This window comes from Streptomyces sp. KM273126, from assembly GCF_004337435.2.
GTDB lineage: Bacteria > Actinomycetota > Actinomycetes > Streptomycetales > Streptomycetaceae > Streptomyces > Streptomyces acidicola.
This window is the reverse complement of the sequence record NZ_SJXB02000001.1, coordinates 2,471,477-2,529,147: the sequence shown is the minus strand read 5'-3', so window position 1 is coordinate 2,529,147 and position 57,671 is coordinate 2,471,477. Positions and strand designations below refer to the sequence as shown.

Below are 57,671 nucleotides of genomic sequence, written 5' to 3'. Positions count from 1 at the left end.
ACGATCGCGATGTTGCCCTCGTCCAGCGCCGTCCGGATGCGGCCCGGCGTGACGTCGATGATCCGGGCTTTGTTGTGGACCGAGTCGGTGATGACGCCTGCCTGGCTGCCGGTGAAGGACTGGGCCTCGTGGCCCAACTTTTTGATCGCCATCGCCAGCAGGGCCATGGAGATCCGCTCTCCGGCGGTCAGCAGCATGTCGAACTCACGCCCGGCCGGCATCGGGGATACCTGCTCGGCGAGATCGATCAGCTCGTCCGTCGTGTCGCCCATCGCGGAAACGACCACGACCACCTGGTGGCCGTTCTTCTTCGCTTCCACGATCCGCTTGGCGACGCGCTTGATGCCCTCGGCATCGGCTACGGAGGAGCCTCCGTACTTCTGCACGACAAGGCCCACGTGCGCTCCTCGCTCAGTCCGTCTCGGTCCGCACATACACAAGTACTGCGGTCGGCTCAGTCTATCGAGCGGCCGAATATCCCTTCCTGGGTATCGCATGGTGAGATGTCCCGCTCACGCTGTGATCATCCCGGAATTCTCCCGGCGTCCGCCTCGCGTCCGCCGGTTTTCACTCGGAGAGATCCGGCCGCTCCGGACCGGTACCTGCCCAGGACCATGCGCACCACTCGAAAAAGTGCCCTGAGTCACACTCGGCGAGCTCCGCGAGCCCCGCGAGCCCGGTGAGCCCGGTGAGCCCGGTGAGCCCGGTGAGCCCGGCCGCAGCGGTTCGGCGGAGAGCCGAGCGCGGGCGGAGGTATTGATCACGCCCACCCGGCCGGGCAGGATCCCGAGCCGTGACGGACGGGTGGATGGGCCAACTGCTGCTGGCCGGGATCGTGTTGCTCGGTTCCTCGGTGCAGTGGCTCACCGGTATGGGCTTCGCCCTCGTCGCCGTGCCCGCCCTGGTCCTCGTGCTGGGCCCGGCCGAAGGAGTCGTGCTCGCGAACTGCGCCGCCGGGATCATCAGTGCCGTCGGGCTTGCCGACGGCTGGCGCCGGGTACGGCTCGCCGCCATGGTGCCGTTGTGCGCCGCGGCCGTGTGCACGGTGCCGGCCGGGACGTGGGTGGCGCGGCGGTTGTCCGAGCCCACGCTGATGACGGCCACTGGGGTCCTCGTCACCGTGGCCGTCGTGTTCGTGATGCGCGGCGCACGGGTGACCGCACTGCGCGGCGGCGGAGGGGCCGTCGTCGCCGGAGGCGTGGGCGGGTTCATGAACTCCGCGGCCGGAGTCGGCGGTCCGCCCGTGTCCCTCTACGGCCTCAACGCCGGATGGACCATGCGGGAGTTCGTGCCGAACGCCCAGTTCTACGGGGTCCTCGTCAACGCCGTGTCCGTCGCGTCGAACGGGCTGCCCCGGCTCGCCGCACCCGTCTGGGCCCTGACCGCCGGTGCCATGGCCGTGGGTGCGGTGGCCGGGAGGATGCTCGCGGGGCGCGTACCGGAGGAACGGGCCCGGCTCCTCGTCCTGCTGCTCGCGCTGGCCGGAGGGGTGAGCACGCTGGGGAAAGGTGTCGCGGGGCTGGGGTGACCCGGCCACCGGCTGACCCAGTTGGTCGTCCCCGCCCGGGCTCGGCCGACCGAGCCCGGCGTCGGGTGGAGTTACTTGACCTTGCGCAGCCCCAGCGGGCCCGCGATCTCCTCCGCCATCACCGCGCCGGCCTCGAACTCAAGGGTCTCGTCGCCCATGCCGTGGTCGGTGTCCAGGCCGTCCAGTTCCGCCAGGGGCTGGTTCAGCCTGACGTGGGCCACCAGGGACTGGAGGGCGCGGAGTGTCGCCGACGCCGTCGAGCCCCAGTTGGAGAAGTACGAGAACTGCCACCACCACAGGGCCTCCGTCGTACGGCCCGAGCGGTAGTGGGCCATGCCGTGGCGGAGGTCGGTGATGACGTCGGCGATGTCGTCGGAGATACGGGCCGGTACCGGCGCCTTCCGGGGCTCGTACGGGTCGAAGACCTCGGAGTAGACGTCGACCGGGTCCAGCAGACGGGCCAGGTTCTCGCGGAGCTCGTCCACGTCCGGCTCCGGGCCCAGGTCCGGCTCGTAGCGCTCCTCCGGCACGAAGTCCTCGTGCGCGCCGAGACGACCGCCGGCCAGCATGAGCTGGGAGACCTCCAGGAGGAGGAAGGGCACCGCCGATTCCGGCTCGTCGCCCTTCGCCACCTCCATGACGGCGACGAGGAAGCTCTCTACCTGGTCCGCGATCTGGACCGCGAAGTTGTCCGGGTCCTGGTCGGTCGCGTGCAGCGTGGCGTCAGACATCTAGGAGTCGTCTCCCCTCGAAGGCACGGCCGAGAGTCACCTCGTCCGCGTATTCCAGGTCGCCGCCCACCGGGAGGCCGCTGGCCAGGCGGGTGACCTTGAGGCCCATGGGTTTGATCATGCGGGCGAGGTACGTGGCGGTGGCCTCGCCCTCCAGATTCGGGTCCGTGGCCAGGATGAGCTCCGTGACCGTACCGTCGGCCAGCCGGGCCAGCAGTTCCCTGATCCGCAGGTCGTCGGGGCCGACTCCCTCGATGGGACTGATCGCTCCACCGAGCACGTGGTAGCGGCCGCGGAACTCACGGGTGCGCTCGATCGCGACCACGTCCTTCGGCTCCTCCACGACGCAGATCACCGCGGGGTCGCGGCGCGCGTCGCGGCAGATGCCGCACAGCTCCTCCTGCGCCACGTTCCCGCAGGTCGCGCAGAAGCGGACCTTGGCCTTGACCTCCATGAGCGCCTGCGCGAGACGGCGGACGTCGGTCGGCTCGGCCTGGAGGATGTGGAAGGCGATCCGCTGCGCGCTCTTGGGACCGACGCCGGGGAGCCTCCCCAGTTCGTCGATGAGGTCCTGGACCACGCCTTCGTACAACGGACTGCCTGCCCTTCGTGGAGTCTTTCAGTTCGTACGGTAGTTGGCTTCCGCCCGTCTGAGGAAGGCAGGCCGGGGGTCGCGCGGAAGTCACCCGAGGGCGCCGGCGCCGGGCGCCGTCCTCAGAACGGCAGGCCCGGGATGCCGCTGCCACCCAGGCCCTGGGCGAGGGGGCCCAGCTTCTGCTGCTGGAGCTTCTGGGCGTTGTCGCCCGCCGCCTGGACCGCGGCGACGATCAGGTCGGCGAGGGTCTCGGTGTCCTCCGGGTCGACGGCCTTCGGGTCGATGACCAGGCCGCGCAGTTCGCCGGAGCCGGTGACGGTGGCCTTCACCAGGCCGCCGCCCGCCTGGCCCTCCACCTCGGTACTGCCGAGCTCCGCCTGCGCGTTCGCGAGGTCCTGCTGCATCTTCTGGGCCTGCTGCAGCAACTGCTGCATGTTGGGCTGGCCACCACCGGGGATCACGATCAGCTCCCTTTGCGGGTCTTTGTTTGCTGGCTGTTTCTCACCTGGCACGAGCCTACGTGGTCGGTGTGGCCGTCGCCCAAGCACTCTTTCGGGTGAGGTTGCCGGAGATCCCATACCTGATCAAGGCCCTCGTCCGGGCGGAAAAACGGCGAAAGCGCCGCCGTCGCCACCCGTTGGGCGCTAGGAAAGGGGCGGCCGGGTGCGGAGAGAAAGGTGTGGCGTTTCCGCACCATGCGGTACTCCTCGTGCCACGGAGCGTTACGTCCCGTCGGCTGTTGTGTCGGCGTCGTTCAGCAGCAGTGTCGTCAGCAGCAGCCGTCAGCAGCAGTAGGGAGTGCCGGGGTGAGCCAGCCGGAGATGCAGCCCGAGGGAACGTCCCAGGAAGGGCGGGGCGACGGGCGGGACGACGGCGCGGGGCTGTGGGCGGGGGCCGTGATCTGGCCGGACAGCCGTTCCCGACGGGTGACTGGGGGAGCCGGCGGAGCGGCTGGAGGAGCTCTACCGGTGGGTGGAGCGAAGTGCGCTGGAGACCGTGACGTGGTACCTGGCCGACCGGGTCTGGAAGCGGCGGGGGGCGCGGGTGCTGCGTGCGGGCGCCGCGTGCGGGGCCGTCGCCGGGGCGGCGCTGCCGCTGCTCGACCTGACGGGGGTGATGGGCGGGGTGGCGCCCTGGGGCTATCTGTCGCTGCTGCTGGCCGCCGCCTGCGTGGCCGGGGACCGGTTCTTCGGGGTCACGTCCGGCTGGATACGGGACGTCGCCACGGCTCAGGCCGTGCAGCGCCGGCTTCAGATGCTGCAGTTCGACTGGGCCTCCGAGAGTGTGCGGGAGGTGCTGGGGCCGACGGAGGGGACGGCCGCGGAGGCGGCGGAGCGGTGTCTGGGTGTGCTGCGGAGGTTCTCCGAGGACGTCACGGAGCTTGTGCGGGCCGAGACCGCGGGGTGGATGGTGGAGTTCCGGACGGGGGCCGCGCCGTTGGGTATCCAGACGGCGGGGGTGGGTGCGGGGCGTTCGGAGACGTCTCCGAACGGGCGACTTCCCATGGCGCCGGGGGCTGCCCGCCCGAACATGCCGCGCCAGCGGCCGCCGGAGGCGCGGTAGCGGTTTTTTCGCCCCCGCCGCCCCTACCCGTCCCATCCTTCCCTGGGGGCTGCCGCCCCCAGACCCCCGCTTGTCGGCCTGAACGGCCTCGTCCTCAAACGCCGGACAGGCTGGGGGTGCCTGGCCTCGGCCGGAAACCCCAGCCGGAGGCTTTCAGCCCCGGCCAACAAAAGCCCGGCCCCACCCTGCGCATTCCAGCCCGCCCGCACATTCCAGCGCCGCCCGCACATTGCAGCGCCGCCCGCACATTCCAGCCCCACCCCGCACCTTCCAGCGCCGCCCGCACATTCCAGCCCCTCCGGCGTTTGAGGAGCGGGGTCCGGGGGCCGGCCCCCGAACAGGGTCCGGGGCAGAGCCCCGAAGAGGGGCCGGGGGCGGAGCCCTGAGGGACTGGTCCGGGGCGCAGCCCCGAAACCGGGGGTCCAAGGGGCGCAGCCCCGCTCGGCCCGGGTCGAAGGGGCGGAGCCCCTGGGGATGGGACGGGTAGGGGCGGCGGGGGCGAGAAAACCCGCCCGCCCCTCGAAGCCCCGGCCCGGGAGGGCCAGGCCAGGCAGGGCCGGGCCCGTCAGGTCTGGGGGGCCGGGAAAGCCACCGGGCCCCGCAAGCCCGCCCGGTTCACCGCCCGTACGCCGAAGAAGACGTTGTCCTTGGACAGATCCACCTCGTGCGACGTGACGTCGCCCGCCGGAATCACATGGGTCCACTCGGAATCCGTCGTCTCCCGCCAGACGATCTCGTAGCCCGCGAGATCGGGCTCGGCCCCCCTGGTCCACGTCAGCTCCGTGGCGTTGGTGAGGGTGGACGTGACGACCTTCACGTCACGCGGAGTACCGGGGGCCTGGGCCAGCGTCCAGAGGGCGGCCGCGTTCACCTTGGCCACGCGCGCGGTGAACGCGAAGTCGCAGAACTCCGGGAGGTCGCCGTACCGCTTGCCGTCCTCCACCCGCACGTCCTGATGCTGATGGGCGAAGTCCTCGGCGGGCTCCGTGAAGCGGGCCGCGGGGTAGGCGCGTTCGAGGAACGGGATGTGGTCGCCGCCCCGGCGGTAACGATCACGGCGGTAGATCACCCGCACCCGCATGCCCGTCGCGTCGTTGTCCGCCACATCCCGGACGAAACGGGCGAGTTGACGGGACGGCGAGTCGTTCTCCCCGCCGACCGAGCGGCGGACCGCCGCCTGTTCAGGTGTCTCGGAGGACGGCACACCCTCCGCGAACAGCCGGATCGTGTACGGGTCACGCGTCCCGTCGTCCGCCGTCGAACTGCCGACGATGTCATTGGTGAACATGCCCTGGACGTCCGTACCGGCGGCCTTGTACTGCTGCGCCATGTACGCCGCGCCGTACAGCCCCTGCTCCTCCCCCGCCACCGCCGCGAACACGATCGTCGAGGCCGGCCGGCGCCGCGCCATCACCCGGGCCAGTTCCATGGCCACGGCCACCCCGGAGGCGTCGTCGTCCGCTCCGGGCGCGTCGGACGTGGCGTCCATGACGTCCGACGCCCGCGAGTCGTAGTGCCCCGACACCACGTACACCCTCTCCGGTGTGACCGAGCCACGCAGCGTGGCGACGACGTTCGTGATGCGGGTCGCCACGGGGATGCGGCTGGCCGGTTCCTGGATGTACGACTGGAGCTCCACCGTCATCCGGCCGCCGGAGGCCGCCGCGTACGACCGCATCTCCGCCGCGATCCAGTCACGTGCCGCACCGATGCCGCGGACGGGGTCGTCCTGGGTGGAGAGGGTGTGGCGGGTGCCGAAGGAGACCAGCTTGCGGACGGTCGCCTCGATGCGGTCGGGGTCGATCTCCCCGAGCAGAGCGCGGAGTTCGCGGGAGGGCCGTTGCGCGGTCGCGGGCGGTCGGTCGGTGGTTCCGTCCGCGGCGGCCACGGCCGTGGCCGGGGTGGCCGCGCTCGCCACCCCCGCGGCGGCGGTGGCCGTCAGAACCGTTCTCCTGCTGGGGCGCATGGGGCGCATGGGTCCTCCGCGAGCAGCCGGGGCGTGCCAACGGTGTCATCGTTGTGGACGCGTCAAGCTGGGGCAAGGGTGCCTCACGGGTCTGACGGGTCGTGAGGGATCGGACTTCAGTCCGCGTTCGGTCCGCCTTCAGTCCGCCTTCGTGAACGTCAGCGACTTCCCCGAGTCCGTGCTCACACGGCGCAGACGGCCGTCGGAGAGGATCGTGACCTCGGAGGCGGCGCCCGGGGTGCAGGAGGACGCCGGTTCGCCGACGGCGACGGTGGAGGGGCCGATCCTCAGCGGGCCGCCGCCGCTCGGGGCCGCCGCCAGCTCGGCCTTGAACACGCAGTGGTACGTGCCGCTCCCGACCGGTCCGTCCGCCGTGAGCGAGAGGACCGTGTCGGCGACCTCGCCCTGCCGGATGACCAGGCGGCGTGTGCTGTGCCCGGCGGCGTTGTCGATGCTCGTGTTCCAGGTACCGAGGTACTCGGCCGGGATCGCGCCGTCCTCGGGGGCCGGGGTGGTGGGGTTCTGGGTGGTGGGATTCCCGGTGCTCGGCGGGGTCGAGGGCCCGGACGTGCTCGGACCCTCGGTCGTGGGCGCGCTCGTCGTAGAGGACGCCTTGCCGTGGCCGTCCTGGCCGGCGCCGTCCCGCATCAGCGCGTACACCGAACCGCCCGCCGCGAGCGCCACGACCAGCGCGACCGCGATGAGCGCCGCCGTGGAGCGGCCGTTTCTGTGCGCGGGCTCGGGCTGCGGGTGGGCGCCACCCGGACCGTACGGGGGAGTCGGCCCGAAGGAGCCTGCCGGAGGGCCGTAGGGCGGGGTCGACCCCATGACGGGTCCGTACGGGCTGTATCCGGGAGAGACGTTTCCTGCGGCGGGTTGCGGGCTGTATCCGGGAGGCCCGTGTCCGGCGGCGGGCTGCGGGTGCTGCTGCGCGTAGCCGTACGGCGGGGGCGGCATCGCCGGCGGGGGCGCCTGCGCGGGGCCCGCGATCTGCGTGGGCAGCCGGTCCAGTCCGCCCACGCCCGGCTGCCCCGGCGGGGGCGGGGCCGGGGCGTGTTCGGGGACGCCTCCGGGGTGGGGGCGTGCTCCGGGGACGCGCCGCGCGCGGGTGGGGCGGCGGGTGCCGCTCCCCGGCCCGCCTCCGATCCGCCCGCCTCCGATCCGCCGGTCTCCGGTCCGCCGGTCTCCGGTCCGTCTGCCCCCGGTCCCCGCGTCTCCTCTCCGCCCGTCTCCTCCGGGTTCTCCGTGTCCAGCAACCGCACCGCGTGCCGCCCGAGTTGGGCGACCAGGGCGCTCGGCAGCCACGGGTCCAGGGAGCGCCCGTCCAGGACGGTGTCCTCGGCGCCTATGCGGTCCAGGATCTGATCGAGCGTGGGCCGGGCGGCGGGGTCCTTGCGGAGGCAGTCCCGTACGAGGTCGGCGAGCCCCTCGGGCAGGGCCTCCAGGTCGGGTTCCTCCTGCGCGATGCGGAACATCAGCGCGTGCACACCGGAGTTGGCGCTCCCGAAGGGGAGTGCGCCGGTCGCGGCGTACGAGAGGACGGAGCCCAGGCAGAAGACGTCGCACGCGGGCGTGATGCGGTCCCCGCGCACCTGCTCGGGCGCCATGAACCCGGGCGATCCGACGAGCGCGCCCGTGCGCGTCAGCCCGCCGTCGGTGACCGTCTCCAGGGCGCGGGCGATCCCGAAGTCGATGACACGGGGCCCGTCGATGGTCACCAGCACGTTGGACGGCTTGAGATCGCGGTGGACGATCCCGACGGCGTGGACGTCCTTGAGCGCGTGGGCGAGCCCCGCCGCGAGGATCCGTACGGACCGCTCGGGCAGGGCCCCGTGGTCGTGCCCGACGACCCTCTGGAGGCTCGGCCCGGCGACGTACCCGGTGGCCACCCAGGGGATGGCGGCCTCGGTGTCCGCGTCGAGGACCGGGGCGGTCCAGTACCCGCCGACGCGTCGCGCGGCCTGCACCTCCTGCCGGAACCGCGCCCGGAACTCCTCCTGTTCGGCGAGTTCCTGCCGGACGAGCTTCACGGCGACGGTACGGCCCCGGTCCGACCGGGCCAGGTACACGTGCCCCATCCCGCCCGCGCCCAGCCGCGCGAGCAGCCGATACGCACCGATCCGCTGCGGATCCCCGGCGCCCAGCTTCTCCATCGTCGCGCCACCTTCCCCCCATGCGTGTGCAACAAACCGAGGATAGTGCCGCGTTCGGGGGAGGTGAGGTGGGCGGCTTCGACGGTTCCGTAACAGCGGGGAACGGCGCGGCCGCACCGACCCCGCCCGGTCGAACACACCAATCGCACAGGGCTCTGGTGTCTCAGGTCCCCCTGTCCGCGAGCCGATACCCGCCAGGAGGCACCCAGACGACGGGAGGCACCGATGATCAAGGAAAAGCCGCACCGCACCCCTGGCCACGGCACAGGCCACATCCCCGGCCACAGCACAGGCCACACCCCTGGCCACGGCACTGGCCACCAGACAACGGCCGGTCCACGCCCCGGCCTTGAGCGGCGCGCGACACGCGAGGAGCGGGAGGCGCACATCCGGGACGTCGTCGACGCCGCTCCACCGTCACCGTCACCGCCGCCGCCGCCGTCGCCGTCGCCGTCACAGGAGGACCGAGAGCGGACCGCGCCGCCCCTCCCCGAGCGCGACAAGCGCGTTCGCCATGTGCCGCAGGAGGCGTTCCGGGCCGAGGACGCCGGGCCCTGCGAGCACCGGGTGCCGGACCCGGGCGACTGCCCGCGCTGCCGGCTGGCCGATGAGGATGTCGCCCACCTCGTGGTCCTGCTCCGCTGCCTGCGCCGCTCAGCGGCTTGCTGAAAGCCCTGCCGCCGGACGCTCTCCGGGCCGGTCGCCGGGCGCCTGGTTCACAGTGCGTCCCCCTCGACCGTCCGGGTCGTGCCGTCCTTGAGGGTGAGGGTGAACGTGCCGGTGATCAGGCCCTCGGGGTGGCCCTTCGGCCACCAGGCGGTCCACCGGCCGTCCTGCACCAGGGCGTGGATCGTCTTTCCGCGGTCCTGCAGGGTGATCTCCTTGACGTCGGAGCCCGCCGACCCGAGCGCGTAGTTGAGCAGTCCCGAGCCTTCGCCCCGGGAGCCGTAGGTGTCCAGGTCGATCTGGTCGGCGGGGAGCTTCGCCACGTCGGAGACGGCCATCCCGATGCCGGAGCCGTCCGAACCCATCAGGCAGTACGTGGCGTCACCGGCCCGCGTGATGATCATGGAGCCGACGGATCCGCGGATCTCCGCGTTGCTGATCTCGGGCCGTGAACCGGCGTCGCCGAAGTCCTTCGTGAACTCCAGGCACTGCTTCTCGACCTTGGAGCCTTCACCACTGTCGGTGTTCAGGCTGTGGGGTGTGCTGGTCCAGGAGGCCAGTTCCGCGGAGGACAGCGGTCCGGAGCCGCCGATGCCGAACAGGCCGCCGGCCGTCACCGCCACCACGGCCGCGCCCGCGGCGAGCACGCCGCCGGCCGCCGTGAACGCCAGACGCCGCACGAGCGGGCGGCGGAACACGGCACCGGCCGACCGCTCGGGCCGCCCGGTGTCGCTGAGGACGGTCCGCAGCAGCCGCTCCTCACGGTCGATGTCGGCGGCGGACGGTTCGCGGCGCGGCGCGGCGTCGAGTTCGGCGAGACGGGAGCGAAGGTCGTTGTTCATGAGGGTTCCTGTTCAGTGCGTCGGGGCGAGGGCGGGCGAGGGGGAATGCGCGGACGTGAGCTGTCCGGCGAGGCGCCGCTTGGCGCGGGTGAGGCGCATGGCGTAGGCGGCGCGGGTGCAGCCGAGGACCTTCGCCGCGTCCTTGGCCGCGAGTCCCTCCCACACGTGCAGCGCGAGGACTTCCTGGTCGGCCGGCGGCAGTGACTTCCAGGCGGCGACGAGCTCCATCCGGCTGTCCACCTGGGCCGTGGCGTCGACCGTCCGGTCGTGGGAGCCGGTCTCGACGACCTGCTGGATGTGCACCACGAGCGCGGTCTGCCGGCGCATGCCGCGGCCCGCGTTGAGCATCACCTTGCGTGCCGTGCCGAACAGCCAGGGCCGCGGCTCCTCGGGGAGCTCGCGCCGTCGGCGCCACGCGGTGAGGAAGGTCTCTCCGACGATGTCGTCGACGTTCATCGGGTGTGCACGACGGCGCACGAAGCGCAGCACGTCCTCGTAGTGAGCCCGGTACACCTCCGTGAACTGGGCTTCGGTATCGATGGGCATGGCTTCCTTCCGTAGCGTCTGCCCCTACGTGTCCACCACTGCCTCATGTGCAACAGGCTCACGGAAACGGATTCGGATGCGGATGCGGATGCGATGCGGCTGCGGCTGCGGCTGCGGCTGCGGATACGGATGCGGATGCGTGGGCGTCCCGTGATCGCGCACGCGCTTCCCGGCTAGGACCGCCCGCCGGTCTGGGCGAACGCGTCGTTGAGCACCTTCTCGGCAAGCTCGGGACTGCCCTTCGGAGCGGTGATGTCCAACCACATCAGGTGGGTGTCGAGGTCGTCTCCCTTACCGGAGGTGAACATCCGGCCGAGTTGGGCGCGATGCGGTTCCGGGGTGCGGTAGTTGGTCCACCTGTCGTGTTGGGGCCAGTCCCCTACCCACGGCTCGGGCCGGGCGCGGAAGAACTCCTGAACGCGTTTGTCGGAGCACGAGCCACGGCACGTACTCAGGACCATGTCCATCGTGAACCGGTCCTTTCCGTTCCCCACGGTGCAGCGCCAAGCGGTCTCGTCGTCGCCGGCCTTGGACTCCCCGCACTCCAGGAAGCGCGGCGTGCGCAGCACGAACCACACGTGCCGCTCACGGAAGTCGGCCACGGTCAGGCCCGACGCCTCCCCGCCCGACCAGGTCTCGGGGGTGAGCCGAGCCGTGCGGCCGCGCACATACGCGGTCAGCCGAGACTGCTTGGGCGGTTCGGTCTCCGGTACGTCGGCGAGACCGGGGCCGTCGCTCCGGGCGACGAGTCCGGCGCGGTGCAGCATGCCGCGGGCGATGATCTCGGCGGCCTGCTCCACCTGCTTGGTGCTGCCGAACTGGCTGTTGACCACGACGCCGACCACGGCGTTGTCCACCCGGGCGGTCGCGTAGCCCACGGCCGACTGGTAGGCGTTGGCCAGCCGCTGCGCAATTGGGTCGGCGACGGGCTGTCCGGAGCCGGTGACGTACAAGCGGGAGTCCGCAGGCATGGCCGCCTGCCGTGCCGCCTCCACCCCCGTCCGCATGTCCCCTCCCCGCCCCAGGCCGACGAAGGCGGTGACCACCACATCCGGCCGGAAGGGATCCTGCTCGGCCACTGTGCAACTGTCGACGGGCTGCCGCAGAGCCGCCTGGAAGGACTGCGCGAACACCCCGTGCCCAGTGTTCTCCCTCGGGGCGGCAGGCACGTCCCGCAGCACCACCGGCTTGCTCACCAGCGGACGCACATCCTGCGGGCGCAGCAGGTCGCAGGCGGAGGGCAGAGTGCGGACCGGAACGGGCGGGAGTGTGGCGGTACCAGTCGTCTGGAACAGCACCACGGACGCGGAAAGCGCGAGCAGCGCCAGGAGAATCGACGTCGCCCGGACCGCCGGTCGGACCGACCGTCGTGGTCCGGCAGGCGAAGCGGCCAAGGAGGCCGAAAGGGCCGAAGGAACCGCAGCGGCCGAGGGAGCCAAAAGGTCCGACGAAGCCGAAGAGGCCGCGTCGACCGAGTCGGCCAGTTCGTTCTGCAGCTCCAAGTGGCGGAAGCGGTAGTAGCCGCCGCTGCTGCGCAGGACGCCGTGCTCCAGCGCGTGCTCCAGGAAGTGCGTCAGCCGCCACGGCAGCAGCCCGCGCCACGCGAGCCAGCAGCGGACGACGCCATAGCGCGCCCAGGCCGAGGCCGCGACGCTCCACACCGTGGCCGCGGCCATGCCCAGGGCCAGGAGGAGGAGCCAGTGCCAGGAGCTCATGAGCTCCGCGCCGCGGCCGAGGCTCCAGCTCCCCACCACGAGGGCGGTCGCGCCGAGCACGGCCTTGTGCCCCGACAGCACTCCGTCGCTGTTGGGCAGCGCGACGGGTCCGAGCAGCAGGGCCGCTCTCCGGTCGTCGCGGAGCAGGGCCCGCGGCGTACGGCTCTCCGGGTCGGCGGGGCGGCGCACGGCGCTGCGCAGCGCGAACAGCCCGAGCATCGCCGACACCAGCGTCCACGAGACAGCCGTTCCCTCCTCGACGGCGCCGACCAGGGCCGCTCCCCACAGCCCGAGCGGCAGGAGCAGCGCCAGGGCCGTGGCGATGCGCGCCCACCGCCCGCCCAGGACCTCGCGGAACACGGCACGCCGCGGGCGCTGAAGCCGCTGTGGCGCCGGCGCGTCCTTGTCGTCGTCGACCACGAGCCACTCGGCGGTGGCGGCCGCCAGCACCCCGCCGGCCGCCACCGCCCACAGCGGCAGCCGCTTCTCCCACGCCAGCTGCACCGCGGCCACCGCCGCCGCCACACACACGGCGAGGGGCAGGGAGAGCACCAGCCGGGCCCAGCGGGGCGCCAGGTGGCCCATCCGCCACCAGGCGATGTCCTGCCTTCCCTGCTGTCGCTGTCGATGGGCGAGATAAGCCAGCCAGCGCCGGGCGTCGGCGGCCGGCCATCGCGTCCGGTCACCGCGGAGCGACTCGGCGCCGTACACGGCATCGACGTACGCGCTCAGCAGGTGGCGTTCCAACGCCCGTACGCTGTGGAAGCGGTCGGCGTCGAGCAGGTCGGCCGGATCGGCGACGGTGTCGCTGTACACCGTGCGGGCGAGGGAGACCATCAGCGGATTGCCGAGCACCGTGCGCAGCCGACGGACCTCCCGCGTGCCTGCCGCTCCCGGGTCGGCCAGCCGGTCCAGCACCGGGTCCCACTTCGTCCGCCCACCGGCCCTGGTCCGGCTGGAGCGGCGCAGCAGGCCCGCCACATCGGCCAGGCTCAGCGTCCGCAGGGTGATCGCGGCAGTGCCCGGCAGCCGCAGGTCGGTCTGTTCGACGGCCTCGCGGTAGGCGCGCGTACGACTCGTCATCACGAAGTGCTGGTCACCGCTCAGCAGAGCGTGCAGGCTGCGCAGCGCGTCGACGCGCAAGGCGGGCGGGAGCTCGTCGAAGCCGTCGAGAATCGGCAGGACGAGGTCGGCACCGATCAGCTGCCGGGCCACATCGCGGGGCGGCAGGCCGGCGTCGGCCAGCGCCTCGGGCCACGCCTCCGCCAGTGCCCCCGCGGCCCACTTCCACGGGTCGGCGTGCTCACGAGGGTTCCAGGGGGACAGTGGCAGGACGACCGGGACCCGGCCGGACGCGCCGCGCCGTTTCAACAGCTCCCGCGCCAGCTCCAGGACCAGCACGGACTTCCCGGCTCCGGCCGCGCCGAGTACGACGAGGCGGCCACGTGGCAGCCGCGCGTACTGTTCCGCGACGGCGCCGAACTCTCCTTCGCGCAGCAGGCCGCCGCCCCCGTGCGGACCGTCGGCGAGGTTCTCGACATGGTCGCCGAGGCCAGGGTCCGCGGGGACCCAGCGCACCGGCAGCGCCAGCGGGTCGTGGATCCGGCCCAGCTCCGCCTCGCGCGCGTACTGCGTGGCCAGGGCATGTGCCAGCTTGTCGGCGGTGCGCCGCAGCTCGTCGTCCGTGAGGCGGCGCGCGCTGCGGCGGCGCCGGACACGGCGGCGGACCTCGAACCCGAGGACGGCGAGGGGCGCTGCGACCCCTGCGACGACCGCGGCGGTCCCGTAGCTGCTGGGGACCGGCCAGGGCCACGAGAGGCGCGGGGACGCGGCGAGGACGAAGTACACCAGTACCGCCATGGCCGCGCCGCTCACCGCGGCGACGAGATAGCCGACGACGGGCGAGTGGCGCTCGTGGATCACCACCTGGTCCACCTTGCCGGCCTGCACCGCGGTGCCTATGCGCCCGCCTGAGATCTCGTTCTTCCCGTGCACCTCGTCGACCGGTCGCTGGGCCACGCCCCGCTCTCCTCCGCCGCCCCGTCCCCCACAAGGCCGCACTGTCGCCGCCCCGCTACTCATCGTCACGCGGCGAACCAGCCCCAACAAGCCTTCCTGACCCGCGTTGCAGATCTGTGACGCGTGGACGGCACCGTTTCCTGACTTCGCGTCAAGCGTTCGAGAAAGCGTTCAAGGACTTGCCCATGACACCGCCGCCCCCGCCGGGCACACCGTTCATCCTGGGAGCAACCCCGAACGCGTAAGGTGGCGTGCTCGTAGAAAAGTACGTACCGCCACACGAACACGTAACCGCACACGAACACGTACCCGTACACGAAAGGGGAGGGCCCCGACCATGCCCGGCACCGGTGGCAGCACGCCGAGCCGCAACGGCAACAGCACCGTGACCCGCAGCACCCTGCGGCAGCAGCTCGCCGACGCGCTGCGCGACGAGGTGCTGGCCGGCCGGCTCCAGCCGGGGCAGGAGTTCACCGTGAAGGAGATCGCCGACCAGTACGGCGTCTCCGCGACGCCCGTCCGCGAGGCGCTGGTCGACCTGTCGGCCCAGGGTCTGCTGGACGCGGTGCAGCACCGCGGTTTCCAGGTCCACGAGTACTCCCTGGACGACTACCGCGAGATGATCGAGGCCCGCAGCATGGTCATCGGCGGCATCTTCCGCGCCGACAAGGAGTACGACACCGGTTCCCGCACCACCACTGTGCTGGCCGGGGTGCGCCGTCGCGGCGAGGAGGCCCGGCGCGCCGCCACCGCGGGCGACCTGACCGTCCTCATCGGCTACGACCTGCGGTTCTGGCGCGAGTTGAGCGACCTGTTCGGCAACCCCTACCTCGCGGACTTCCTGCACCGGCTGCTCGTGCAGGCCTGGGTGTGCGCGGTCCAGCACCTGCGGCGGCTGCCCGATCTGCGCGGTCTCCTGTGGGCGCGGCACACCGAACTCGTCGACGCCCTGGCCCGCGGCGACGCGAAGGCCGCACACGAGATCGTCGCCGGGCACAACGCCCACTGCCTCGCCCTCGTCGAACGCCTGGCCGCCGGATGAGCGGCAAGACCCGCGGGCCCCGCTCGCACGAGGTGGACCTCTCGGTCGTCATACCCGCCTACAACGAGGAGCAGCGGCTCGGCCGCGCCCTCGACGCGATCACCGGCCACCTCCGTGAAGCCGGCGACGGCACCACGTGGGAGGTCATCGTCGTCGACGACGGCTCCACCGACGGCACCCGTGACGTCGTCACCGCCGCCACCGAGGCCGAGCCCCGCGTCCAGCTGGTCACCAGTCCCCGCAACCGCGGCAAGGGCCACGCCCTGCGCCTCGGTGTCTGCGCCTCGTACGGGCGCCGTGTGCTCGTCACGGACGCCGACCTGGCCGCCCCCATCGAGGAGTTGGAGCACCTCGACAAGGCGCTCGCCGACGGGCAGTCGGCCGCGATCGGCTCGCGCGCCACACCGGGCGCCACCATCGAGCGCCACCAGCACCCCGTGCGCGAGGCCCTCGGCCGCGCCGGTAACTTCCTCATACGCGGCCTCGCGGTGCCGGGCATCCGCGACACACAGTGCGGCTTCAAGCTGTTCGACGGCGAGCGGGCGCGCGAGGCCTTCGCCGCTTCCCGGCTCGACGGCTTCGGCATCGACATCGAGATACTCCAGTACTTCCGGCGCTCCGGCTGGCCGGTCGCCGAGGTCCCGGTCCGCTGGGCCCACCAGTCGGGCTCGAAGATCCGCCCCTGGGACTACGCCCGGGTCCTGGGCGAACTCACCGCCCTCAAGGCCCGCTCGGTCCGCCGCGCCGACCTCCTCGCGGTCCTCGCGTTCCTGCTGATGTCGGTGCTCCTGTACGCCGGCCGCTGGATCGACCCGAACCACCGCTATCTGCCGGACTCCCTCCAGGACCAGAACCAGTGGGAGTGGTTCTTCGCGGTGACGGCCGACAACGTCGTCCATCTCCGCAACCCGCTCTTCACCACCCTCCAGGGCTTCCCCGACGGCGTGAACCTCATGGCCAACACGGTCATGCTGGGCGTGTCCGTCCCCTTCACCCCGATCACCCTCACCCTCGGCCCGGCCATATCCCTGGGCCTGGCGATGACGCTGGGCCTGACCGCCACGGCGGCGGCCTGGTACTGGCTGATCGTCCGCCGCGTCGTACGACACCGGGGCGCGGCCTTCACCGGCGCCGCCCTCGCGACCTTCGCCCCGCCGATGGTCAGCCACGCCAACGCGCACCCGAACTTCATCGTCCTGTTCATGATGCCGCTGATCATCGACCGGGCGCTGCGGCTGTGCGAGGGCGCCCGCGTCCGCCGGGACGGCATCGTGCTCGGCCTGATGGCGACGTACCAGATCTTCCTGGGCGAGGAGCCGCTGCTGCTCGCCGCGATGGGCATGCTGCTGTTCGCGGTCGCGTACGCGCTGGCCCGGCGGGATGTGGCGAAGGAGTCCTGGCGGCCGCTGTTCAAGGGCCTCGGGGTGGGCCTTCTGCTCTGTCTCCCCCTGGTCGCCTTCCCGCTGGCCTGGCAGTTCTTCGGCCCGCAGAGCTACAAGAGCGTCCTGCACGGCGACAACGCGGGCAACAGCCCCCTCGCGCTGTTCTCGTTCGCGGAACGCTCCCTGGTCGCGGGCAACGAGGCGACGGCGAGCGCCCTGTCCCTCAACCCCACCGAGCAGAACGCCTTCTACGGCTGGCCGCTGGCCGCGCTGGCCTTCGCGATCGTGATCGGCCTGTGGGAGCGGACCGTCGTCAAGGCGCTGGCCTTCACGGGCGTCGTCGCGGCACTGCTGTCCCTGGGCCCGAAGATCCCCGTCCCGCTGACGGACACGGTGATACCGGGCCCGTGGGCACTGCTGTCGGACAAACCCCTCTTCGAGTCGGTCATCGAGGGACGCGTGGCCATGATCTGCGCACCCGTGCTGGGCATCCTGCTGGCGCTCGCGATCGACGCCCTGGTCAAGTCCCCGCACATCGGCACCCAGTTCGTGGGCCTCACGGCGGTCGCGGCCGCCCTGATCCCGATCGTCCCCGCCCCGCTGAAGTCGGTGGAGCGGCCCGACGTACCGGCCTTCATCGCCGACGGCATGTGGAAGTCGTACGTCGACACCGCAAAGGGCGAGACCCTCGTACCGGTGCCGCTGCCCGACCCGGGCAACGCGGAGGCCCTGCACTGGCAGACCGCGGCGCACCTGGAGTTCCGTATCCCCGGCGGCTACTTCAACGGCCCGTACGGCGAGGAGCGCATCGGCATCTACGGAGCCTCGCCCCGCTACACCTCGAACCTGCTGCGGGACGTGCGGTACTCGGGTGTCGTACCCGAGATCGGCGACAACTGGCGGGCCCAGGCACGCAAGGACTTCGCGTACTGGAAGGCGGGCGCGCTCGTGCTGGCCCCACAGGGATACGACGCGCAGTTGCGCGAAGCCGTGGAAAAGCTGGTGGGCCGGCCGGGGAAGTGGGTCGGCGGGGTATGGGTATGGGACCTGCACGAAGAGGGCTGACACAAGGGGGGTCTTCGCAGCCCCCACCCATTACGCTTCCCTGACCACTGTGCACACTGTGCACCGAATTGCGCGTCCCGCCGAAATGACTGCCCTGCTGTCTTCCGCTACCCGTCCGTTACTCGTCCATTAAGCGAGGAGCTTTCTGTTGGCCTGTGACCTGTGGCTGGTCCCGCTCGTCGACGTGTTGTGCCACACCCCCGACAACCCCTTCGCCGAGGAGCTCGCGCTCTACAACAAGGTGCTCGGCGAGGCCGGGCTGCCACCGGTGCCGGTGTACCAGTACATGCCGGGCCTGTCCGGTGACGTGGCCCCGGTCGCGGGCTTCGACTACGACGCGCTGCACTTCCTGCGGCGGGCGTACCTGCTCCAGGTGTGCGGGCTCCCGGTGACCCCGGTGGACGAACTGGGCGGCGACTACGAGCAGTTGCTGGAGATGTTCGAGACGACGGCCCAGCAGTCGCACCTGGTCTGGCACTACGACCACGCGGGCGCGTACGTACCCGTGGACTTCCCGCACCCCCTCGCCAGCGACGAGCTGCTGGCCGGCGGCGGCCCTCTGGGCTCCTCCCATTCCCTGCTCCGGGAGCTGGAACTCGTCGCCCCCTCGATCGGCATCGACCCGGCGAACCCACCGGCCGCCCCCGACCCGCCCCTCACCCCCACTGAGCTGGAGGAGCCGGCCGTCCCCGCTCCGTACGACCCCAGCCCCTTCGCCCGGGAACGGCATGTGTGGCTGGGGCTCCACGCCGCGGTGACGCGGAGCCTGGCCCAGGGGTCGATGATCGTGTTCAGCTGAGTCTCGGCGAATCCACCGCAGCCCCTTGATCACCTGAACGGGGGACATGTCGCATACCTGGGGAAACCGCAGGGGAGATCACGGTCACCAGGCCGTCACCTTCCGTAATTGCGGGGTCTCCTCATGCGCCGACTCGGCACTCTCACCGTGGCGTTCGCCGCCGGTACCCTGCTCCTCACCGGCGGCCTGACCGCCTGCACGAGCGCCCCGCCGCCCTCCCGCCCGGCCGCTGACGACGTCATCAAGGCTGCCACCCGGCACCTCATCGACGCCTGCCTCAGACGCCAGGGCCTCACACCTCCGCAGCCGGGAAGCAGACCGGCCCCGGCCGCCGATCAACAGCGCGTCTCGGACGCCCTGTTCGGCGCGGGCAGGACGGAGCTGTCCGTGCGCCTGCCCACGGGCTACGTGGTCCGCGGCCACACCGACGGCTGCCTGGCCGCCGCGCAGCAGCGGCTGTACGGCGACCAGCGCCGCTGGTTCCGCACCTCGGCGATCGTCAACAACCTCCGCCCCGAGGCCGCGCACACCCACAGCACCCTCGCCGAGGTCCGCCACCGGCACCGCGCCGAACTGGCCGACTGGCGCCGTCTGCGCGCCCGCGCCCTGAAGTCCGCGAAGACCGTTCTCGCCACCGGCACCGACCCGTCACCGAAGGGAACCACTCACGCATGAACCGCTTCACCGCCGTCCTCGCCGCCGCCGTGATCTCCACGGGCGCCGTCCTGGCCACGTCGGCCACCGCGCAGGCGGCGCCCTGCCGCAGCGGCTACTTCTGCGTCTGGACCGACGCCAACTTCAACGGCCTGAAGATCGAGCACAGCGGCGACGACCGCTGGTGGGAGGGCGACATGTACCACTACGACTCCTCGTGGGCCAACCACGGCGTCTCCGGCCCCGGCGTCCCCGACCACGTCAAGATCTACTCGGGCCGCGAACTCACGGGCCGCGTCACCCTCTGCCTCGCCCCCGGCCAGGAGATCGGCTACAACGCGGGCGCGAACGACCGGGGCGGCTCCCACACGTGGGCGGTGGGCTGTTAGCCCAGGGCCCCGCAGCGTGAAGGGCGCCCGCTCGGCGGGCGCCCTTCGTCATGGGGTCCGGTCAGTGCTGCTCGACGATGCGGATCGTACGGATACCGGTACCGCGGTACCGCGTGGGCGTTCTGGTCAGGACGGGACGACCACGCGGCCAGTCGACGGTGGGCAGGGCGAGGTGCAACACGTGGGCGCCGCTCCAGTCGTTCTCCTCCTTGCCGCCCTGCTCCTCGTCCTCGGCGGCTGCCGTCCGCAGGCGCTTGCCCACAGCGGTCGCCGCCGCGAAGTCGAGCCCTTCGATGTTGACGGACGGCAGGGCCCCGACATGCTCCGCGACCCCCGCCCGCTCAAGCTCGGCGGCGGCCAGGCTGAGCGCCGGGATGTACACCCGCAGGGCCGGGTCCTTCTCGGCCTCGACGACGAGCCGCGAAGCCATGCTGTTCCCCGCGCCGAGCGCCAGGGCGGCCGTGTCGTCGAAGATGACGGCACGCGGCAGCGGATACCGCTCCTCCTTGGTCACTGAACCTCTCCAATGCGCCCGGCCTCCAGGTCGGCCCACAGCTTCTCGCCGGCCTTCTCGTCCTCTTCCGTGTACGGCCTGCCGAGGAAGTGCTCCTCGACGTACGCCTTGGTTTCCTCGTACCGCTCGCGCAGCTCTTCCTTGGTCGGCGTCGCCCCGGCCAACTGCGCCACGAGGTCCCGCATGCTGATCCCGCGCTCCCGGGCCAGCTCCTGAAGGCGGTCACGGACAGCGGGTTCGACCTTGATCGTGGTGTCAGCCATGAGGAAAGTATACTGCTGGTATACCACCTCTGGGCGTTCGAGTGTGAGAGTCATCGACACTCCGTTTCTTTCGATGAGCCCGGCGCGCGCATGCGGGCCGGGAGTCTGTGTGCGCTTACGCGGGCGCCGCTCGCCCCTTCAGCAACGCCCACCAGGTGTAGGCGCGCGACCTCCGGCCCTGGACCTCAACGGTCGTGACCGGCAAGGACGTTGGCGCCGTAGGGCGCCTGCGGTGCAGGCGGTCCTCGATGACGGCCCGCGCCGAGGGCACGTGCCGCAGCCAGCCGTCCGTCAGCGCCGCCCGCACCTGGGCACTCGTCGCGCCCAGGTCCCACCACTCCACGACGAGCGGCGCGAGGTGCCGCGCCTCGGCGGCGCCGAGGGCGAGCCGGTAGTCGACCTGGGCGAGGGAGAGGAGCAGTTGCACGGCGAGCCTGGTGCGCCTGCTCGACGTGTGCGGGTCCTGAACTTTTTCGGTTTCACCCATGGGCGGTTCGGCGTCGAACGGGGTCTCGAACACCTCGTAAACAGTGGCGAGTTGACCCGTCCTCGCGTCCTCGCACACCACCCGCCGCAGATACCGCCGTTCCTCCAGTTCACGCAGGGCGGCGGCGATTCGCGACCGCCCTTCCCGGCGGTGCCCGGCAAGCGCCCGGAGGGTGACGCGGGCCTGGTCCGGGAGGGTCAATAGGTACGTCAGTACGCTCACCGCACACCAGGAGATGCTCCGGTCGCGGAGAAGAGCGGCAGAGAAGCCTGAAAAGGCGCGCGCGGGCGCCGTACGATGAGAACGCATCGGGAGGGTTAGCTCCTGGTGTCGAGCCCCCGGGTGTTGGCGCACCGCGGGGGCAATTTCGTTTGCTGGCGTGACTCTATGGCCACGCAGAGCGACGGGCGCAACTCGGAACGGGCTTTTGCTGGGCGGATGTTCACGCAATTCACTCCGGGGAGTGAAGGGCGGCGTGCAGGAGCCGCGCGTGGACGAGGTGGTCGCCGGTCGTCGGGCGATAACGCCAAGTCAGCGGCCAGGTGAGGCCGTCGAGGGCCGGGACCGGGATGTACGAGATGCGGTTCGGAGCGGCGGTGAGGCGGGTGACACCGTCGGGCCATGCTCGGTGGGACGTACTGCCGACGGGGACGAGGAAGTAGACGGCCCGGCGGCCGTTCGCCTCCTCGACGATCGGCCCAGGTGCGCCGCCGGTCATGCGGGCGAGACGGTCAGCGAGCGCCCGACCGTGGTCGCCGTCCACGCGCACGGCGTCGAACTGGACGCCCGCCTTTCGGAGTTGGATGCCCGTGCGAGGGATCCAATCCAGGTCACTTTCTGTGTTCACGGAGCCAGTCTCCGCAGGTCGGGCTACGGTCGTCCATAACTCCGTGTCAACCGTCGACTACGGTCGGAAATCGGCACGGGTCAGTTGAGACCGGTTGAGTTCGGTTGAGTTCCATTGAGTTCGGGGGTGACCGTATGGCGCGAGCGAGGAACAAGACGGAGGCGAGCGGAACGGCGTATCTGATCGCCGCCCTCGCGAAGGCGTTGCGCGAGCAACAGCAGATGTCGCAGGAGGAGTTGGGCGAGAAGACCGGCTACACGGGGTCCGCCATCAGTGCGATGGAGACGTGCGCGCAGCCCGCGAGTGATCAGATGCTGGTGAAGTTGGAGGAGGTGATCGGGGGTGGACTGGGCGTCTTCCAGAAGGCGCGCAGGTGGATGTTGCTGGAGAAGTACCCGGCACGCTTCCGTGGCTTCTCGGAGCTGGAGGCCGGGGCGGTCACGATCTGCTCGTACGAGACGCTGGTTGTCGACGGCCTGTTCCAGACCGAGGAGTACGCACGGGCGTTGATCGGCGGGGGCTATCCTCCGGTCTCCGAGCGCAAGCGCGAGGAACTGGTCGAGGCACGGCTGGCCCGCAAGGCGCTCTTCGACCGGGACCCCGCCCCGATGATCGAGCTGATCCTCGAAGAGGGCGTGCTGCGGCGGCCGTTCGGCAGCTGGGAGATCCTGCGCGGGCAGTTGCGCTCGCTCGCCGAGGATGCTCAGCGGGACAACGTCTGCGTGCAGGTGCTGCCACTGGAGCGCGGACTGCGCGGGACCTACGCTGGTGCCTGCGGCCCCATGAAGTTGGTGGAGACCAGGGACCACCAGCACGTCGTCTACCTGGAGGTCGAGGACCAAAGCATCCTGGTCAGCGATCCCGCAGAGGTGTCCCAACTGGCGCACCGCTATGCGAAGATCCGCGCACAGGCCCTGAGTCCCGACGACTCGCTGAGCCTCATCGAGCGGCTGGCAGGAGAGAAACGATGACCGGCACCAGAACCCTTCGGTGGTTCAAGTCCAGCTACAGCGACAGCAGCGGCGGTAACTGCCTGGAAGTCGCCTACGCCTGGCGCAAGTCGACGTACAGCGACGGCGGCGGCGGTAACTGCGTCGAAGTCGCCCCCTGCCCCCACACCACCGCCACCACCCCGACCCCCACCACCATCCACATACGCGACTCCAAGAACCCCACCGGCCCCACCCTCACCGTCTCCCGTGAGGCCTGGGCCGCCTTCCTCCCCACCGCCCCCTCACCCAATAGCTCGAAAAACTGCAACACTTTCCCCCGATCTGTTGCACTTTTCCGACAGACACCCCTCCCACCCCTGCCACGCTGACCGGCATGAGTGGAACGACCTCCTCTGTCTGGCAGCCGGGAACGGGCACGGTGTACCGCGCGGCCCTGGGCGCCCTGGCCGAGCGCGGCCCACGTCGTGTCGGAGTGACACACATTGCTCGGCAAGCCCGGTGCAACCGCTCGCAGCTGTATCGCAACTGGAGAAGCACCCAGGCACTGATCCGGGACGCCACCCTGGCAGAGCTGAAGCACGTGCTGGACGTCGCTCGCCTGTCCCTCCACCTCTGCCTCGGCCTCCCGGCCACCTGCCCGGACTGCCGGTCGGAGGACGTCCGGTAATAGCGCCGGCGGTCTCCGGCGGTCTGCCGCGGCTCCATCGCCGTGCCGGTGACGATGAACGCCTCCGAACGGCCCGTGCCCCTGGCCGATGTCGACGGCCAGGGGCACGGGCTGTCCCGCACGATTCCTCAGAACGTGCCCGCGTTGAGGGCCTGCTGGAGGTGGCGGGTGGTGTCGGGGCCCCACTGGCCGTCGACGCCCGAGCCCAGCTTCTTCTGCAGGGCCTTGACCGTGTTCGGGCCAACGACGCCGTCCGCGGTCACCTTCAGATAGCTCTGCAGGGCCTTCTTCGTCAGCGGCCCGAAGGAACCGTCCACGGCCAGCTTCGCGCCGTGCCTGTTGAGTGCGCGCTGCATCGCGGCACAGGTCGCGGGCCCGAACCTGCCGTCGACGGCCAGCTTTCCGGTCGCGGGCGGGCGCGGTGCCGGCGGCTGCGGCTTGGTGCCTCCCTTGAGCGCGGCCTTCATCACCACCGCCGACGCCGGCCCGTACTGGCCGTCGACCGTCAGCCCGTACTTCTTCTGGAAGTCCCGCACCGCCTTGTCGGTGGCGGTACCGAAGTCCCCGTCAACCGCCAGTTTCGTCCCCATGACCTTGTTGAGGTTCTGCTGGAGCGTCTTCACCGCGGGGCCCTTGGAGCCCTTGCGCAGGATGCCGTCCGACGGCGGCAGCGGCTTGGCATCCCCGTAGCCGGGGCGGCCGTAGCCCACGATGGTGCTGGAGTTGCGGCGTCGTCGCAGGCACTGGTCGCTGGTGTTGCCCTCGATGGTGGTGATGGTGCCGCCCGAGTGCACCGCCTCCACCACGCCGACGTGGTCGATGGCCCCGATGGACCGGCTTCCGCTCCAGTCGAAGAAGACGACATCGCCCGGACGGATGCCTCCGAGCCCGTAGTGCCAGCGCCCCCGCTTCTGGAACGCCTGCGCGTGCGCGACCGTGTACGCGAACTTGCCGCAGACCGCGCTCAGGTTGTCGGAGTGGGCGGCGGCGTAGCTGACGGTCATGTCGCACCACGGGCCGGTCATGCCGTACCACCGGGTGATGTGGTTGCGGTTCGAGCCGGGCGGGTTCTCACCGGTGCCCAGCAGCTTGCGCATCTGCGCCAGCATCCCTGCCACGGACCCCATGTCACACCTCGCCGTTCTCGGGGAAGACGTCGAGGTCCCCCTTGACGACGGCGTTCGGGTCCTGGCTCACCCCACCCTGGTCCGGGTCGATGTCGAACAACCCGGCACCACCGCGCGGCTCCACCGGCTTCTGTTCGGCCGCCGCAGTCAACTGCGCTTCGCTTTCGGTCATGCTGTTCCCCCGGTTTCCCCCGAGTTCCGTGACGCGTCCCGCGACGAGCCGCGCCTTCTCTTACCGGTGAGTGTGCTGAGGCGACGAATGCTCGTCGTTAGCGTTCACCGCACTGTTCCTTGTCAGTGAGCGCACTCCCGCCGTTGGTTCGCAGTCGCCCGCGCGCAGGCCCGTGGGCGTGACGCCGTACGCGACGCGGAACGCCCGGCTGAAGTCGGCCGCCCGGTCGAAGCCCCAGCGGGCCGCGATGACGTGCACGGGCAGGTGGCGCAGGCGCGGGTCGGTCAGGTCACGTCGGCACCGCTCCAGACGTTGGGCCTTGATCCAGGCGGCGACGGTGAGCCCCTGCCGCTGGAAGAGCCGGTGCAGATAGCGGGTGGAGATGTGGTGCGCCGCGGCGACACGGTCCGGCGTCAGCCGGCTGTCTCCGAGATGGTGCAGGACATACCCCTGGATGCGGCGCAGCATGACCAGAGCGTGTCCTGCGGGTGCCCGGGCCTCGTCGCCGAGCCCGTGGTCGGTCAGCATCCGCACCAACTCGGTCACCATGGCGCCCAGCCGTACCTCGTCGCAGGGCCGGTAAGGGGTCGTGTCCCGCGCCAGGCGCGCGAGGAACCCGGCGGCCATCGCGGCGAGTTGCTCTCTGCCCGGTAACTCCCGGGCCGTGAGCCGGCCGAGAACGTCCGGCGCCAAGTCCGGCAAGCTGCGGGAGAGATGGGCGGTGACCACCGTGTTCCACGGCGCGACCAGCCGCATCCGGAACTGACGGCCCGTGTCGAGCAGGACGAGCCCGCCGGATCTGGCCCACGCGGTCCGACCGGCCTGTTCGAGGGCCAGCTCGCCGACCAGCACCAGCGCGAGGTGATACCGGGCAGCGCGTCCGTCGCACGGACCGGCGTCCCGCAGCTCCGCGGCGGGGCAGTGCACCGCGGAGACCCGAACCGGCCCCAGCTCCCTCGCCCGCAGCATCGCGCGGAACCGCTGTCTCTGTACGGCTGAGGCGCTGACCGGCCCGTACAGCTTGGTCAGCGCCTCAGCCCATGCCTCCGTGCCCAGGACCACATCGTTCTCGTGCGTGGTCCCGTGCACATCGTTCTCGTGCGTGGTCTCATTCGCGATGTCCGTCGCTCCGGCGGCATCCACCAGTCTCCCCCTGGATGGTTGAGTGCCCATGAGACCAGGGATACCAAAGAGGCATAAACGCCCGATTGACGCGGAACGGCCGAACCTACAGGAACGAGTTGATCTCGATCGTCTCGTCCCGCCCGGGGCCCACGCCGATCGCGGAGATCGGGGCGCCGGACATCTCCTCCAGGGCCTTGACGTAGTTCTGGGCGTTCTTCGGGAGGTCGGAGAAGGACTTCGCCTTCGTGATGTCCTCGGACCAGCCCGGCAGGGTCTCGTAGACGGGCTTGGCGTGGTGGAAGTCCGTCTGGGAGTACGGGAGTTCCTCGACGCGCTTGCCGTCGATCTCGTACGCGACGCAGACCGGGATCTGCTCCCAGCCGGTGAGGACGTCGAGCTTGGTGAGGAAGAAGTCCGTCAGGCCGTTGACCCGGGTCGCGTAGCGCGCGATCACCGCGTCGAACCAGCCGCAGCGGCGGTCCCGGCCGGTCGTCACACCCCGCTCGCCGCCGATGCGGCGCAGCGCCTCGCCGTCCTCGTCGAAGAGTTCGGTGGGGAACGGGCCGGCGCCGACGCGGGTCGTGTACGCCTTGAGGATGCCGATGACGCGGCTGATCTTGGTCGGGCCGACGCCCGAGCCCGTGCAGGCGCCGCCGGCGGTCGGGTTCGAGGAGGTGACGAAGGGGTACGTGCCGTGGTCGATGTCCAGGAGGGTGCCCTGGCCGCCTTCGAAGAGCACCACCTTGTCGTCGTCGAGCGCCTGGTTGAGGACCAGGACCGTGTCGGCCACGTACGGCTCGATCTGCGCCGCGTAGCCCAGCAGCTCCTCGACGACCTGGCCGACGGCGATGGCGCGGCGGTTGTAGAGCTTGGTGAGGACCTGGTTCTTGACGTCGAGGGCCGCCTCGACCTTCTGCGTCAGGATCGACTCGTCGTACAGGTCCTGGACGCGGATGCCCACGCGGTTGATCTTGTCGGCGTAGGTCGGGCCGATGCCGCGGCCGGTCGTACCGATCTTGCGCTTGCCGAGGAAGCGTTCCGTCACCTTGTCGACGGTGACGTTGTAGGGCGTGATGATGTGGGCGTTGCCACTGATCAGGAGCTTGGACGTATCGACGCCGCGCTCGTTCAGACCGCTCAGCTCGGAGAGCAGGACCGACGGGTCGACGACGACGCCATTGCCGATGACCGGCGTGCAGCCGGGCGACAGGATTCCGGAAGGGAGGAGGTGGAGTGCATACTTCTGGTCACCGACGACCACCGTGTGGCCGGCGTTGTTGCCGCCCTGGTAGCGCACTACGTAGTCCACCGAGCCGCCGAGCAGGTCGGTGGCCTTTCCCTTGCCCTCGTCACCCCACTGAGCACCGAGCAGCACAAGTGCGGGCACGCGCGTACACCCCTTCCGGGCGGGGCATGCCCAAGGTCAGGGGCGTACGGGACACCGTGTGTGCCATGTACGCCCGCGGCCGTCCCTGGCCGCTCCCTGTCGGACCCGGATGCCCCGGAATAGACGAAGCCCCTGGCGATATGGCGCAAGGGGCTCTTGCACAAAGATGCTACCCGAGGAAGCGAGGCATGACCGAGGTGGCGACTTCCGACCAGCTCCTGGTGGTCATCGACCCCCTGGCCCGTCACACGGACAGTGAGTCGGTACGGATCGCGAAAGACGTGCTCAGCGCGGGTGCGGCGAGTACGAAGGTCTGCCTCCCTCAGGGGCCGGAGGAGTTCGCGCGGGCGCTGGAGCGGCGCGGATCGCGGCGGCCGGTGGTGGTCGGCGACGACCGCGCCCTGCTGCGGGCCGTGTTCTTGCTGCACCGGCAGCGGGAGCTGGCCGCGTGCGCGCTGTCGCTGGTGCCGGTGGGGGGCGCCGGGATGCTGGCGCGGTCGCTCGGGGTGCCCACGGGTACCGTCGCCGCGGCCCGGGCCGCACTGGACGGGGCCGAGCGGTGGCTCGACCTGCTGGTGGACGACAGCGACGGGGTGGTGCTGGGGGCGGTGGGCATACCGTCGACACCGCCGATACCGTTCGCTCCCACGGTGACCGAGGGCGAGGATTCCGCGAGTCCGGGCGACTCGGCGGCATCAGCGGCATCCGGTGACTCCGCGGGTTCCGGGGTCCACTCCTCGTGGCTGCGGACCTGCCAGTCCTTCGTACGGACGCTGGCGACGCGCCCGCCACGGCTCGCTTCCCCGGCGGCACCCGAACCGTCCCGGCTGCGGGTGGAGGTCGACGGGGTGACGCTCGTCGACCTCGACCAGCCGGTGGAGGCGGTGTCGGTGGCGCCGAACGGTGGTGGAGCGACGGTGGAGGTACGGCCGGTCCCGGCGGGCGCGGAGGCCGAGCCGCTGCGGGCTGTCGGCCACCGGGTGACCGTGTCCGGGCCGACCTTCCGCTACCGGGCGGACTCGGTGGTGACCGGGCCGGTGCGGACGCGGACGTGGACCGTGCGGGAGGGGGCCTGGGGGCTCACGTTGCCGGGGTGAGAGGGGGACCGTACCTGAGGAGCGCACAGACCTTGAGGAGATGAAGGAGCGGTAGAGGATACGTAGGAGCCGTAAGGGTCCGAACGTTTTGACTGTGATCTGCGACATATCTCCGTAAGGTGTGAAGCATGGTCATGGGATCTCCAACCTCTGGCTTACGCAGGCGCACGGCGATCCCTGTGCTCCGCGTGGTCACGGCAGTGACACTCACAGGGAGCGGCGGTCTCTTCGGAGCCGGCTCCGCGGTGGCGGACCCGGCTCCGCGCACGCTGAAGTACACGTGCTCGTTCCCGCTGATCGGCAACGAGCCGATGACGGGATCGGTCGCGTGGACCGCCCCCGACACGTACGTGGTCGGCCAGGCCACGTCCCGGTCGCCCATCAGCACCTCGGCGACGGTGGGCCCCAACGTCACCAGAGCCCTACGGTTCGCCGGGGCGGACACCGTCGAGGGCACAGCGGACGTGAGCGCCGTTGTCGCCGCGCCGCAGGGCGACATCCCCGTCGACATGCCGCTCAAGGTGCCCAGGACCGATCTCCCGGAGTCCGGCCCGCTGACCGTTCCGGCGAACGGGACCCTGCCGTCGCTCGTCCCCAGCAGGCCGGGACCTGCGAAGGTCCTCGTCGGTAAGATCGAGCTGCATCTCGTCCTACGGGGCTCGGACGGCGACGAGTCGCAGGCGGGCAAGATCGATGCGCCGTGCGACCTGAACTCCGGGCAGGACGGATTTCTGGCGTCCGTCACGATCGTGCATGACGGGGCGAGCCCGACCGCCGCGGGCACACCGAGCGGCACGCCGCCGGCCTACTCCGGCGCCCCCGGCACCGGCTCCCCCGTCACCTCCCCCGCCGCCTCCGAGACCGGTGGTACGGGCTTCGCGGCCCCGCCGCGTGCGGTCGCGGCGGTCGCCGCCGTCGTGGGTGCGGGCGCCGCCGTACTGGGGTGCGTCTGGTGGGTCAGGCGCCGGCGCGCGGAGGACCGGGATGGATGACGTGTCCCGTGACGGCGAAGCTTCCGAGCCCGACGGCGAGGACGACGAGTCGTCCGAGCCCCAGGTGCACAACGAGATGAGCGGCGGCACTGTTCACGGGGCGATGCTCCAGGTTGACCGGATCGACAGACTGATCATCAACAACCCGGCGGCTGCGCCGCAGGATGAACAGGCACCGCCCGGCGACCAGGACGACATCGCCGAGGCCGCCGAGAAGCTCGCCGACGAGGTCCACAAGCGCTGGGAGCGTGAGGAGACACGGCGAAGACTCAAGGACCCGAAACTGCTGCCCGTGCGCTGGACGACGGCGGACAGGATCCCGGAGGACCACCGCGACAAGATTCCGATGGACCACTGGGAGCTCATCCACGGCCGACCGCTCGAACGGACCGCTCCCCTGGATCTGGACGGTGAGCTGGCACAAATCGCCAGGGTGTACCGGGCGATCCCCACCCGCCGCCTCGTGGTGGCGGGCGAAGCCGGCTCGGGGAAGACCAGTCTGGGCCTGCGGCTCGTACTGGATCTGCTGGACACCCGCACACCCGGCGAGCCCGTCCCGGAGATCTTCAGCCTGGGCTCGTGGGACCCCGAGGCCGACACGCTGGAGGCCTGGATGGGCAACCGGCTGAGCCGTGACACATCCGGCATGGACGCGGTCACCGCCGACGGGAGGACGATCGCCGCCGCGCTGGTCGACAGAAAGCTGATCCTGCCCGTCCTGGACGGATTCGACGAGATCGCCGAAGGTCTGCAGGCCAAGGCGCTGGAACAGCTCTCCGAAACGACCATGCCGTTGGTCCTGACGAGCCGTACCGCCACGTACGCCTCCGTGGCACGGGGGACCAGAGCCCTGAAGCGCGCCGCCGCGATCGTACTGACCGCTCTCGACCCGGACGAGTCGAAGGAGTATCTGGTCCTCGGCAGTGCCACGGCCGCTCGGCCCGAATGGGAGCACGTGATGGCCGAGTTGTACGACCAGCCCCACGTCCCGGCCAACGAGAACCTCCGCGAGGTGCTGGGCACGCCCCTCATGGTCTCCCTTGTCCGGGACGTCTACGGCGAGCGGGCGAGCACGGCGGACGGGAGCGGGAGCGGAGGGCCGAGGCGGCCCCTGGATCTGCTGGACACCGACCGGTTCGGCACCCGGACGGACATCGAGGAGCACCTGCTGAGCAGCTTCGTCCCGTCGGCCTACCGGCGAGACCCCCGCGCCGCGGACACCGCGCCTCCCCGGAACTGGACCCCGCAGCGGGCCCAGCGCTGGCTCGGGTACCTCGCCGACCATCTGGACCGCAGCGGCGGACCCGACCTGGAGTGGTGGAAGCTCGGCATGTCGATGAGTCTTCGGGCGCGTACCGCGGTGGTCTCGTTCCTGGCGGGGCTGTCCTTCGGGCTCACCACGGCGATCGGGAACATTCCCGTGAACCTGATCGCCACCTCACACGGACTCGGATTCGCGATCCGGCGCGGCGTGGTCGTGGGGCTGCTGCACGGACTCGTGTTCGGGCTGGCGCTCGGCTACATCTACCGGCGTGCCGACGGCACCGAGATACTGAAGCCGCGTCCTGTACAGGTCCGTCCCTTCGGCGGTGAGAAGGACCCGGGCGAGGGGGTCTACCACAAGGCGGCGCTGGGAACCCTGCTCGGGTTGGGGATCGCGCTCGCCATCCTGCTCATCGACAGGCTTCTCCTGCCACCGCTGGGGCTCGACGACGGGCTCGGGGGCGGGCTCGTGGCCGCGGCGCAGTTCCCGCTCACCGTCGGGCTCTCGACGGGGATCGCGCTGGCGCTCGTGGCCTGGGCGGAAACCTCGATCGATGTGAAGGAGTCCGTCAGCTGCGCCGACCTGTTGAGACAGAACCGGGCGAACGTGGTCTCCCAGATCCTCATCTGGGCCCTCGTGTTCGGACTCGTCGCGGGGCTGGGTGCCACCTTCACCGAGACTCCCCTTCGCAGCCTCCAACTCGGGCTCGCGTTCGGCATCGAGGCCGCGTTCGGTGCCGGGTTCGGCTATGGGTTCTGTCTGACCGCGTGGGGCCAGTGGGTGGCTCTGGCCCGGATCTGGCTCCCCTTGACGGGACGGCTGCCGTGGCGGCTGGTCGCCTTCCTGGACGACGCCTGCAAGCGGGACGTACTGCGTCAGGCGGGCGCCGTGTACCAGTTCCGGCACGCCCGTCTCCAGAAGCATCTCGCCGGGGTGTACAGGGCGGGCCGGACGGGTGCTGCTTCTCGTGCCGCTCCTCGTGCCGCTCCTCGTCGGTGAGCCGTTCCGGGGCTCAGCCTTCGCCTCAGCCTTCGCCGAAGAGTTCTTCGCGGCGGACACGCCAGCGCTCCATCATCCCGGCGTACTCCGTTTCGACGAACTCGAAGAAGGCGAGCGTCTCCGCGATGCGCCGGCCGGCCGGGGTGGTGGGGCCGAGGTTGTCGACGCCCTCGCGCAGGGCGTCCTCCCATCGTTTGATGACCCCGTCACGGCCGGACAGGACCTCGTACCACTGGTTGCCGTGCATGCGGTAGAGGTCGCGGCGCGAGCCGGGCTCACGCTCGCGCGAGACCATGTGCTGCTGCGCGAGGTAGCGGACCGCGCCGGAGACGGCGGCCGGGCTGATCTGGAGCTGCTCGCCGAGCTCGGCGGAGGACAGCCCTCCGCTGTCCGAGGCGAGCAGCGCCGCGAACACCCGCGAGGGCATCCGCGGCATCCCCGCCTCGGTGAGCTGCGCGGCGAACCGCTCGACGAACCGGGAGACCGCCTCTGGGTCCCGGCTGGGCTGCGGGACGCCGTCGGGGCCTTGCCCCAGGGTGACGGTCGTGTTCCGGGCCGGACCGGGGCCCACGTTCGGCGACGCGTTCGCTGACGCGTTCGGTGACGCACCCGCCTCGGCCCGCACGTCCGCGCTCGCGCTCTCGGCTCGCCCTGCCTGCGCCCCCGTCACATCCATCCCGTCCGTCATCGCCCGATCGTCTCCCCTGGCCGCTGTGGGCCTCTGGCCTCTGTTGGCCTCTGTTACCACCATCGAGTCTATCCGCGATTTATACGCTTCCTTAACTTCACAAGTTTGTGAAAGTACCGTACGTTCAGAATCATGACGAAGGCAATCACCGTCTCCGGACTACACAAGTCGTTCGGGCGGACGCACGCGCTGGACGGCCTCGACCTGGACGTCGAGACCGGTGAGGTCCACGGCTTCCTCGGCCCCAACGGCGCCGGGAAGTCCACCACCATCCGCGTCCTGCTGGGCCTGCTCCGCGCCGACTCGGGCGCCGCACAGGTACTGGGCCGCGACCCCTGGGCCGACGCGGTGGACCTGCACCGCCGGGTCGCATACGTCCCCGGGGACGTGACCCTGTGGCGCAACCTCTCCGGCGGCGAGGTCATCGACCTCTACGGACGGCTGCGCGGTGGCCTCGACCGGGAACGGCGCGCGGAGCTGATCGAGCGGTTCGAGCTGGACCCGACGAAGAAGGGGCGGACCTACTCGAAGGGCAACCGCCAGAAGGTCGCCCTCGTCGCCGCCTTCGCCTCGGACGTCGACCTGCTGATCCTGGACGAGCCGACATCGGGCCTGGACCCGCTGATGGAGGAGGTCTTCCAGACTTGCGTCGAGGAGGAACGCGACCGGGGGCGGACCATCCTGCTCTCCTCGCACATCCTCAGCGAGGTCGAGGAGCTGTGCGACCGTGTCAGCATCATCCGCAAGGGCCGGACGGTGGAGAGCGGTTCGCTGGCCGACCTGCGCCATCTGACCCGGACGAGCGTCACGGCCGAACTCGCGGGCCCGCCCAACGGGTTGTCCCATCTGCCGGGCGTGCACGGCCTCGACGTACAGGGACTGCGCGTCCGCCTCCAGGTCGACACGGACAAGTTGGACGCCGTGCTGCGCTCGCTCAGCGAGTCCGGCGTGCGGTCGCTGACCTCGACCCCGCCGACGCTGGAGGAACTGTTCCTGCGGCACTACCAGGACGAGGAGTCGGCGTCCGAGGGTGCCAAGGGTGCTCCGGGGGCCGAGGGGGCTGAAGGGGCGATGGTCCGATGAGCGCCGCGTCAGCCGCGTCGGCGTACGCGCCCCGGACCGGCGGGTCGCGCCAGCTCGCGAGTTCGGGCACCCTGCTGCGGTTCGCGCTGCGCCGCGACCGCGTGATGCTCCCGGTGTGGATCGCCGTGAACGCACTGATGGTGCTGTCCATGCCGAACACGCTCAAGGGCCTGTACGGCACCGCTGCCGAACGCGCCGACCTGATCCGGCAGATGGAGACCAACGCCTCGCTGCGCGCGCTGATCGGCCCGGTGTTCGGCGACTCCCTCGGCGCCCTCACCGCCTGGCGCGCCGGCATCTACGCCGGAGCGCTCGCGGCCGTCATGAGCCTGATCGTCGTGGTCCGGCACACCCGGGACGAGGAGGAGAGCGGCCGCCAGGAGATGGTCTCGTCGGGTGCGGTGGGCCGACGCGCCCCGCTGACGGCGGCGCTGCTGGCGGCGGCCGTGGCGAACGGCGTCCTCGCCCTGCTGCTCGTCGGGGGTCTCGCGGGCCAGGGCGGGACCGGTGCCCTCGCCCTCGGACTCGGTATCGCGGGCGTCGGCATGGTCTTCGCCACGATGGCGGCGATCATCGCCCAGCTGACGGAGAGCGCGCGGCTGGCTCGCGGACTGACGTCGGCCGTGCTGGGCGCGGCGTTCGTGCTGCGGGCGGCCGGCGACTCGGCGAAGGACGACGGCTCCTCGGTCCTCACCTGGCTGTCCCCGCTCGGCTGGCTGGAGAACCTCCGCGCCTTCGCGGACGAACGCTGGTGGGTACTGCTGCTGTTCGCCGCGGCGATCCTGCTCCAGGGCGCGGTGGCGTACGAGCTGGCCGGTCGCCGGGACGTGGGCATGAGTTTCCTGCCCACACGGCCGGGACCGGCGAACGGCCGCCTGAGCACGGCGGGCGCCCTGGCCTGGCGGCTGCAGCGCGGCAGCGTGCTGGGCTGGAGCATCGGCTTCTTCCTCGCCGGTGTCGTCTACGGCGGACTGACCGAGGGCGCGGCCGACCTGGTCGGCGACAACGCCAATGCCCGCGAGATCTTCGAGCGGATGGGCGGCCAGTCCGGGCTGACGAACGCGTTCCTGGCCGCGATGATCGGCATGCTGGGGCTGATCGCCGCGCTGTACATCGTCGCCTCCGTGCTGCGCCTGAACGGCGAGGAGACGTCGGGGCGGGCGGAACCGGTCCTGGCGAACGCCGTGGGACGACTGCGCTGGGCCGCAGGTCACCTGGTCGTCGCCTTCGGGGGAACCGCGCTGATCATGCTGCTGGCCGGGCTGGGCTTCGCGATCGGCTACGGCAAGGAGTTCGGGCCGATCCTGGGTGCCTGTCTGGTGCAGCTGCCCGCGGTGTGGGTCATCGGCGGAGTGGCGGTACTGCTGCACGGGCTGCTGCCGCGGGCGGCCGTGGCCGCATGGGCCGTGGCCGGGGCAGTGCTGCTGATCGGCTGGATCGGGCCCGCGCTGGACGTTCCGCAGACAGTGCTGGACGTGTCGCCCTTCGGACACCTGCCGAAGCTGCCGGGCGGGGAGATGGAGTGGGGCCCGGTACTGCTCCTCACGGCCATCGCTGCCGCTCTGGTTGCGGGGGGCCTGGGGGCACTGAGGCGCCGGGACCTCACGACCTGAACTGGCCTGGCCTGGCCTGGCCTGGCCTGAACTGGCCTGGCTCGACGTGACCTGGCCTAACCTGGCCTGACCTGACCTGACCTGATCGCGAGGCGAACGGGAGCCTCGACCACGGGTCGGCGCCGCGCGGGTCAGCGCCGCGCAGGTCGATGCCGCGCGGCTCGTCCGGAACCTCCGGCTGCCTGTATGCGTCCATGATCGTATGGGAGAACGCATGCAGGCCGCCGGCGGATGCGTGACCGCGGCCGTCGGTGCGGGCGTGGGACTCGCGGTGTGGTCCGTCGGCGTCGACGGGCGGCTCCGGCGCTTCGAACAGAGCCCCGACTGGAGCGTCCTCTACGCCGAGCTGCCGCTGATGGTCCTCGGTGGGACAGCCGCGGCCCTGGGTCTCTGGGCCCTCATCCACCGCGTCCTCATACGCCGCGTCAGATCTCGACCCTGAGCCCTTCGAGACCCCGGATCACGAAGTTCGGCTTCCGCTTCGGTTCCTCCGCGAGGCGGAGGCCCGGGGCGCGGTCGAGCAACGCGGTCAGGGACGCGGCCAGTTCGATCCGGGCCAGGGGCGCGCCGATGCAGTAGTGGATGCCCGCGCTGAAGGAGATGTGCGGGTTGTCCTTGCGGCCCAGGTCCAGCTTGCCGGGGTCGGCGAAGACGGCCGGGTCGTGGTTGGCGGAACCGAAGAGCATGGCGATCTCCGCACCGCGCGGCACGGTCGTCCCGTCGATCTCGATCTCGTCCAGCACCCACCGCTCGAACAGCTGCAGCGGAGTGTCGTACCGCATCAGCTCCTCCACCGCCGTGGGCACCAGCGAACGGTCCGCGCGCAGAGCCGCGAGCTGCTCCGGGTGCTGGAACAGCGCCCACCAGCCGTTCACCGTCGCGTTGACCGTCGCCTCGTGCCCCGCGTTCAGCAGCAGCACACAGGTGGAGATCATCTCCTGCTCGGTCAGCCGGTCGCCCTCGTCGTACGCGGCGATCAGCCCGGAGATCAGGTCCTCCCCCGGCTCCTCGCGCCGCGCCCTGATCAGCTGCCGCAGATACTCCGAGAACTCGACCGACGCCCGCACCGCCTTCCGCGCCGTCTCCTGCGACGGATTCAGCTCGTACATCCCACAGATGTCCGCCGACCAGGGCCGCAGCTGCGCCCGGTCCGACTCCGGGATGCCCAGCATCTCGGCGATCACGGCGACCGGGAGCGGCTCTGCCACATCGGTCAGCAGGTCCCCGCCGCCGGACGCGACCAGCCCGTCCACGAGCTCCTCCGCCAGCCTCCGCACATAGGGCCCCAGCTGCTCCACGGTCCGCGGCGTGAACGCCTTCGACACCAGCCGCCTGATCCGCGTGTGGTCCGGCGGCTCCAGGTCGAGCATCCCGTGGTCGTTCAGCGTGTGGAACGGCTCGTGCTCCGCCGGCGGCGCCGTCTGCCCGAAGTCCTCGTGCGTGAACCGGTGCTGGTACGTCCGCCCCAGCCGCCGGTCCCTGAGCAGCGCCGACACGTCCGCGTGGTGCGGCACCAGCCACTGGTTGGTCGGCTCGTAGTAGTGGACCCGGCCCCGCGCTCGCAGCTCCGCGTACACGGGATACGGGTCGGCGACGAACCCGGGGTCCCACGGGTCAAAGGCGAGAACGCTGTCGGAACGGGCTGTCATGCAGGGACGCTAACCTGCGGCGCCCTCGCCTGAACAGGGGGGTCTCGCCTGAACAGGGGTGTCCCCGTCGATGGCCGTCTCCCCTCACCGCTGCCGGACGGGCTGACGGATCACACCCGGTCCAGGGGACGGTGCGGGCCGTCCGGGAGCTCCACCGTGATCGTGTCCCCGGGGCGCACCACACCGCCCACACGGAGGACGCTCATGATGCCCGCCTTGCGTATGAGGCTCCCGGCCTCGTCGCGGAAGACGACCTGCTTCAGCAGCCCGTCCTGGAAGCCGTCGATCTGCACACACGGGTTGCGCAGGCCGGTGACCTCCACGACCGCCTCGTCCCCGATGAGCAGCAGCGCCCCGGTCGGCAGGCCGAGCAGGTCGATGCCGCTGGTCGTGATGTTCTCGCCCAGGTCACCGGGCTTCACCGCGAACCCCGCGCCGCCGACCTCGGCGAAGAGCTCCTCGTGTATGAGATGGACCTGCCGCAGGTTCGGCTGGGTGGGGTCCTGCGCGACCCGCGAGCGGTGCTTCACCGTGACGCCGGCGTGCACGTCCCCCTCCACGCCGAGCCCGGCGAGCAGCCGTATGCCTGCCCGGTTGATCTTCGTGAACGAGTACTCGCCGTTGCTGCTGACCGCCGTGACCGTACCCGTACCGCTCATGCGCGACCCCCGTTGTCGTTGACATGTCCTGCCTGCGAGCCTAATCCCGTCCTGTTCTCCTACCTGCCAGTCCGTCAGTGCGTCAGCCCGGCGTCACCAGCTTCGCCTCGTACGCGAACACCGCCGCCTGCGTGCGGTCCCGGAGGCCCAGCTTCACGAGGATGCGGCTGACGTGGGTCTTGATGGTGGACTCGGCGACGAACAGGCGCTCGGCGATCTCGGCGTTGGACAGGCCCTGGGCGATGAGGACCAGAACCTCCGTCTCGCGCTCCGTCAGGTCCCCGTAGGCCGCCTGGGCGGAGGGCGGGAGGCGAGGCGCCTGGACGAGCCGGGAGAACTCCGTGATCAGCCGCTTCGTCACCGACGGCGCCAGCAGGGCCTCACCGGACGCCACCACCCGTACGCCCTCGGCGAGTTGGCGTGCCGAGGCGTCCTTGAGGAGGAAGCCCGAGGCTCCCGCCCGCAGCGCCTGGTACACGTACTCGTCGAGATCGAACGTCGTCAGCACCAGCACCTTCGCCGTGCTGTTCGCCGCCACGATCTCCCGGGTCGCCTCGATGCCGTTCAGCTCGGGCATGCGTATGTCCATCAGGACGACGTCCGGGGAGAGTTCGCGGACCCGGTCGATCGCCTCCCGGCCGTTGACCGCCTCGCCGACCACCTCGATGTCCGGCATCGCGCCCAGTAGCACCGAGAAGCCCTCGCGGACCATCATCTGGTCGTCGGCGATCAGCACACGGATGGGACCGTCACCGGAATCGGAGCCGGAGCCGTTACCAGTACCGCTCACGCCCCCGGTATCGCTCGTGCCGGCCGTCATTCGGGGCCGTCCGTCAGCGGGACCGGCAGGAACACCGTCACCTCGTAGCCTCCGTCGTCCATCTCGCCCGTCGTCATCTCGCCGTTCAGCATCGTGACGCGCTCGCGCATACCTGTGATCCCGTGTCCCGCGCCCGGGGACGGCTTCACGAGGCCAGTCGGCGGGCCGTTGACGATACGCAGTCCGAGGCCGCCCAGCACGTAGCCGATCTCGACGCGGGCGGTGGCGCCCGGTGCGTGCCGCAGGGTGTTGCTGAGCGCCTCCTGGGCTATTCGGTACGCGGACAGCTCTATGCCCTGCGGGAGTTCACGGACGGCTCCCGTGACCACCTTCTCGACGGTCAGGCCGGTGTCCCGCACGTTGGCGAGCAGGGCGTCGATGTCGGCGAGGGTGGGCTGCGGGGCGTCCGGTGCCTCGTAGTCCTCCGCGCGGACGACGCCGAGGACGCGGCGGAGCTCGGTGAGCGCCGCGACCGCGTTCTCCCTGATCGTGGCGAAGGCCTGCTCCAGCTCCGGCGGCGGGTTCTCCACGCGGTACGGTGCCGCCTCCGCCTGGATCGCGACCACCGACATGTGGTGCGCCACCACGTCGTGCAGCTCCCGGGCGATCGTCGTGCGCTCCTCCAGCAGGGTGCGCTTGGAGCGCTCGTGCGCGGTCACCGTCTGCTGGGCGGTCACCTCCCGCTGGGCGGCACGGCGTATGTGGAAGAGGGTGACGCCGAGCAGGACGAACGCGGAGATGGTCAGCAGCGGTCCCGTGTTCGACGAGTAGCGGCCCGCGCCGAAGAGCGATCCGACCACGAATCCGTACGTCCCCGTCAACGCCCACATCCACGCCGCCGTGCGCGGTCGTGTGCGCAGCGCCACGACCGTCAGCACCACCAGGTGGCAGGCGAAACTGCCCGTCTGCCACGGCCAGTCGCTCCAGCTGTCGCCGAACGTGGCGGTGACCGGAGTCGCCACCATGGAGCACCAGAAGGCACCCACGGGCCGGAACAGCGTCAGCAGGATCGGGCCCACGACGAGCAGGACCATCAGCAGCGAGCCGAACCCGCCGCCGCTGTCGTTGACGGACGCGGAGATGAGCGTCGCCCACAGGGCACCCATGAGCACAGCGGCATGCGGGACCCAGACCGCGTACTCCCGCAAGCGGGGACTCAGACGCCGGGTGAACCGGCCATCCATGCTCATGCGCGGCAGCGGGCGGTACGCGAACGCGTCGTGGAACAGGTCCTGCCGCAGCCCGCGCAGGGCGTCCTCCGCCAGCCGGAACTCCGGGCTGCGCGACTTGGCTGTGCCCTTCGGGGGCATCGGCTGCGTATGAGTCGTCTCGGTCACGTTCCAAACGGTAGGCGCCGGACCGAGGCGCGGTCGTCACCAGTGAGATGGGTCCTTCGGGGTCCCTCTCAGGTACTACGGGTATCCCAAGGTCCAACCAGTCCACCCAGGTCTACGGGCGTCCCCAGGTCCCGGCTGCCGCCCGTCAGTACCCCGACGGCCGCACCAGTCCCGACTCGAACGCGAACACCGCCGCCTGGGTGCGGTCGCGCAGGCCCAGCTTCACCAGGATGCGGCCCACGTGGGTCTTCACGGTCTGTTCGGCGACGACGAGGTGCTCGGCGATCTCCGCGTTGGACAGGCCCTGGGCGATGAGCGCAAGGACCTCGGTCTCCCGCTCGGTGAGGTCGGCCACGCGTTCCTTCAGGGGGGAGCGGGGCGCCGATCCGCGAAGGCGGGAGAACTCGGTGATGAGGCGGCGCATGACACCCGGCGCGAGCAGCGCGTCACCCGCCGCCACCACCCGTACCGCTTCGGCGAGTTGGTCCGCGGAGGCGTCCTTGAGCAGGAAGCCGGACGCGCCGGCGTGCAGGGCCTCGTACACGTACTCGTCAAGGTCGAAGGTGGTGAGCACCAGGACCTTGATGTGCGGGTGCTCGGTGATGATGCGGCGGGTGGCCTCGATGCCCCCGAGTTCGGGCATGCGGATGTCCATCAGGACGATGTCCGGGCCGAGTTCGGCCACCTTGGCCACCGCGTCCAGGCCGTGCACCGCCTGGCCCACCACGTCAATGTCGGGCTGGGTGTTGAGCAGCACCGAGAAGCCCTGCCGGACCATTTGCTGGTCGTCGGCGATCAGTACGCGGATGGTGTTGCTCGTCATGGGGTCTTTTCTCCTGTCGAACCAGTCGTACCTGTCGCACCCGTCGTATCCGTGGAGTTGTGGGAGGGGGCGGGGTCGGTGCGCGCTTCAATGGTGTCCCCCGTGCCGCCGGCACGCGGCAGGAACGCCGCCACCACGAAGCCGCCGTGCGACGTCTCGGTGGCCATCAGGGTGCCGCCGAGCATCGCGGCGCGCTCCCGCATGCCGAGCAGGCCGTGCCCCGCGCCGGGCGACGGCGGGGCGGGTCCCGCCGGGCGCGAGTTGATGACCCGTACCTGCAGGCCCCGCGGGTAGTGGTCCAGCTCCACCCGAACGCTCGAACCGGGCGCGTGGCGCAGGGCGTTGCTGAGCGCCTCCTGGATGATCCGGTACGCCGACAGCTCCACTCCGGGCGGGAACGGGTGCACCTCGCCGCTGATCTCGACGGTCACCGCCAGGCCCGCGGCACGGGTGTTCTCCACGAGGGCACCGAGACGGTCGAGGGTGGGCTGTGGGGCGTGCGGGGCCGTACCGTCGGCGGCCCCCGCTATGCCGTACTGGTCCTCGGGGTGCTCGGAGCGCAGGACGCCGAGGACGCGGCGCAGTTCCGTGAGTGCCTCCACGGCGTTCTGGCGGATGCCCGCGAGGTTCTCCTTCAGCTCCTCCGACGGGTTCTCGGTCAGGTGCGGCGCGACCTGTGCCTGGATGGAGATCACCGACATGTGGTGGGCGACCACGTCGTGCAGTTCGCGCGCGATACGGCTGCGCTCCTCCAGGAGGGTGCGCCGGGCGCGCTCCTCGGCGGTGATGCCGGCCTGCTCGACGAGCTGGGTGCGGGCCTCGCGGCGGCCGCGCTGGGTGCTGCCGAGGAGGACGACGCCGCCGAACAGGGCCACGGCCAGCATGCCCGTCGATGAGTAGTTCGCAGCCCCGATGAGCCCCTGCATCACATACGTGGCCAGCGTGGTCAGGGCGAGGGCCTCGACCGCCACGCGCGTGGGCACCCGCAGCGCCAGCAGGTACAGCACCAGGCACTGCGCGACCATCGCGGACGGGCTCCACGGCCAGGGGGTGTTGAACGCGGCGTGACCGGCGATCAGTTGGGTCCGGGCGGCCATGGCCGAGACGACCACGGCCACCGTCGACAGCCACCACGCCGGAACGGGCCGCCACGGGGCCAGCGCCATCGCCGTGCCCTGGGCCACGCCGATGAGCAGTCCGGTCTCCGTGCCCAGGTTGTAGCCGTTGTCCAGTTGCTCCATGTCGGCGACGGCGGTGACGACCGCGGCCAGGATCACCAGGCCGTGCGGCAGCCAGCGCAGCCACACCGAGGGCGGCAGCGGGTTCGCGTCGGCGGTCCACAGGTCCTCGCGCAACCCCCGCAGCCAACGGGTCAGCCGCTTCTCCACCTCGTCCGCCCCCCTCGCCCGCACCACCCTAGGCATGGCGTGCCGCACCGTCCCGCGCCGTTTCCGACGGCCGCTGGACCCGCACCACCCGTGAGCCCCGGGCGGCGCGCGGGCGGCCGCCCTTCTCGTAGCCGTGGAACGCCGCCCAGCAAACCATGAGCACGAGGGCGAACACCGGCAGCCAGGCCACGCGGACAACCATCCACGCCAGGCTCTCCGGAGCGGTGTGCAGGCCCGGGAGGCGGCCCACAGCCAGACCGGTGGCGGTGGTCGCCATCAGGGCCGTCTGGTGCCAGAGGAACACGGTCATCGCGGACAGATTGACGAGGGCCACCGCCGCCCAGGCCATGGGGCGCCGCATCGCCCGGCGCAGGGGTGTGCGCAGCAGCAGCGCGAGGCCGCACTGGGCCAGGCCGAAGGTGGCGGCGGCCAGGGTGGGCGGGTTGAGGTTCGACACCGCGGCGCCGGGGACGCCGACCATCGACGCCGGGTAACCGGCCCAGGTGACCAGGACCACCGTCGCCACCCCGCCGCCGGCGAGCAGCAGCCAGCCCGCGCGGCGGCGGTCCAGCTCGCCGCGCGTCCAGGCCGCGCCCAGCGTGTACGGGACCAGCCAGCCCGCCGCCAGGTTCACCCAGCCGAGCCAGGACGGGCCGCCGAGTCCGAAGCGTATGAGGTCCACGTGGAGGACGACGGCCAGCGGCCACAGCGGGTTGAGCCGCATCAGCAGCGGGGTCGCCGCCGTCAGCGCGGCGAAGACCAGCAGGAACCACAGCGGGGACAACGCCAGCTTCAGCAGCGTGTGCACAGTGTCCATGCCCACGCCCGTCGCGAGGAGTCCTGCCGTGGTCACCGCCCACAGGACGAGGAGGGCCGCGACCGGTTTGAACAGGCGGCTCAGCCGGGTGCGCAGCCACTCCCCGTATGTGGTCCCGCGCGTGCGTGCCGACGCGTAGCCCTTCGTCGCCACATGGCCGCCCACCAGGAAGAAGACGGCCAGCGTCTGGAAGACCCACGAGATCGGCGCGAGCCAGGGCATGTCCCGCAGAGGGCTCACGGTGCGCAGTGCGCCTCCGTCCGCGACCAGTGCGGTCACCAACCAGTGCCCGAGGACGACGCCGAGGATCGCCAAGGTCCGCAGCACGTCGACCGCCCGGTCCCTGTCCGAGGGGGTGGCCGCGTCGAGGCGACCGGCCATGGTGCGGATGCGGCGGAGCACCGAGGTGTCCCGGGGTCGGGTTCCCCGGCTCACTGTCGCTGTCGTGTACCGGCTCTGGTGGATCACCGACCGAAGCGGCGTGGCTGAGTCACGCACGGGTCACCTCCGAGGTGTCGCCGAGGACGATCCGGGCGAGGTTGTCGAGGGCGACTGAGCCCGGACGGAAGTAGTCGCTGTGGCCGCCGTCGCCCGCCGCGAAGACGCGGGCGCCGAAGGCCGGGGAGACGGGGTCGGTACCGAAACCGACGGTGGTGCCGAAGAGGTCGGCGTCGGCGTGTGGGACGTCCGCGATCCAGTCGCCGGCGCCCCGCGCCGCCCACACGCGCGCCGACGTGTGCAGCGCGGCGGCGTTGTCCGCTCCGGTGCCCGGGCTGCCGACGAAAACGATGTCGTCCACGCGGGCCTCCCCCTGGAGTCCGGTGCCTTGGCGGTCTGCGCTGTCCGTTCTGTCCGTGCTATCCGCGCTGTCCGCGCGCTCCGCCGCGCGGGCGCACACGACCGAGCCGTACGAGTGGCAGAGCAGGGAGATACGGGCGTCCTGGCCGACCAGCCCGCGCAGCTCCCGTACCAACGCCTCCAGGCGGGGCGCCGCGGACTCGGCCCGGCCGGTGGTGAGCACGGTCGTGCTGATGGTGCGCGGGGTTTCGTAGCCGAGCCAGGAGACGACAGCGGTACGTGCGGTACGCGTGGCTCGTGCGGTGCCTGCGGTATGCGTGGCGCGTGCGGTACGTATGGCGCGTGCGGAGCGCGTACCGTGCCCGCCCCCCGAGGACCGGGTCGCGACCTCGTCCATCAGGGCCGTCGCACCCGCGCGGAAGCGGTCGTACGTGTCCAGCGTCGTGTCGGAACCCGGGACCAGGACGGCCACGCGGTCGGCGTGCGCCAGGTCGCCGAAGACCTCGACGGCCTGTCCGGTGCCGCGCCCGTCGAAGGAGAGGAACTGCCGTGTGCTCACGGCCATGGACCGGTCCGCCTCGGCCCGCTTCCGGTCGCCGTTGGCCGCGGCCATGCGCGCCGCCTCCGCGGCGTTCGCACGGTTCGCCTCGTACGCCTCGTCCAGCGTCCCCGCCGTTATCGGTGCGAGCACCGCGGGTGCCGGGGCGGGTATCCGGGGACGCGCGAAGGCGGAGAGGGGCGCGACGACCGCGACGGCGACAACCAGGGCGAGCAGTACGCGCCGGACCCTCCCGGCCCCCACGTCCTCGGCCTCGGCCTCGACCTCGACCCGCCGACCTCACCGGTCGCGTCAGGCCCGCCCAATGTGCCGGCAGTGCCGACGGTGCCCGCCCCGCCGCCCCCACTCTCCCCGCCCCCACTCTCCCCGACCCCCATCGCGCCTTCCCTCCCGATCAGCCCGCTCATCGGGCTTTCATGGAAGGGAAGTTACGAACGCGGACTCGTCGTCCGCGTCACTCCAGGGAACTCATCTGGGACGTAGCTCTCAGGTACTACGGGTATCACCAGGGAGCCATGCCGGGGGCCACACCGCGGCCGTGCTGGGGCCACACCGCGGCCGTGCCGGGGCCGTGCTGGGGCCGTGCCGGGGCCGTGCTGGGGCCACGCCACAGCCCCGCAGGGCCTCTCACCAAGCCAGCTGCGCGATCTCCTCCGCCACCACCGCGCACGCGTCCGCCGCCGGGTCGATCAGAGGGAAGTGACCGACGTCCTCCAGCAGCGTGAGGCCGACCATCTCGCCCGCCTTGGCCGCCGCGTCGGCGTACGACTCGGCGACCGCCTGGGGGACGACGATGTCGGTACGGCCCTGCACCACCGTGGTGGCAATGCCGGTCGGCAGCAGGAGGGCGGGGTCGGCGTACGGGCGGCGCTCGGCGAACGCGTCGGCCCCGCCCAGGAGTTCCGTGGCCGCTCCGCCGCAGACCTCCAGCTTCTCGGCGACCTCGAAGTCGGCGATGGGGGCGAGGGCGACGACACCGCGCAACGGCGACGGACGGTCCGTACGCCATGGTGCGTCGGCCGGGAGGACGTGGCGGGCGGCGGCCCACAGCGCGAGGTGGCCGCCCGCCGAGTGGCCGGTGATCACCATGCGGCGCGCATCCGCCTGCGGCAGGGCGTCCCGTACGAGGGCGGGCAGCGCGTCGAACGCCGCCGCCACATCGTCGAACGTCTCCGGCCAGCGCCCCGCCACCGGCGCGCCCTCCGCACCGCTGCCCGCACCACTCCCCGTGCCACTCTCCGTACCGCGCCGGTACTCCACGTTCGCCACGGCGAAACCCCGGCCGGCCAGGAAGGCGGCGAACGGGGTGATGTGGCGGCGGTCGTACGGGGCGCGCCAGGCGCCGCCGTGCAGCACGACCACGAGCGGTACGCGGTCGTGTCCGGCACCGGGCCCGCGCGGCGCGTAGAAGTCGATCACCTGGTCGGGGTGGTCGCCGTACGCGGCGCCTGCGTCGGGGTCGACCGGAGGGTGCGAGAAGGCGGACGCCTCCTCGGCGGCGGCCCGGGCCCGCGCCTCATCCGCTACTGCGGCCCCATCCGGTGCTATGGCCTCATCCGGTGCTGCGACGTTGTCCGGCATGCTCCAACCTCTCAGCGGCGAAACGGAATTGGCTTCTCGGGGTTACGGACGGACCGGATGGGGCAACCGCCGTTGGCGGGGACGGTACCAGGCCCCGTGACCCGGGCCCTCACAGGGATGTCACTCTCGGTGAGGTTCCGAGGTGCCGCACCGCCTCCGGACAGGCGGCAGGGTCTCAGGACAGGAGGACGTCCCCCAGCACCCGCCCCGCCCGCTCCACGTCCCCGAACCCCACGTACAGGGGCGTGAAGCCGAAGCGGAGGACGTCGGGGTGGCGGAAGTCACCGACCACGCCGTTCTCGATCAGCCGTTTCATCACGTCCCCGGCGTCCGGGCACCGCAACGCGACCTGGCTGCCCCGTTCCGCGTGGGCGGCCGGAGTCAGGGACTCGACCCGCCCCTCGGGGACGTAGGCCGCGACGCACTCCAGGAAGAAGTCCGTCAGGGCGAGGGACTTGGCGCGGACCGACTCGATCGTCACCCCGTCCCAGACCTCCAGGGCCGCCTCCAGGGCCAGCATCGACAGGATGTCCGGCGTGCCGACCCGGCCCCGCAGCGCCCCCGGAGCCGGGGTGTACTCGGGCCGCATGCCGAACGGCTCCGCGTGCGAGTTCCAGCCGGGCAGCGGCGAGTCGAAGCGGGGCTGGAGATCCCGGCGCACGTACAGGTACGCGGGCGAACCGGGGCCTCCGTTCAGGTACTTGTACGTGCAGCCGACCGCCAGATCGACCCCGTGCTCGTCCAGTCCGACCGGCAGGGCACCGGCGCTGTGGCACAGGTCCCAGACGGCGTACGCGCCCGCCTCGTGCACCGCCGCCGTCAGCCCCGGCAGGTCGTGGAGGCGGCCCGTGCGGTAGTCGACGTGGTTGAGGAGCACCGCGGCGGTGCGGTCGCTCAACGCCCCCGGCACCTCCGCCGGCGTCACCGGCCGCAGCGAACAGCCCGTCATCCGCGCCGCCGACCCGGCGATGTACCCGTCCGTGGGGAACGTCGTCGCGTCGACCAGGATCTCGTCCCGGCCGTCACCGCCGTCCCGGCCGTCCCTGCCGTCACCGGCCATGCGTACGGCGGCCACGAGCGCCTTGAAGACATTGACACTCGTGGAGTCGCCCACCACGATCTGCCCGGCCGCCGCGCCCACCAGCGGAGCGATCCGGTCACCGATCCGCTCCGGCGCCGTCCACCAGCCGCTCTCGTCCCAGGAACGGATGCGCAGGGAGCCCCACTGGCGGCGTACGACGTCGTCGACGTGGGCGGGCACGGCCGCCGGGAGCGCGCCGAGGGAGTTGCCGTCGAGGTAGACGCCGGCGCCATCGCCGTCACCCGCATGACCGGACAGATTGGCGAGATCGGCGAGATCGGCCAGATCAGCCAGGTCTTCCGGATCGGCCGGATCGGCCGGATCGGCCACCATGTCGAACACGAACTTCCCGCGCAGCGCGGCCAGCTCGTCCGCGGCGTCCAGCTCCTGTGCCTTCAGAACGAGCTTCTGTGCCTTCAGATCGAGCTCAGACATGGGACCTCGCCGTCCACAGCTCGGGAAAGACGTTCTTCCGGGCGCGTTTCTCCAGCCAGGCCACCCCGGCGGAGCCGCCCGTGCCGGGCTTGGCGCCCATCGCCCTGCGGGTGGCGACGAGATGGTCGTTGCGCCAGCGCCACACCAGTTCGGCGACATCGGTCAACGCCTCGCCGAGCCGGGCGAGTTCGTCGGTCTCGTCGCCCGCGTACAGGGCGGTCCACACCGCCTCGACCTCGGGCGAGGGCTCGTAGCGCCGGGACACGTCACGGCGTACGACCGCCTCCGGCACCGCGTGGCCGCGGCGCGCGAGCAGCCGCAGCACCTCGTCGTAGAGACTCGGTTCGTGCAGGGCCTTCTCCAGCTCGGCGTGCACGCGCGGCGCCCCGCGGTGCGGTACGAGCATGGATGCGGACTTCTCGCCGAGCAGGAACTCCATACGGCGGTACATCGCCGACTGGAAGCCGGAACCCTCGCCGAGGGCGGCGCGGTAGGAGTTGAACTGGGCGGGCGTGAGCTGCGCGAGGGGCCGCCAGGACGCGTTGAGCGCCTCCAGTTCGCGTACGGACCGCTTGAGCGCGGCCGTGGCCGTCGGTACGTCGTTCGCGCGGAGCGCGCCCGCGGCGGTCTCCCACTCGTGGACGATGACGGTGAACCACAGCTCCATGACCTGGGTCGTCACCAGGAAGACCATCTCTCCGGGGTCGTCGGAGAGGGTGTGCTGGAGGTGGGTGAGGACATCCGCCCTGACGTAGTCCTCGTAGGGGGTCGTGCCCTGGAAGTCGAGATGCGGGGTCTCGGGCTCGTGCGCCTCGTCCGAGGAGGGAGGGATCTGCTGAGCCTGTTGGGACATCGCTGTCTCCTGCAAATGATCCGGGTAGCGGTCCGCCCCTGCCGTTGTCGACACGGGGGCCCCGGTCCCCACGGGCATCCTGCGCAATCGTCCCCCGAAAACGCAAGGCCCGCCTGGTCACACCGGGCGGGCCCCACGACACGGACGCTCAGCCCAGGGTCTGGGCCGCCGTCGGGGAGGAGTCCTTCAGGAACTGCGTGCAGCGCTCGTACTCCTCCTGCTCGCCGATCGCTCCGGCGGCGCGCGCGAGGCCGTGCAGGGCGCGCAGGAAGCCGCGGTTGGCATCGTGCTCTCAAGAGAATGGTGGAAGATGTACCCGAGAGCAGAGCATGAGGGGGCACGGTATGACCGAGCAGGAGTGGCTGGACAGCCTCGCGGCCCAGCTGCCGGAGCGGGACCTGGAGTGGGTGGTGGAGCTTGCCAGGATCTGTTCCACGGAGTGGGCGGGGGACAAGCCGCCGACGGGAGGAGCTCACCCAGTCCAATGGATTAAAAGTCCTGGCCAAGGCTTGCTGGGTGGTTCCGGACGCTGACTCGGTGTCCGGAACCACCAGGTCAGGACAGGTTTGCTTTAGGCGCGGTCCACATCAGGACACCTCCTGCCGGACCGTCCGCTCACGCATCGCTCACGCACGGCAGGCAACTGAGCAGCAGCTCAGACCCCACCACCGGCTACACAATCCGGCTACTCGGCCCTGACTGCGGCGCCGCCAGGGACTTGCTGGCCAAGAGGCGAACTTGACAACGTCCGAGGGCCGATCTGCAAGGTCGGCACTCGGAAGAGGCGGCAGAGTTGCCTCCCGGTGGGTGACCGCGCCCTTTCCTGCGAAGCCGTTACCAGAGTCGATCAGCGCCCGTCGACATGCGCGCACCACTCTGCCCCAGGCCGTCTGCCGATGACGCCGCTGGAAGCGACGTCTCATTACAGCTACACCGCAACCACTGCCCCCTTGGTCACGAAATCATCACGCAATGTTTTCATCTCCATGCCCATGCCAAAGGTTGGACCAAGCAAGAGTCATGACTGGGTCGTGAACTTGGGGTGGGGCTGTGGGCTTGAGACGGGGGCGTCGCGCTGGCGGCGTGCATGGAAGACAGGTGCGGAGTCTGGTTTCCGCTGTGGCTGCGGCGGCAGTCTTGGCGGCTCTGCCTGCTTGGGGGCCGGTTTCCCAGGCAGCGGCGGACGAGGCACAACCTTCGCTGTCCGAGGGGCAGAAGGCGCTCGCCGAAGCACAGGAATCGGGGAAGCGGGTCGAGGTCACCGGGGAGCGGTCGGAACGTACGACGGTTTTCGCCAACCCGGACGGCTTCACCTTCACGCTGGAGGAATCCGCAGTTCCCGTGCGAGTGCCCACGTCCGGCGGGGGCTGGCAGGCGCCGGACGCCACCTTGGAGGTCCGTGGGGACGGCACGGTGGCGCCGAAGGCCGCGGCTGTCGAGATGGAGTTCTCCGGCGGCGGGGACACCGAGCCGCTGGTGAAGATCTCCGAACGGGGACGGTCACTCCAGTTGGGTTGGCCGGGCAAGCTTCCCGAGCCAGAGCTGGACGGGACCAGCGCGGTGTACGCGGATGTGCTTCCAGGCGTTGATCTGAAGGTCACGGTGTCTGTGGAGGGGTTCCGTCATGTGCTGGTGGTCAAGTCTCCCGAGGCTGCGGCCCAGGAGGAGCTGAAGCAGATCGACTACTCGTTGAAGGCGACCGGCCTGAACCTGCTCAAGGGGAAGTCGGGCAATCTCACCGCGATCGACGACGACGGCAACCGGGTCTTCCGGGCCCCGCCCGCCCAGATGTGGGACTCCGCCGGCACGGCGTCCGGCGCGCAGACCACGTCCCTGGCGGCGGCCTCGGCGGATGCCGCGGAGGACGAGGGCTCGGATCCCGCCGAGACGAGTGCGGCCTCAGCGGCGGGCGCTGAACCCGGCGCGGGGGACACCGTCACCACCATGGACGTGAAGGTCTCCGACGACGCGCTGACCGTGATCCCGGACGCGGAGATGCTGACCAAGACGGAGGCGTCGGCGTTTCCGCTGTACATCGACCCGACGGTGACCTGGGGTGAGTCGGAGCGCACGCTGTTGCGCAGTGACGGCTACGAGTCGTACGGCTGGGGCAACGGCGACGACGGGCTGGGCAAGGGCGCGGGCAAGTGCGGTACGTGGAGCGGCTATTACTGCGGCCCGGGATATGTACAGCGGCTGTACTTCGAGTTCTCCCCGGCGAGCCTGAAGGGCAAGAAGGTCCTGGATGCCACGTTCCGGGTGACCGAGCCGTGGGCCTTCCAATGCGACCCGCGCTGGGTGGACCTGGTGCGCACGAACAACATCTCGTCCTCCACCACCTGGTCCTCGCGGCCCAAGGCGCTCGACCTGATGGGCGACCGGAACGTGTCAGCCGGACGCGGCTCGCTGTGTGACCCGGACTCCCCGGACGCGCCGATCGAGTTCAACGACAACCCGGAGGAGACGAACGAGAACCTCACGCCGACGGTGCAGAACTTCGCGGCGGGCAAGTTCTCCCGGCTCACACTGGAGATCCGGGCCCACGACGAGTCCGACACCAGTGCCTGGAAGCGGTTCAAGAACGACGCTGTCCTGTCCGTCGACTTCGTCGGCCTGCCGGCCAAGCCGACCGGCATCGGCCTGGTGACCGGCTCGGGCACGGTGTGCGAGACGACCGAGTCGGACCCGGCGATCGTCTCCGACCCCACCCCGGCCCTGACCGCGACGGCACAGACCGCGTCGGGCGGCGAGAAGGACGCGCAGCTGCGGATCTACTTCGACCTCGACCACAAGAACAGCGACAACACCTGGTCGGACACCACAGCGGGCAACGGCGACCTGAGCCCCTCCAGCGGGTATGTCGGGGACGGCGTGAAGCTGACCAAGTCCTGGTCGACGCTCACCGAGGGCAAGCTGTATCGGTACCGGGCGTGGGTGCGTTCGTACTACAACAGCGGCGGAAGCTACCTGTCGGGGCCGTCGAACGCCTCGACGACCGGCTGGTGCTACTTCAAGGTCGACCCGACCGCGCCCAAGGCACCGAAGATCACGGTCGGCAGTCCTTACTCGGCCTGCACCGACACGGCGTGTGCGGCGGGAGGCGGCCCGGGCCAGAAGGGCACCTTCACGTTCGGCCCGGCCACCGGCGACTCAAACGTCGCCTACCAGTACAAGCTGTCCTCCGAGGACGCCTGGTCAACGGCCATCAACGGGTCAACAGCGTCGAAGGACATCACGCCCGACCGCTCCGGCACGTACAGCCTGTATGTGCGGGCGAAGGACACGGTAGGCCGCTGGGGTGCCCAGAACGTGGTGGACTTCCTTGTCGCTGCAGGCGAAGGCCCGGTCGGACGCTGGCACTTCGACGAATCCAGCGGTACGGCGCTGGACTCTGCGACCGACGACGGCAGCGACGACGCGACGCTGGGCGGCGGCGCGGTTCGCGATGACCGGGGGCGGCGCGGCCTGATCACGCACGACAGTGAGGGGCAGCCACTTGCGGAGGCGATTACGGACAAGGGGTTGTCTCTGAACGGCACCACTGCTTATGCGGAGACCAGCGCGCCGGTGCTGGAGACCCGCTCCGCCTACACGGTCTCCGCCTGGGCGCGGCTGGACGATGGCGGCAAGAACGCCTCCGTGCTCGCACAACCCGGGGGCCAGGGCAACACGTTCGTGCTCTGGTACCTCGCCGATGTGAAGCAGTGGTTCTTCGGCGTGCTCGACCAGGACGGCTCCACCCTCCGAGGGAGGTACTCCGTGTACGCCGCCCAGACGGGGGTCTGGACTCACCTGGCCGGCAGCTACGACCCAGCCACGGAAGAGCTGATCTTCTACGTGGATGGCCGTCGGCAGAGCCAGCCCCTGGCGACCGGCGCGGGCTCCTGGGAGTCCACCGGAGGGCTGCAGTTCGGCCGCTACAAGTTTCCGAGTGGCAACGCCACCTACCACTTTCCCGGCTCGATCGATGAAGTCGCCGTCTGGCAGCGGGTCCTGACCCACGAGGAGGTCGCGGACGAGACAAAGCTGCTGGTGTCGGAGAAGTTCGCGGGCGTCGAGCTGGTGGCCGACTGGAACGCCGCTCGGGGAAGCGGAACGACGGTGGCGGACACCACCTCCGGCTACGGCAGGAGTCTGACCCTGGCCGGAGGCGCCGCCATCAGCGACGAGGCCATCGTCCTGGACGGAGTGGATGACGCGGCCACGGCCCCAGGCCCGCTGGTGTACGACCATGCCCCCTTCACCTTGTCCACGCTCGTCGAGTTGGACTCCGCGAAGCTGCTGGGCAAGGGCATCGGATACACCGGCCAGGTCCTGGGCCAGCGTACGGAGGACGGCTCGGCCTGGGGTCTGTGGTATGAGCTGACCGGCAAGGACACGGTCCTAGATGAGGAGACGCTGGAGGAGACCACGATCCCCGTCGGCGTCTGGCACTTCGGCCGCCTGAACGCTGACGGCACCTTCTCCTCAGTCGTCTCCGATGAGGTGGCAGCTCTGGACAGCCCGGTGCGGCTGACCGGTATCTACGACTCGGTGTACGGCACGATCAGCCTCTATCTCGGCTACGGGCAGAACGGCGACGCGAAGGCGTTCACCGTCCAGCTGGGCAGCGGGGACTTCGCTATCGGCAAGGGCTTCACGAATGGCGCGTGGGGGCATTACCTGCCCGCCCGTGTCTCTGAAGTCCGCCTGTGGGCGGGGGCGATGGCGAGCCCGGAGCAGGTCGAGGTCCGCGTGGGCGACTGACCCTCGCGGAGGGGCGGTGCGGCGCCATCGTGGCGCCGCACCGAAGCGCCACAGCACATCACTCGTCGGTCTTCACGGCTCTGTCGGCCTTTCATGACGTGGAACAACGGGGTGGGAGCGGACAAACATGGGTTTTGGCATATCCACATCAAGAAGAATGCGGGACAGCAGAAGACAGCGCGCCGGGGCGATCGTGACGTTCCTGGCCCTGTCTTTGGTGGTTCCGACCGGGCTGGCTCCGGTGGCGCAGGCCGCCGACAAGGCACTCGGACGACCGGACGTTCCCGATCAGCGGGTGAGCAAGGTCAAGGAAGTCGACGGGCCCGGTGCGAAGGAAGCACGCGCGCGAGTTGCCAAGGACAAGAAGGCCGATGCCGAACGCGCCCGGCAGGCGCGTGCAGAGCGGAAGGCGGCATGGCCCGAGCAAGGTGACGAGAGCGTCCAACTGGATGCCGGCAAGCGCATACAGGCGGAGCCCGGCGGTCTTCCCGTCAGCATCGCTCCGGCCGGGGGCAAGAACGGTGCCACATCCGGTACCACCGCACGGATCACGGTCCTCGACCAGAAAGCAGCCAGGGCCGCCGGCGTCATCGGTGTGCTGGTGACCGTAGAGGCGGACGAGACAGGGAAGGCCGAACTGAGCATCGACTACAGCGGGTTCGCCTCGGCGGTCGGAGGCGGCTGGGCCTCCCGGCTGCGCCTGGTGCATCTACCCGGCTGTGCCCTGGACACGCCGGAAAAGGCCGCGTGCCGCACCGCCACCCCGGTGAAGTCCGACAACGACCTCGCCGCCCAGACCATTGCGGCCACCGTGCCACTGGCCGCGGCCGGTGACGGCCCTTCGGCTCAGCTGGCCGATGCGGCCACCGCGGAGACAGCGGTGTTCGCCGTGACCGCGGCCGACCCCGGGTCGGGAGAATCCCCCTCGGGCGCCGGCGACTACTCAGCCACCGAACTGTCGGAGTCCTCTTCCTGGGAGGCGGGCGACAACTCCGGTTCCTTCACCTGGAACTATGACCTCAACTTGCCGCCAGCAGCAGCAGGCCCGACGCCGGAACTTTCCCTGTCGTACGACTCGGGAACCGTCGACGGCCGCACCGCCACCACCAACAACCAGGGCAGCGCGGTCGGCGAGGGCTTCAGCCTGACCGAGTCCTACATCGAGCGGTCGTACGGCTCCTGCGACGACGACGGCCACGAGGACGTCTTCGACCACTGCTGGAAGTACGACAACGCCCAGCTGGTCCTGAACGGCAAATCGAGCCGCCTGGTGAAGAAGTCCGGGGACTGGGAGAGCACCTGGAGGCTGGAGAACGACGACGCCTCCACGGTGACCCGCTCCACCGGTGCTGATAACGGTGACGGCAACGGCGAGTACTGGACCGTCATCACCGGCGACGGCACGAAGTACGTCTTCGGTCTCAACAAACTCGACGGCGCCGCCGAGCAGCGCACCAACTCCACCTGGACCGTCCCGGTCTTCGGCGACGACTCCGGTGAGCCCGGCTACAGCAACGGCGACGCCTTCGCCGACCGGTCTGTGACCCAGGCGTGGCGGTGGAACCTCGACTACGTCGAGGACACCCACGGCAACGCCTCGACGTACTGGTACGCCAAGGAGACCAACTACTACAAGAAGAACAAGGCCACCACCGCCAACGCCTCCTACACCCGCGGCGGCTACCTGACAGAGATCAAGTACGGGCTCCGCAAGGGCGCGCTGTTCACCGACAACGCCGACGCCAAGGTCACCTTCATCCACGCAGAACGCTGCACCGCGTCCGACTGTTCGTCGCTGACCGAGGACACGGCCAAGAACTGGCCTGACGTCCCCTTCGACGCCCTCTGTACAGACGGGGACGACGACTGCCTGGCATCAGGCCCCGCGTTCTTCTCCCGCAAGCGCCTGACCGGAATCGACACCCTCTCGTGGAACGCCGCCACCAGTGCCTACGACCCGGTGGACTCCTGGGCGCTCACCCAGAAATACGAGGATGGTGGGGACATCGGTGACACCTCCGATCACGTCCTGACCCTGCAGTCGATCAAGCGGACCGCCAAAGCCGGCGACACCGCCGTCGCCCTCAACCCGGTCTCCTTCACCTACCAGTGGCGGGAGAACCGGGTCGACGGCACCGACGACATCCTGCCTCTGACGCGCCCTCGTATCTCCAAGGTCGTTTCGGAGACCGGTTCGATCACCGAAGTGACCCTGTCCTCGCCCGAGTGCGTGCGCAGTGAAGTCACGGGCGCGGCCGAGGACACCAACACCCGCTCCTGCTACCCGAAGTACTGGAACATCAACGGCGCCAGCGAGGCGTCGGTGGACTGGTTCCACAAGTACCGGGTCGAGGCCGTCGTCGTCTCCGACCCGGCCGGTCACAACGATGCGGTCGAGTACGCCTACGACTACAGCGGCGCCGCCTGGCACCACAGCGACGACGCCTTCACCCCGAAGGCCGAGCGCACCTGGTCCGACTGGCGCGGCTACCGCGAGGTAACCGTCCACACAGGAGCCACGAGCACCACCCGTTCCAAGACCGTTTCGCTCTACATGCAGGGCATGGACGGTGACAAGAAGAAGGACGGCAGCACGCGCTCGGTCACCCTCAGCCCACTGGCTTCCCCGTCGGTCGGGGTCGCAGCCATCACCGACAGCGACCAGTACGCGGGCACGCGCCGCGAGCACGTCACCTACAACGGCTCGACGCCGATCACTGTCGAGGTCACCGACCCCTGGTCCAGAGAGACGGCCCGCCAGAGCGCACCCGACGCCGCCGACCACGTGGCCCGCTACGTCCGTACAGCCAAGACCACCACCCACCAGTATCTGACCGCCACGCAGACCTGGCGCGCCCGCGCGATCACCACGACGTACGACGACTACGGCATGCCGGTCACCGTCGACGACTCCGGTGAGGCAGGCAAGGGAGGCGACCAGACCTGCACCCGCACCTGGTACGCCCGCAACGACGCGGCCGGCATCAACGACCTCGTCTCCCGCACCCGTGCGATCGGGCAGTCCTGCTCCGTGGCCGACACCAGCCTGAGCCTTCCGGCGACCTCAGAGACCCGCGGCGACGTCCTGTCCGACACCGCCACCGTCTACGACAACCCCTCCGCCACCACCTGGTCCGCTTCCCAGACACCCACCAAGGGAGCGGCCACCTGGACCGGCCGCGCCACCGGATACAGCGCCACGGCGGGCTCGGACGGGCTGCGCCCGGCCGCAGGCTGGCAGACGACCACGACCACCACGTACGACACCCTCGGCCGCCCCTCCAACGTCACCGACGCCGACGGCAACACCACCAACACCGCCTACACCCCCGTCTCAGCAGGCCCTCTGACCAAGACGATCATCACCAATCCCCTGGGCCACAAGGTCACCAGCTTCCTGGACCACCGGCATGGCCAGGAACTGCGCGTGTACGACGCCAACCTGAAAAAGACCGAGTCCACCTACGACGCTCTCGGTCGGCTGACCGCGGTCTGGCAGCCCAACCGCAACAAGGCCGCCGGTTACAGCGCGAACACCACCTACGCCTACCGGATCAACAGCACCGAGCCGTCATGGGTCTCCACCTCGACCCTCAAGAAAGACGGCGAGACCTACAACACCACCTACGAGTTCTACGACTCAATGATGCGCCCGCTACAGACCCAGACCCCCACCCCGCTCGGCGGCCGGGTGCTCACCGACACCCGCTACGACACCCGCGGCCTGGCCTACGAGAAGTACGAGGACATCTTCGACAGCGCAGCGACACCGAACGGCACCTACACACGCGAGGAGTACGGCGAGGCGCCCCGGCAGACCGAGACGGTCTACGACGGCGCGGAGCGGCCGACCACCAGCACCCTGTACGTGTACGGGGTGAAGAAGTGGTCGACCACCACCAGCTACACGGGTGACTCCACCGCCACCACCGCCCTCACGGGCGGCTCCGCCACCCGCGCGATCACCGACGCCCGCGGCCGCACGGTGGAAACCCGCGAGTACTCGGGCACAAGCCCGGCCGACCCCCAGTTCGGCGGCGGCTCGGGCACCGCCTCGTACACCGCCACCGAATTCCAGTACACGCTCGACGACCAGCAGTCCCGGGTCACCGCCCCCGACGCCACCAAGTGGGTATACGGATACGACCTGTTCGGCCGCAAGACCAGCGCGGACGACCCGGACAAGGGCCTGACCGAGCTGGAGTACGACAAGCTGGACCGGCTTACCAAGACCACCGACTCCCGCGGCCGGAGCATCCTCACCGGCTACGACGCACTCGGCCGCACGACCGGAGCCTGGTCCGGTTCGAAGACCGACGCCAACCAGCTGACCGCCTTCACCTACGACGGCCTCCTCAAGGGACAGCCCGACGCGAGCACCCGCTACATCGGAGGGAAAACCGGCAAGGCGTACACCGAGACCGTCACCGCCTACGACAGCCTGTCCCGGCCCACGACAACCGAACTGACCCTACCCGACTCCGACCCACTCGCTTCTGTGGGCGCAGCCACCCTTCAGTTCGAAAGCAACTACAACATCGACGGCACCCTCCAGAGCGCCAAGGAGCCGGCGCTCGGCGGCCTCCCCTCGGAGATCGTCGACTACGGATACACCGGCACCGGCCAGATCACCTCCGTCGGCGGCAGCACCGGCTATCTCCTCGACGTCGACTACTCCGCCCTGGGCGAGGCTCGGCAGCTCGTCCTCGGCACCGCGAACACCGAGGAGCACAAGAAGGCGTACGTCACCAACACCTGGGAGGAGGGCACCGGACGGCTCCTGGGCAGCCACGTCACGGACCAGACCCATGCGTACAAGCTGCAGAACCTCGTCTACACCTATGACCAGACGGGTAACGTCACCTCCATCGCCGATACCAGCACCCTCGGCGGCACCGCCGCGGCGGAGACCCAGTGCTTCGCCTACGACGGCCACCGACGCCTGACCGAGGCATGGACACCGTCCTCGCAAAAGTGCGCTGACGCCCGCAGTGCAAGCAGCCTGGGCGGGAAGGCGCCGTACTGGACCAGCTACACCTACAACGACGCCGGCCAGCGCACCACGGAGACCAAGCACACCGCCACCGACAACACCACCACGACCTATTGCTATGAGAAGTCGGACCAGCCGCATGCCCTGACCGGTACCAGCACCGACGAGAACTGCACCGCCCCGGAACACGCCTACGAGT

45 protein-coding genes and 4 pseudogenes (2 of these 49 running past the window's edge) are annotated in these 57,671 nt (G+C 70.6%); 19 read left to right on the top strand and 30 right to left on the bottom strand.

Going from position 1 to position 57,671, the window contains the following annotated elements; genetic code table 11:
- A protein-coding gene (locus E0500_RS10850; protein WP_131563724.1) for an aspartate kinase crosses the window boundary here: on the bottom strand, positions 1-398 show its beginning. 895 nt of this gene lie to the left of the window's left edge; only the first 398 of its 1,293 coding nucleotides appear in the window; its start codon is at positions 396-398; the stop codon falls past the left edge of the window.
- Positions 399-808: 410 nt separating this feature from the next.
- Here E0500_RS10850 and E0500_RS10845 point away from each other — a divergent pair, with 410 nt between their 5' ends.
- Positions 809-1,528 carry a sulfite exporter TauE/SafE family protein gene (locus E0500_RS10845; protein WP_131563735.1) on the top strand — a complete coding sequence of 240 codons (720 nt, stop codon included), beginning with the start codon at positions 809-811 and terminating at the stop codon, positions 1,526-1,528.
- A 71-nt stretch (positions 1,529-1,599) separates the two neighbouring features.
- On the opposite strand, the gene E0500_RS10840 is transcribed toward E0500_RS10845, so the two are convergent.
- The 3 genes from E0500_RS10840 to E0500_RS10830 form a co-directional block, all read right to left on the bottom strand.
- On the bottom strand, positions 1,600-2,259 hold the full coding sequence (locus tag E0500_RS10840; RefSeq protein WP_131563725.1) for a DUF5063 domain-containing protein: 660 nt from the start codon (positions 2,257-2,259) through the stop codon (positions 1,600-1,602).
- Positions 2,252-2,851 (bottom strand): recombination mediator RecR, encoded by a 600-nt coding sequence (recR, locus tag E0500_RS10835; protein WP_131563726.1) that lies wholly within the window; start codon positions 2,849-2,851, stop codon positions 2,252-2,254. The genes E0500_RS10840 and recR overlap by 8 nt, the downstream gene beginning before the upstream one ends.
- 122 nt (positions 2,852-2,973) lie before the next feature.
- Positions 2,974-3,315 (bottom strand): YbaB/EbfC family nucleoid-associated protein, encoded by a 342-nt coding sequence (locus E0500_RS10830; RefSeq protein ID WP_131563727.1) that lies wholly within the window; start codon positions 3,313-3,315, stop codon positions 2,974-2,976.
- A gap of 345 nt (positions 3,316-3,660) precedes the next feature.
- On the opposite strand from E0500_RS10830, the pseudogene E0500_RS10825 reads away from it, so the two are divergent.
- Positions 3,661-4,417, top strand: a pseudogene (locus E0500_RS10825) (SLATT domain-containing protein).
- A 565-nt stretch (positions 4,418-4,982) separates the two neighbouring features.
- Here the strand turns inward: E0500_RS10825 and E0500_RS10820 are convergent.
- Positions 4,983-6,392: a M20/M25/M40 family metallo-hydrolase gene (locus E0500_RS10820; protein ID WP_165935277.1), complete on the bottom strand. Its 1,410-nt coding sequence runs from the start codon at positions 6,390-6,392 to the stop codon at positions 4,983-4,985.
- A gap of 129 nt (positions 6,393-6,521) precedes the next feature.
- A pseudogene (locus E0500_RS10815) lies at positions 6,522-8,536 on the bottom strand (serine/threonine-protein kinase).
- Between the two features lie 225 nt (positions 8,537-8,761).
- On the opposite strand from E0500_RS10815, the gene E0500_RS10810 reads away from it, so the two are divergent.
- A complete protein-coding gene (locus E0500_RS10810; protein WP_131572169.1) occupies positions 8,762-9,205 on the top strand; it encodes a hypothetical protein in 444 nt (147 codons plus the stop codon).
- 47 nt (positions 9,206-9,252) lie between these two features.
- Here E0500_RS10810 and E0500_RS10805 read toward each other — a convergent pair whose 3' ends face one another.
- From E0500_RS10805 to E0500_RS10795, 3 genes are all read right to left on the bottom strand, one after another.
- Positions 9,253-10,044 (bottom strand): hypothetical protein, encoded by a 792-nt coding sequence (locus tag E0500_RS10805; protein WP_131572170.1) that lies wholly within the window; start codon positions 10,042-10,044, stop codon positions 9,253-9,255.
- 12 nt (positions 10,045-10,056) lie between these two features.
- Positions 10,057-10,590, bottom strand: a complete 534-nt coding sequence (locus E0500_RS10800) for an RNA polymerase sigma factor (RefSeq protein ID WP_131572171.1) — start codon at positions 10,588-10,590, stop codon at positions 10,057-10,059.
- Between the two features lie 173 nt (positions 10,591-10,763).
- A complete protein-coding gene (locus E0500_RS10795; protein ID WP_181586952.1) occupies positions 10,764-14,324 on the bottom strand; it encodes an NACHT domain-containing NTPase in 3,561 nt (1,186 codons plus the stop codon).
- Positions 14,325-14,661: 337 nt separating this feature from the next.
- On the opposite strand from E0500_RS10795, the gene E0500_RS10790 reads away from it, so the two are divergent.
- From E0500_RS10790 to E0500_RS10770, 5 genes are all read left to right on the top strand, one after another.
- Entirely contained in the window at positions 14,662-15,366 is a 705-nt protein-coding gene (locus E0500_RS10790; protein ID WP_131571879.1) for a GntR family transcriptional regulator, read from the top strand.
- A complete protein-coding gene (locus E0500_RS10785; RefSeq protein ID WP_131571880.1) occupies positions 15,363-17,813 on the top strand; it encodes a dolichyl-phosphate beta-glucosyltransferase in 2,451 nt (816 codons plus the stop codon). Before E0500_RS10790 ends, E0500_RS10785 begins: the two co-directional genes overlap by 4 nt.
- 148 nt (positions 17,814-17,961) lie before the next feature.
- Positions 17,962-18,612, top strand: a complete 651-nt coding sequence (locus tag E0500_RS10780) for a hypothetical protein (RefSeq protein WP_181586951.1) — start codon at positions 17,962-17,964, stop codon at positions 18,610-18,612.
- A gap of 123 nt (positions 18,613-18,735) precedes the next feature.
- A complete protein-coding gene (locus E0500_RS10775) occupies positions 18,736-19,287 on the top strand; it encodes a hypothetical protein (protein ID WP_131572136.1) in 552 nt (183 codons plus the stop codon).
- Complete coding sequence (locus tag E0500_RS10770; RefSeq protein ID WP_131572135.1) at positions 19,284-19,655, top strand: peptidase inhibitor family I36 protein; 372 nt, start codon at positions 19,284-19,286, stop codon at positions 19,653-19,655. Before E0500_RS10775 ends, E0500_RS10770 begins: the two co-directional genes overlap by 4 nt.
- Positions 19,656-19,716: 61 nt before the next feature.
- On the opposite strand, the gene E0500_RS10765 is transcribed toward E0500_RS10770, so the two are convergent.
- The 4 genes from E0500_RS10765 to E0500_RS10750 form a co-directional block, all read right to left on the bottom strand.
- Positions 19,717-20,169, bottom strand: coding sequence for a hypothetical protein (locus tag E0500_RS10765; RefSeq protein WP_131572134.1), 453 nt, complete (start codon positions 20,167-20,169; stop codon positions 19,717-19,719).
- Complete coding sequence (locus E0500_RS10760) at positions 20,166-20,432, bottom strand: hypothetical protein (protein ID WP_258572733.1); 267 nt, start codon at positions 20,430-20,432, stop codon at positions 20,166-20,168. Before E0500_RS10760 ends, E0500_RS10765 begins: the two co-directional genes overlap by 4 nt.
- Positions 20,433-20,547: 115 nt before the next feature.
- The gene (locus E0500_RS10755) at positions 20,548-21,141 is read right to left on the bottom strand and encodes a hypothetical protein (protein ID WP_131572132.1); all 594 of its coding nucleotides are present in this window, start codon (positions 21,139-21,141) and stop codon (positions 20,548-20,550) included.
- 229 nt (positions 21,142-21,370) lie between these two features.
- Positions 21,371-21,766: a hypothetical protein gene (locus tag E0500_RS10750; RefSeq protein WP_131572131.1), complete on the bottom strand. Its 396-nt coding sequence runs from the start codon at positions 21,764-21,766 to the stop codon at positions 21,371-21,373.
- 134 nt (positions 21,767-21,900) lie between these two features.
- On the opposite strand from E0500_RS10750, the gene E0500_RS10745 reads away from it, so the two are divergent.
- The 3 genes and pseudogenes from E0500_RS10745 to E0500_RS10735 all read left to right on the top strand — a co-directional run bounded on the left by E0500_RS10745 (position 21,901) and on the right by E0500_RS10735 (position 23,386).
- Entirely contained in the window at positions 21,901-22,737 is an 837-nt protein-coding gene (locus E0500_RS10745; protein WP_131572130.1) for a helix-turn-helix transcriptional regulator, read from the top strand.
- Positions 22,734-22,997 (top strand): annotated as a pseudogene (locus tag E0500_RS10740) (DUF397 domain-containing protein); the annotation flags it as partial. The gene E0500_RS10745 and the pseudogene E0500_RS10740, both read left to right, overlap by 4 nt.
- A gap of 95 nt (positions 22,998-23,092) precedes the next feature.
- On the top strand, positions 23,093-23,386 hold the full coding sequence (locus tag E0500_RS10735) for a TetR family transcriptional regulator (RefSeq protein WP_131567789.1): 294 nt from the start codon (positions 23,093-23,095) through the stop codon (positions 23,384-23,386).
- Positions 23,387-23,514: 128 nt separating this feature from the next.
- On the opposite strand, the gene E0500_RS10730 is transcribed toward E0500_RS10735, so the two are convergent.
- The 4 genes from E0500_RS10730 to E0500_RS10715 form a co-directional block, all read right to left on the bottom strand.
- Positions 23,515-24,513, bottom strand: coding sequence for a peptidoglycan-binding protein (locus E0500_RS10730; protein WP_131567787.1), 999 nt, complete (start codon positions 24,511-24,513; stop codon positions 23,515-23,517).
- Position 24,514: 1 nt separating this feature from the next.
- Entirely contained in the window at positions 24,515-24,685 is a 171-nt protein-coding gene (locus E0500_RS10725; RefSeq protein ID WP_165935118.1) for a hypothetical protein, read from the bottom strand.
- A gap of 60 nt (positions 24,686-24,745) precedes the next feature.
- Positions 24,746-25,828, bottom strand: a complete 1,083-nt coding sequence (locus tag E0500_RS10720) for a helix-turn-helix domain-containing protein (RefSeq protein ID WP_165935117.1) — start codon at positions 25,826-25,828, stop codon at positions 24,746-24,748.
- A gap of 85 nt (positions 25,829-25,913) precedes the next feature.
- Positions 25,914-27,197, bottom strand: a complete 1,284-nt coding sequence (locus tag E0500_RS10715; protein ID WP_131567783.1) for an adenylosuccinate synthase — start codon at positions 27,195-27,197, stop codon at positions 25,914-25,916.
- 188 nt (positions 27,198-27,385) lie between these two features.
- Here E0500_RS10715 and E0500_RS10710 point away from each other — a divergent pair, with 188 nt between their 5' ends.
- The 3 genes from E0500_RS10710 (at position 27,386) to E0500_RS10700 (ending at position 31,549) form a co-directional block, all read left to right on the top strand.
- The gene (locus tag E0500_RS10710) at positions 27,386-28,294 is read left to right on the top strand and encodes a diacylglycerol kinase (protein WP_181586949.1); all 909 of its coding nucleotides are present in this window, start codon (positions 27,386-27,388) and stop codon (positions 28,292-28,294) included.
- Positions 28,295-28,494: 200 nt separating this feature from the next.
- Positions 28,495-29,286: a DUF6801 domain-containing protein gene (locus E0500_RS10705; RefSeq protein ID WP_165935116.1), complete on the top strand. Its 792-nt coding sequence runs from the start codon at positions 28,495-28,497 to the stop codon at positions 29,284-29,286.
- A complete protein-coding gene (locus tag E0500_RS10700) occupies positions 29,279-31,549 on the top strand; it encodes an NACHT domain-containing protein (RefSeq protein WP_165935115.1) in 2,271 nt (756 codons plus the stop codon). Before E0500_RS10705 ends, E0500_RS10700 begins: the two co-directional genes overlap by 8 nt.
- Positions 31,550-31,574: 25 nt before the next feature.
- On the opposite strand, the gene E0500_RS10695 is transcribed toward E0500_RS10700, so the two are convergent.
- Positions 31,575-32,084, bottom strand: a complete 510-nt coding sequence (locus tag E0500_RS10695) for a GbsR/MarR family transcriptional regulator (protein WP_258573250.1) — start codon at positions 32,082-32,084, stop codon at positions 31,575-31,577.
- A 285-nt stretch (positions 32,085-32,369) separates the two neighbouring features.
- Here E0500_RS10695 and E0500_RS10690 point away from each other — a divergent pair, with 285 nt between their 5' ends.
- From E0500_RS10690 to E0500_RS10680, 3 genes are all read left to right on the top strand, one after another.
- Positions 32,370-33,320 (top strand): ABC transporter ATP-binding protein, encoded by a 951-nt coding sequence (locus tag E0500_RS10690; RefSeq protein ID WP_131567778.1) that lies wholly within the window; start codon positions 32,370-32,372, stop codon positions 33,318-33,320.
- Complete coding sequence (locus E0500_RS10685) at positions 33,317-34,933, top strand: ABC transporter permease (RefSeq protein WP_131567776.1); 1,617 nt, start codon at positions 33,317-33,319, stop codon at positions 34,931-34,933. Before E0500_RS10690 ends, E0500_RS10685 begins: the two co-directional genes overlap by 4 nt.
- Before the next feature lie 202 nt (positions 34,934-35,135).
- Positions 35,136-35,375: a hypothetical protein gene (locus E0500_RS10680; protein ID WP_131567774.1), complete on the top strand. Its 240-nt coding sequence runs from the start codon at positions 35,136-35,138 to the stop codon at positions 35,373-35,375.
- On the opposite strand, the gene E0500_RS10675 is transcribed toward E0500_RS10680, so the two are convergent.
- The 12 genes and pseudogenes from E0500_RS10675 to E0500_RS10620 form a co-directional block, all read right to left on the bottom strand.
- Positions 35,359-36,582: a cytochrome P450 gene (locus tag E0500_RS10675; protein ID WP_131567771.1), complete on the bottom strand. Its 1,224-nt coding sequence runs from the start codon at positions 36,580-36,582 to the stop codon at positions 35,359-35,361. The two genes, E0500_RS10680 and E0500_RS10675, sit on opposite strands and share 17 nt — an antisense overlap.
- Before the next feature lie 110 nt (positions 36,583-36,692).
- Positions 36,693-37,241, bottom strand: coding sequence for an MOSC domain-containing protein (locus tag E0500_RS10670; RefSeq protein WP_131567769.1), 549 nt, complete (start codon positions 37,239-37,241; stop codon positions 36,693-36,695).
- A gap of 82 nt (positions 37,242-37,323) precedes the next feature.
- Complete coding sequence (locus tag E0500_RS10665; RefSeq protein WP_131567796.1) at positions 37,324-37,977, bottom strand: response regulator transcription factor; 654 nt, start codon at positions 37,975-37,977, stop codon at positions 37,324-37,326.
- A gap of 80 nt (positions 37,978-38,057) precedes the next feature.
- The gene (locus E0500_RS10660) at positions 38,058-39,398 is read right to left on the bottom strand and encodes a histidine kinase (protein WP_181586948.1); all 1,341 of its coding nucleotides are present in this window, start codon (positions 39,396-39,398) and stop codon (positions 38,058-38,060) included.
- Between the two features lie 145 nt (positions 39,399-39,543).
- A complete protein-coding gene (locus E0500_RS10655; RefSeq protein ID WP_131567767.1) occupies positions 39,544-40,221 on the bottom strand; it encodes a response regulator transcription factor in 678 nt (225 codons plus the stop codon).
- Complete coding sequence (locus E0500_RS10650; protein ID WP_131567765.1) at positions 40,218-41,645, bottom strand: sensor histidine kinase; 1,428 nt, start codon at positions 41,643-41,645, stop codon at positions 40,218-40,220. The genes E0500_RS10655 and E0500_RS10650 overlap by 4 nt, the downstream gene beginning before the upstream one ends.
- Positions 41,638-42,807, bottom strand: coding sequence for an acyltransferase (locus E0500_RS10645; RefSeq protein ID WP_131567792.1), 1,170 nt, complete (start codon positions 42,805-42,807; stop codon positions 41,638-41,640). Before E0500_RS10645 ends, E0500_RS10650 begins: the two co-directional genes overlap by 8 nt.
- A 109-nt stretch (positions 42,808-42,916) precedes the next feature.
- Positions 42,917-44,026 carry an alpha/beta hydrolase gene (locus E0500_RS10640; RefSeq protein WP_181586947.1) on the bottom strand — a complete coding sequence of 370 codons (1,110 nt, stop codon included), beginning with the start codon at positions 44,024-44,026 and terminating at the stop codon, positions 42,917-42,919.
- A 384-nt stretch (positions 44,027-44,410) separates the two neighbouring features.
- Positions 44,411-45,364 (bottom strand): alpha/beta hydrolase, encoded by a 954-nt coding sequence (locus E0500_RS10635; protein ID WP_131572334.1) that lies wholly within the window; start codon positions 45,362-45,364, stop codon positions 44,411-44,413.
- Positions 45,365-45,539: 175 nt separating this feature from the next.
- A complete protein-coding gene (gene kynU / locus E0500_RS10630) occupies positions 45,540-46,880 on the bottom strand; it encodes a kynureninase (RefSeq protein ID WP_181586946.1) in 1,341 nt (446 codons plus the stop codon).
- Positions 46,873-47,733, bottom strand: a complete 861-nt coding sequence (locus tag E0500_RS10625) for a tryptophan 2,3-dioxygenase family protein (protein WP_131563173.1) — start codon at positions 47,731-47,733, stop codon at positions 46,873-46,875. Before E0500_RS10625 ends, kynU begins: the two co-directional genes overlap by 8 nt.
- A gap of 148 nt (positions 47,734-47,881) precedes the next feature.
- Positions 47,882-48,025 (bottom strand): annotated as a pseudogene (locus E0500_RS10620) (DUF3151 family protein); the annotation flags it as partial.
- Positions 48,026-48,852: 827 nt separating this feature from the next.
- Between E0500_RS10620 and E0500_RS10615 the strand changes: the two are divergent.
- The gene (locus E0500_RS10615; RefSeq protein ID WP_181586945.1) at positions 48,853-52,479 is read left to right on the top strand and encodes a LamG-like jellyroll fold domain-containing protein; all 3,627 of its coding nucleotides are present in this window, start codon (positions 48,853-48,855) and stop codon (positions 52,477-52,479) included.
- Between the two features lie 157 nt (positions 52,480-52,636).
- Positions 52,637-57,671 carry the 5' portion of an RHS repeat-associated core domain-containing protein gene (locus E0500_RS10610; protein ID WP_131563176.1) on the top strand. The gene runs 1,361 nt beyond the window's last position, so 5,035 of the gene's 6,396 nt are visible here — the first part of the coding sequence; its start codon is at positions 52,637-52,639; its stop codon lies off the right edge, out of view.

Excerpts from the sequence above, each read along its gene's own strand:
- E0500_RS10845 (WP_131563735.1), top strand. The coding sequence starts at position 809 with ATGGGCCAACTGCTGCTGGCCGGGATCGTGTTGCTCGGTTCCTCGGTG.
- E0500_RS10840 (WP_131563725.1), bottom strand. The coding sequence starts at position 2,259 with ATGTCTGACGCCACGCTGCACGCGACCGACCAGGACCCGGACAACTTC.
- E0500_RS10820 (WP_165935277.1), bottom strand. The coding sequence starts at position 6,392 with ATGCGCCCCATGCGCCCCAGCAGGAGAACGGTTCTGACGGCCACCGCC.
- E0500_RS10810 (WP_131572169.1), top strand. The coding sequence starts at position 8,762 with ATGATCAAGGAAAAGCCGCACCGCACCCCTGGCCACGGCACAGGCCAC.
- E0500_RS10805 (WP_131572170.1), bottom strand. The coding sequence starts at position 10,044 with ATGAACAACGACCTTCGCTCCCGTCTCGCCGAACTCGACGCCGCGCCG.
- E0500_RS10800 (WP_131572171.1), bottom strand. The coding sequence starts at position 10,590 with ATGCCCATCGATACCGAAGCCCAGTTCACGGAGGTGTACCGGGCTCAC.
- E0500_RS10790 (WP_131571879.1), top strand. The coding sequence starts at position 14,662 with ATGCCCGGCACCGGTGGCAGCACGCCGAGCCGCAACGGCAACAGCACC.
- E0500_RS10785 (WP_131571880.1), top strand. The coding sequence starts at position 15,363 with ATGAGCGGCAAGACCCGCGGGCCCCGCTCGCACGAGGTGGACCTCTCG.
- E0500_RS10775 (WP_131572136.1), top strand. The coding sequence starts at position 18,736 with ATGCGCCGACTCGGCACTCTCACCGTGGCGTTCGCCGCCGGTACCCTG.
- E0500_RS10770 (WP_131572135.1), top strand. The coding sequence starts at position 19,284 with ATGAACCGCTTCACCGCCGTCCTCGCCGCCGCCGTGATCTCCACGGGC.
- E0500_RS10760 (WP_258572733.1), bottom strand. The coding sequence starts at position 20,432 with ATGGCTGACACCACGATCAAGGTCGAACCCGCTGTCCGTGACCGCCTT.
- E0500_RS10745 (WP_131572130.1), top strand. The coding sequence starts at position 21,901 with ATGGCGCGAGCGAGGAACAAGACGGAGGCGAGCGGAACGGCGTATCTG.
- E0500_RS10735 (WP_131567789.1), top strand. The coding sequence starts at position 23,093 with ATGAGTGGAACGACCTCCTCTGTCTGGCAGCCGGGAACGGGCACGGTG.
- E0500_RS10730 (WP_131567787.1), bottom strand. The coding sequence starts at position 24,513 with ATGGGGTCCGTGGCAGGGATGCTGGCGCAGATGCGCAAGCTGCTGGGC.
- E0500_RS10725 (WP_165935118.1), bottom strand. The coding sequence starts at position 24,685 with ATGACCGAAAGCGAAGCGCAGTTGACTGCGGCGGCCGAACAGAAGCCG.
- E0500_RS10710 (WP_181586949.1), top strand. The coding sequence starts at position 27,386 with ATGACCGAGGTGGCGACTTCCGACCAGCTCCTGGTGGTCATCGACCCC.
- E0500_RS10700 (WP_165935115.1), top strand. The coding sequence starts at position 29,279 with ATGGATGACGTGTCCCGTGACGGCGAAGCTTCCGAGCCCGACGGCGAG.
- E0500_RS10690 (WP_131567778.1), top strand. The coding sequence starts at position 32,370 with ATGACGAAGGCAATCACCGTCTCCGGACTACACAAGTCGTTCGGGCGG.
- E0500_RS10685 (WP_131567776.1), top strand. The coding sequence starts at position 33,317 with ATGAGCGCCGCGTCAGCCGCGTCGGCGTACGCGCCCCGGACCGGCGGG.
- E0500_RS10680 (WP_131567774.1), top strand. The coding sequence starts at position 35,136 with ATGGGAGAACGCATGCAGGCCGCCGGCGGATGCGTGACCGCGGCCGTC.
- E0500_RS10675 (WP_131567771.1), bottom strand. The coding sequence starts at position 36,582 with ATGACAGCCCGTTCCGACAGCGTTCTCGCCTTTGACCCGTGGGACCCC.
- E0500_RS10670 (WP_131567769.1), bottom strand. The coding sequence starts at position 37,241 with ATGAGCGGTACGGGTACGGTCACGGCGGTCAGCAGCAACGGCGAGTAC.
- E0500_RS10655 (WP_131567767.1), bottom strand. The coding sequence starts at position 40,221 with ATGACGAGCAACACCATCCGCGTACTGATCGCCGACGACCAGCAAATG.
- E0500_RS10650 (WP_131567765.1), bottom strand. The coding sequence starts at position 41,645 with ATGCCTAGGGTGGTGCGGGCGAGGGGGGCGGACGAGGTGGAGAAGCGG.
- E0500_RS10645 (WP_131567792.1), bottom strand. The coding sequence starts at position 42,807 with ATGGCCGGTCGCCTCGACGCGGCCACCCCCTCGGACAGGGACCGGGCG.
- E0500_RS10635 (WP_131572334.1), bottom strand. The coding sequence starts at position 45,364 with ATGCCGGACAACGTCGCAGCACCGGATGAGGCCATAGCACCGGATGGG.
- kynU (WP_181586946.1), bottom strand. The coding sequence starts at position 46,880 with ATGTCTGAGCTCGATCTGAAGGCACAGAAGCTCGTTCTGAAGGCACAG.
- E0500_RS10625 (WP_131563173.1), bottom strand. The coding sequence starts at position 47,733 with ATGTCCCAACAGGCTCAGCAGATCCCTCCCTCCTCGGACGAGGCGCAC.